The organism is Limnohabitans sp. TEGF003, assembly GCF_055395455.1.
Map to the genome: position 1 here is coordinate 1604748 of NZ_AP029225.1, position 55887 is coordinate 1660634.

At 61.9% G+C, this 55887-nt stretch carries 49 protein-coding genes, 1 other RNA gene and 1 pseudogene (2 of these 51 running past the window's edge); 20 read left to right on the forward strand and 31 right to left on the reverse strand.

What is annotated here, in order from left to right:
* On the forward strand, positions 1-410 hold the 3' portion of the coding sequence (locus ACZ5RT_RS07945; RefSeq protein ID WP_464454206.1) for a GIY-YIG nuclease family protein. 196 nt of this gene lie to the left of the window's left edge; only the last 410 of its 606 coding nucleotides appear in the window; the start codon falls outside the window, past its left edge; it ends in the stop codon at positions 408-410.
* A 133-nt stretch (positions 411-543) separates the two neighbouring features.
* On the opposite strand, the gene ACZ5RT_RS07950 is transcribed toward ACZ5RT_RS07945, so the two are convergent.
* The 3 genes and pseudogenes from ACZ5RT_RS07950 to ACZ5RT_RS07960 all read right to left on the reverse strand — a co-directional run bounded on the left by ACZ5RT_RS07950 (position 544) and on the right by ACZ5RT_RS07960 (position 5117).
* Positions 544-2760, reverse strand: coding sequence for a metallophosphoesterase (locus tag ACZ5RT_RS07950; RefSeq protein ID WP_464454122.1), 2217 nt, complete (start codon positions 2758-2760; stop codon positions 544-546).
* Positions 2761-2772: 12 nt separating this feature from the next.
* Positions 2773-3102, reverse strand: a pseudogene (locus ACZ5RT_RS07955) (hypothetical protein).
* Between the two features lie 179 nt (positions 3103-3281).
* Positions 3282-5117, reverse strand: coding sequence for a glutamine--tRNA ligase/YqeY domain fusion protein (locus tag ACZ5RT_RS07960; RefSeq protein WP_464454123.1), 1836 nt, complete (start codon positions 5115-5117; stop codon positions 3282-3284).
* A 162-nt stretch (positions 5118-5279) separates the two neighbouring features.
* Between ACZ5RT_RS07960 and ACZ5RT_RS07965 the strand changes: the two genes are divergently transcribed.
* A complete protein-coding gene (locus ACZ5RT_RS07965) occupies positions 5280-5645 on the forward strand; it encodes a hypothetical protein (RefSeq protein WP_464454124.1) in 366 nt (121 codons plus the stop codon).
* On the opposite strand, the gene ACZ5RT_RS07970 is transcribed toward ACZ5RT_RS07965, so the two are convergent.
* From ACZ5RT_RS07970 to ACZ5RT_RS07990, 5 genes are all read right to left on the reverse strand, one after another.
* On the reverse strand, positions 5642-5971 hold the full coding sequence (locus tag ACZ5RT_RS07970) for a retropepsin-like aspartic protease family protein (RefSeq protein WP_464454125.1): 330 nt from the start codon (positions 5969-5971) through the stop codon (positions 5642-5644). The two genes, ACZ5RT_RS07965 and ACZ5RT_RS07970, sit on opposite strands and share 4 nt — an antisense overlap.
* Positions 5972-6131: 160 nt before the next feature.
* The gene (locus ACZ5RT_RS07975) at positions 6132-6959 is read right to left on the reverse strand and encodes a LytR/AlgR family response regulator transcription factor (RefSeq protein WP_464454126.1); all 828 of its coding nucleotides are present in this window, start codon (positions 6957-6959) and stop codon (positions 6132-6134) included.
* 120 nt (positions 6960-7079) lie between these two features.
* Positions 7080-8213, reverse strand: a complete 1134-nt coding sequence (locus ACZ5RT_RS07980; RefSeq protein ID WP_464454127.1) for a sensor histidine kinase — start codon at positions 8211-8213, stop codon at positions 7080-7082.
* A gap of 7 nt (positions 8214-8220) precedes the next feature.
* Positions 8221-9333 carry an alpha/beta hydrolase family protein gene (locus ACZ5RT_RS07985; protein WP_464454128.1) on the reverse strand — a complete coding sequence of 371 codons (1113 nt, stop codon included), beginning with the start codon at positions 9331-9333 and terminating at the stop codon, positions 8221-8223.
* Between the two features lie 87 nt (positions 9334-9420).
* The gene (locus ACZ5RT_RS07990) at positions 9421-9798 is read right to left on the reverse strand and encodes a DUF2306 domain-containing protein (RefSeq protein WP_464454207.1); all 378 of its coding nucleotides are present in this window, start codon (positions 9796-9798) and stop codon (positions 9421-9423) included.
* Between the two features lie 248 nt (positions 9799-10046).
* Here ACZ5RT_RS07990 and ACZ5RT_RS07995 point away from each other — a divergent pair, with 248 nt between their 5' ends.
* Positions 10047-10871, forward strand: a complete 825-nt coding sequence (locus ACZ5RT_RS07995; protein WP_422171976.1) for an undecaprenyl-diphosphate phosphatase — start codon at positions 10047-10049, stop codon at positions 10869-10871.
* Between the two features lie 379 nt (positions 10872-11250).
* On the opposite strand, the gene ACZ5RT_RS08000 is transcribed toward ACZ5RT_RS07995, so the two are convergent.
* The 3 genes from ACZ5RT_RS08000 to ACZ5RT_RS08010 all read right to left on the reverse strand — a co-directional run bounded on the left by ACZ5RT_RS08000 (position 11251) and on the right by ACZ5RT_RS08010 (position 15883).
* Complete coding sequence (locus ACZ5RT_RS08000) at positions 11251-12054, reverse strand: alpha/beta hydrolase (RefSeq protein ID WP_464454129.1); 804 nt, start codon at positions 12052-12054, stop codon at positions 11251-11253.
* Positions 12055-12142: 88 nt separating this feature from the next.
* A complete protein-coding gene (gene mutS, locus ACZ5RT_RS08005) occupies positions 12143-14935 on the reverse strand; it encodes a DNA mismatch repair protein MutS (protein ID WP_464454130.1) in 2793 nt (930 codons plus the stop codon).
* 3 nt (positions 14936-14938) lie between these two features.
* Positions 14939-15883, reverse strand: coding sequence for an inositol monophosphatase family protein (locus tag ACZ5RT_RS08010; RefSeq protein ID WP_464454131.1), 945 nt, complete (start codon positions 15881-15883; stop codon positions 14939-14941).
* A 149-nt stretch (positions 15884-16032) separates the two neighbouring features.
* Here ACZ5RT_RS08010 and ACZ5RT_RS08015 point away from each other — a divergent pair, with 149 nt between their 5' ends.
* A complete protein-coding gene (locus ACZ5RT_RS08015; protein ID WP_464454132.1) occupies positions 16033-16764 on the forward strand; it encodes an RNA methyltransferase in 732 nt (243 codons plus the stop codon).
* An 11-nt stretch (positions 16765-16775) separates the two neighbouring features.
* Positions 16776-17543, forward strand: coding sequence for a serine O-acetyltransferase (gene cysE / locus ACZ5RT_RS08020; RefSeq protein WP_291928842.1), 768 nt, complete (start codon positions 16776-16778; stop codon positions 17541-17543).
* Positions 17544-17687: 144 nt separating this feature from the next.
* Here the strand turns inward: cysE and dnaG are convergent, their stop codons facing one another.
* A complete protein-coding gene (gene dnaG / locus ACZ5RT_RS08025; RefSeq protein ID WP_464454133.1) occupies positions 17688-19814 on the reverse strand; it encodes a DNA primase in 2127 nt (708 codons plus the stop codon).
* 128 nt (positions 19815-19942) lie between these two features.
* Between dnaG and ACZ5RT_RS08030 the strand changes: the two genes are divergently transcribed.
* Positions 19943-21601 carry an acyl-CoA synthetase gene (locus tag ACZ5RT_RS08030; protein ID WP_464454134.1) on the forward strand — a complete coding sequence of 553 codons (1659 nt, stop codon included), beginning with the start codon at positions 19943-19945 and terminating at the stop codon, positions 21599-21601.
* Between the two features lie 38 nt (positions 21602-21639).
* Here the strand turns inward: ACZ5RT_RS08030 and ACZ5RT_RS08035 are convergent, their stop codons facing one another.
* The 5 genes from ACZ5RT_RS08035 to ACZ5RT_RS08055 form a co-directional block, all read right to left on the reverse strand.
* Positions 21640-22188: an NUDIX hydrolase gene (locus ACZ5RT_RS08035; RefSeq protein ID WP_464454135.1), complete on the reverse strand. Its 549-nt coding sequence runs from the start codon at positions 22186-22188 to the stop codon at positions 21640-21642.
* A 2-nt stretch (positions 22189-22190) separates the two neighbouring features.
* On the reverse strand, positions 22191-23507 hold the full coding sequence (locus tag ACZ5RT_RS08040; protein WP_464454136.1) for a TRAP transporter large permease: 1317 nt from the start codon (positions 23505-23507) through the stop codon (positions 22191-22193).
* Positions 23504-24025, reverse strand: a complete 522-nt coding sequence (locus tag ACZ5RT_RS08045; RefSeq protein ID WP_464454137.1) for a TRAP transporter small permease — start codon at positions 24023-24025, stop codon at positions 23504-23506. Before ACZ5RT_RS08045 ends, ACZ5RT_RS08040 begins: the two co-directional genes overlap by 4 nt.
* A 75-nt stretch (positions 24026-24100) precedes the next feature.
* Positions 24101-25135, reverse strand: coding sequence for a TRAP transporter substrate-binding protein (locus ACZ5RT_RS08050; protein ID WP_464454138.1), 1035 nt, complete (start codon positions 25133-25135; stop codon positions 24101-24103).
* A gap of 242 nt (positions 25136-25377) precedes the next feature.
* Positions 25378-26073, reverse strand: a complete 696-nt coding sequence (locus ACZ5RT_RS08055; protein ID WP_464454139.1) for a fumarylacetoacetate hydrolase family protein — start codon at positions 26071-26073, stop codon at positions 25378-25380.
* Between the two features lie 197 nt (positions 26074-26270).
* Here ACZ5RT_RS08055 and ACZ5RT_RS08060 point away from each other — a divergent pair, with 197 nt between their 5' ends.
* Positions 26271-26708, forward strand: a complete 438-nt coding sequence (locus ACZ5RT_RS08060) for a MarR family winged helix-turn-helix transcriptional regulator (RefSeq protein ID WP_291928821.1) — start codon at positions 26271-26273, stop codon at positions 26706-26708.
* Positions 26709-26737: 29 nt separating this feature from the next.
* Here ACZ5RT_RS08060 and ACZ5RT_RS08065 read toward each other — a convergent pair whose 3' ends face one another.
* From ACZ5RT_RS08065 to trxA, 6 genes are all read right to left on the reverse strand, one after another.
* Positions 26738-27040 (reverse strand): antibiotic biosynthesis monooxygenase family protein, encoded by a 303-nt coding sequence (locus ACZ5RT_RS08065; protein WP_108427806.1) that lies wholly within the window; start codon positions 27038-27040, stop codon positions 26738-26740.
* A gap of 36 nt (positions 27041-27076) precedes the next feature.
* A complete protein-coding gene (locus ACZ5RT_RS08070; RefSeq protein WP_464454140.1) occupies positions 27077-28438 on the reverse strand; it encodes an MATE family efflux transporter in 1362 nt (453 codons plus the stop codon).
* 3 nt (positions 28439-28441) lie between these two features.
* Positions 28442-30175 (reverse strand): hypothetical protein, encoded by a 1734-nt coding sequence (locus tag ACZ5RT_RS08075; RefSeq protein ID WP_464454141.1) that lies wholly within the window; start codon positions 30173-30175, stop codon positions 28442-28444.
* Between the two features lie 114 nt (positions 30176-30289).
* Positions 30290-30550 (reverse strand): type B 50S ribosomal protein L31, encoded by a 261-nt coding sequence (locus tag ACZ5RT_RS08080; protein WP_108427809.1) that lies wholly within the window; start codon positions 30548-30550, stop codon positions 30290-30292.
* Positions 30551-30635: 85 nt separating this feature from the next.
* Positions 30636-31898: a transcription termination factor Rho gene (gene rho / locus ACZ5RT_RS08085; RefSeq protein ID WP_291928810.1), complete on the reverse strand. Its 1263-nt coding sequence runs from the start codon at positions 31896-31898 to the stop codon at positions 30636-30638.
* Between the two features lie 246 nt (positions 31899-32144).
* Entirely contained in the window at positions 32145-32477 is a 333-nt protein-coding gene (gene trxA, locus ACZ5RT_RS08090; RefSeq protein ID WP_291928807.1) for a thioredoxin TrxA, read from the reverse strand.
* A gap of 104 nt (positions 32478-32581) precedes the next feature.
* Between trxA and ACZ5RT_RS08095 the strand changes: the two genes are divergently transcribed.
* Both ACZ5RT_RS08095 and ACZ5RT_RS08100 read left to right on the forward strand, forming a co-directional pair.
* The gene (locus ACZ5RT_RS08095) at positions 32582-33898 is read left to right on the forward strand and encodes a BaiN/RdsA family NAD(P)/FAD-dependent oxidoreductase (RefSeq protein ID WP_422171814.1); all 1317 of its coding nucleotides are present in this window, start codon (positions 32582-32584) and stop codon (positions 33896-33898) included.
* Positions 33899-33981: 83 nt separating this feature from the next.
* Positions 33982-34275: a hypothetical protein gene (locus ACZ5RT_RS08100; RefSeq protein WP_291928800.1), complete on the forward strand. Its 294-nt coding sequence runs from the start codon at positions 33982-33984 to the stop codon at positions 34273-34275.
* Positions 34276-34364: 89 nt separating this feature from the next.
* Here the strand turns inward: ACZ5RT_RS08100 and ACZ5RT_RS08105 are convergent, their stop codons facing one another.
* Positions 34365-36065: an AMP-binding protein gene (locus tag ACZ5RT_RS08105; RefSeq protein WP_464454142.1), complete on the reverse strand. Its 1701-nt coding sequence runs from the start codon at positions 36063-36065 to the stop codon at positions 34365-34367.
* A 177-nt stretch (positions 36066-36242) separates the two neighbouring features.
* On the opposite strand from ACZ5RT_RS08105, the gene ACZ5RT_RS08110 reads away from it, so the two are divergent.
* Positions 36243-37538 carry a serine hydrolase domain-containing protein gene (locus tag ACZ5RT_RS08110; RefSeq protein WP_464454143.1) on the forward strand — a complete coding sequence of 432 codons (1296 nt, stop codon included), beginning with the start codon at positions 36243-36245 and terminating at the stop codon, positions 37536-37538.
* Positions 37539-37599: 61 nt separating this feature from the next.
* Here the strand turns inward: ACZ5RT_RS08110 and ffs are convergent.
* An RNA gene (gene ffs, locus ACZ5RT_RS08115) (signal recognition particle sRNA small type) lies at positions 37600-37696 on the reverse strand.
* Positions 37697-37851: 155 nt separating this feature from the next.
* Between ffs and dnaX the strand changes: the two genes are divergently transcribed.
* From dnaX to ACZ5RT_RS08135, 4 genes are all read left to right on the forward strand, one after another.
* Positions 37852-39840 (forward strand): DNA polymerase III subunit gamma/tau, encoded by a 1989-nt coding sequence (dnaX, locus tag ACZ5RT_RS08120; RefSeq protein ID WP_464454144.1) that lies wholly within the window; start codon positions 37852-37854, stop codon positions 39838-39840.
* A 41-nt stretch (positions 39841-39881) separates the two neighbouring features.
* Entirely contained in the window at positions 39882-40205 is a 324-nt protein-coding gene (locus tag ACZ5RT_RS08125) for a YbaB/EbfC family nucleoid-associated protein (protein WP_108427817.1), read from the forward strand.
* 10 nt (positions 40206-40215) lie between these two features.
* Positions 40216-40806, forward strand: coding sequence for a recombination mediator RecR (gene recR / locus ACZ5RT_RS08130; RefSeq protein ID WP_422171824.1), 591 nt, complete (start codon positions 40216-40218; stop codon positions 40804-40806).
* Between the two features lie 178 nt (positions 40807-40984).
* Positions 40985-42025: an ABC transporter substrate-binding protein gene (locus ACZ5RT_RS08135; protein WP_291928781.1), complete on the forward strand. Its 1041-nt coding sequence runs from the start codon at positions 40985-40987 to the stop codon at positions 42023-42025.
* Positions 42026-42050: 25 nt separating this feature from the next.
* On the opposite strand, the gene ACZ5RT_RS08140 is transcribed toward ACZ5RT_RS08135, so the two are convergent.
* Positions 42051-43550, reverse strand: a complete 1500-nt coding sequence (locus ACZ5RT_RS08140; RefSeq protein ID WP_464454145.1) for a transglycosylase SLT domain-containing protein — start codon at positions 43548-43550, stop codon at positions 42051-42053.
* Between the two features lie 65 nt (positions 43551-43615).
* Positions 43616-44386, reverse strand: a complete 771-nt coding sequence (gene gloB / locus ACZ5RT_RS08145) for a hydroxyacylglutathione hydrolase (RefSeq protein ID WP_291928778.1) — start codon at positions 44384-44386, stop codon at positions 43616-43618.
* On the opposite strand from gloB, the gene ACZ5RT_RS08150 reads away from it, so the two are divergent.
* The 4 genes from ACZ5RT_RS08150 to ACZ5RT_RS08165 all read left to right on the forward strand — a co-directional run bounded on the left by ACZ5RT_RS08150 (position 44385) and on the right by ACZ5RT_RS08165 (position 50230).
* Complete coding sequence (locus ACZ5RT_RS08150) at positions 44385-45215, forward strand: class I SAM-dependent methyltransferase (protein ID WP_464454146.1); 831 nt, start codon at positions 44385-44387, stop codon at positions 45213-45215. The genes gloB and ACZ5RT_RS08150 overlap by 2 nt on opposite strands.
* Entirely contained in the window at positions 45202-45648 is a 447-nt protein-coding gene (gene rnhA / locus ACZ5RT_RS08155) for a ribonuclease HI (protein ID WP_108427823.1), read from the forward strand. Before ACZ5RT_RS08150 ends, rnhA begins: the two co-directional genes overlap by 14 nt.
* A 180-nt stretch (positions 45649-45828) precedes the next feature.
* Positions 45829-47151, forward strand: a complete 1323-nt coding sequence (locus ACZ5RT_RS08160; protein WP_464454147.1) for an efflux RND transporter periplasmic adaptor subunit — start codon at positions 45829-45831, stop codon at positions 47149-47151.
* Positions 47138-50230, forward strand: coding sequence for an efflux RND transporter permease subunit (locus tag ACZ5RT_RS08165; protein WP_464454148.1), 3093 nt, complete (start codon positions 47138-47140; stop codon positions 50228-50230). Before ACZ5RT_RS08160 ends, ACZ5RT_RS08165 begins: the two co-directional genes overlap by 14 nt.
* A 233-nt stretch (positions 50231-50463) precedes the next feature.
* Here the strand turns inward: ACZ5RT_RS08165 and moeA are convergent, their stop codons facing one another.
* From moeA to moaA, 3 genes are read right to left on the reverse strand one after another with little or no spacing between them, the layout of a single operon-like run.
* Positions 50464-51774, reverse strand: a complete 1311-nt coding sequence (gene moeA, locus ACZ5RT_RS08170) for a molybdopterin molybdotransferase MoeA (protein ID WP_464454149.1) — start codon at positions 51772-51774, stop codon at positions 50464-50466.
* 35 nt (positions 51775-51809) lie between these two features.
* Positions 51810-52442, reverse strand: coding sequence for a molybdenum cofactor guanylyltransferase MobA (gene mobA / locus ACZ5RT_RS08175; protein WP_464454150.1), 633 nt, complete (start codon positions 52440-52442; stop codon positions 51810-51812).
* A 5-nt stretch (positions 52443-52447) separates the two neighbouring features.
* Complete coding sequence (moaA, locus tag ACZ5RT_RS08180; protein ID WP_464454151.1) at positions 52448-53590, reverse strand: GTP 3',8-cyclase MoaA; 1143 nt, start codon at positions 53588-53590, stop codon at positions 52448-52450.
* Between the two features lie 157 nt (positions 53591-53747).
* Here moaA and ppa point away from each other — a divergent pair, with 157 nt between their 5' ends.
* Positions 53748-54278: an inorganic diphosphatase gene (ppa, locus tag ACZ5RT_RS08185; RefSeq protein ID WP_464454152.1), complete on the forward strand. Its 531-nt coding sequence runs from the start codon at positions 53748-53750 to the stop codon at positions 54276-54278.
* An 86-nt stretch (positions 54279-54364) separates the two neighbouring features.
* Here the strand turns inward: ppa and ACZ5RT_RS08190 are convergent, their stop codons facing one another.
* Complete coding sequence (locus tag ACZ5RT_RS08190) at positions 54365-55552, reverse strand: GNAT family N-acetyltransferase (RefSeq protein WP_464454153.1); 1188 nt, start codon at positions 55550-55552, stop codon at positions 54365-54367.
* Between the two features lie 4 nt (positions 55553-55556).
* Here ACZ5RT_RS08190 and ACZ5RT_RS08195 point away from each other — a divergent pair, with 4 nt between their 5' ends.
* Positions 55557-55887, forward strand: the start of a protein-coding gene (locus tag ACZ5RT_RS08195; RefSeq protein WP_464454154.1) for an NAD+ synthase. The gene runs 1343 nt beyond the window's last position; 331 of the gene's 1674 nt are visible here — the first part of the coding sequence; the start codon lies at positions 55557-55559; the stop codon falls past the right edge of the window.

Here is a 55887-nt window from a genome sequence, read left to right on the forward strand (position 1 = left end):
CCAACCGGGAGTTCTTTCGAATCGAAGCGGACCGGGTGATCGCCGTCTTGAAGCTTTTACAGGTCGAGGACATCACCGACGCGGTGGAAAAAACCATAGAGGCGGACACCGATGCGGCGGACAAACAATCCGCAGAGGTGATGAAAGAAGCCCGCCGCCCACGCATGAATTTCCATGAGCTGGGCATAGCCAGCGGATCGGTGCTCGTCTTCAAAGATGGCAGCCGCCAAGCAACGGTGACGAGCGAAAAGAAGGTAATGTTTGAAGGTCAAGAATGCTCGTTGTCGGCGGCCACTCGCGTCGTTTTGGGTTTGCCCAAAGACTACGCCATTCAACCCTCACCGCACTGGACCTTCAACGGCAAGTCGCTGCACGAGATCTACGACGACACGCACAGCGGTCAAGAATGACCTGAGCAAAACGGCATTGTGGAGAGGGTCATCCGCACGCTCAAAGATCAATGCGTGCATCGTCACCGATTCGGTTTGTGGGCAAAAGGCAAGACCTGATCCCGTTGCCTCATGCCCCGATGCATTGGTGCGTTTACTTGCTAATCTTTCTGGGTGCAAACGCAAAAATCTTAATAGGTTGCTGGGAGGGGACGATCCATGTGCGCTGCTGAGCATCATATTGATATGTCCTTAGCTCGACTTCGATTTTTTGCTTTTTTTCAGTGATCGTAATTCTGTTGAATTGCAATGGCTGCTCGCCGCGTTCTGACTTGTCTACACCACTGCTTCCACATCCTATTACCAGCAGTTGGTTCCCATTGGCTGAAGTAATTTGCTCGGCATGACTGTGATGTCTGTGGCCGTGAAGCGCCAAAGAAAATCCGGCGCTGTGTAGATTTTGCTTTATGTTTGCTGTGTCAGCCATGACCTCCTCTGCCTTTATGCTCATATCGGTAGAGTGAACAGGCACAAGATGGTGATGGAAAACGGCAATCCTAATGTGATTGATTGAATCTGTTATCCCTTCGATTTCGCGTAGTGCATTTTGAACTTGCGTGTGTCCGATGTACCCTCTGTGATCGCTTGGATTCTCGACAACGGTTGAATTTAGTGAGAGACAAAGAATCCCGGGATTGGTGTCAAGCGTCGTGATGTCGTAAATCCGCTCGGGATCGATGCCAGATTCAATTCTTTTGCTGTTTAGAAGCTTGTTTTTAAAAGCCATGTACGCTTGATAAGCGAGATATCTTGCTTCGGGGTCCGACTTCGCTGATTCCCAATTCACATCATGATTACCTGGGCAGGTTACCAGTCTTGGTTCGGGAAGTTCGTTGTTCTGGAAATGATGAATAATGGAGTTTAATGATGTGTGTGCTTTATTGAATTCGGAGGTTGTTCCTTTGTGCGTAAAGTCTCCGCTAACGACAATCAAGGATGGCGAGATGCGTTCTCGCGTTATCGTGTCAATGATGGTTGATTCAAATGTTGGTTTGTCTGTATCTGGGATTCGATCTGATGCTGCCGGAATGGACGAGAAGTAATGTTTTTCCCCAAAATGGATGTCTGAGAAATGGAGAATTTCTTGTTTCTTTTCGGGGGTCTTTGGCTTGACTTTTTTTACGCTATTTATCTTTCCAAGCCTTGGTGGTGTTGCTTTAATATAAGCTTGAAATAGAGGGTCCTTAAAACTATAATACTTTTCGGCATCTTTTCGAATTTCAGCTCCCAAGCTAACTTTCTGGAGATCCCCTGTGTAGTAAGAGGGGTTGGTAACGCCAGCTTTGGAGATAGTTGGGTAGACGTCGGAGGTGTGAGTTTTAGGGGAACAACTCTCTGCAAACTCCCGTAGAACGATTTCGCGTTGCGGTGAGTCGCCAATCGCCTTCAGGTATCTTGTTTCTAACTCTGATGCCACTTGCTCCTTGGCTACTTGTGAAAGTGCATTCTCGAGCGTTGCTGAGTCAACCTTGTTCTTTTTGTCTTTGTAGGCTGTAAGAAGTGCCTGCCTCCCTATTAAATGTAATAGGTAGGGTTGGCCTTGGGAAATTTCGGCGAGTTTTCGTGCTGCGTTTTCCGTGAAGCAGATCTCATGATTTATGGACTTCTCCGCATTTTTAATCACTCGAAGCAATTCGTCCTGAGTCATTGGGGGAAGTGGAATTTTTCCGGTTGAGAGTTGCCTGCCTATAGAGCTGTGATCTCTAATTAGTTCGGTCTCTGTTGTTCCTATGCCCGTAATGATGAAAACTACGCCCTCTTTACCTGCTTTAAGTAAAGAGGCGAAGCCGTCGTGATGCTTGATAGCCTCAAACTCGTCAATGAAGATTGCGAGTCCATGCTTATGTTTGCTCGCAATATAGGAGGCGCGGGTCCAAAAATCAGCCACAAGTTGCCCATTTAAGCTAGGCCCTAGATTGTAGGTGTTAGGTGTTTGGCCGAACTGATTGTGAAGTTCAGGAAACTGCGCGAAGCACGAAGAGTCGATTAAGATTCGATGGAGTAGTTGGTTTACGTTGTTTATTGAGCCATCTCGTGCGAGATAGCATGTGGCGTAGTCTAGTGTCGCGGTTTGAAGATCTGACTCAAGATCATTTAGTAGATTTGAGTTTCCGCTGGCTATAAGTTGAATTTGTCTGGTGATTGAGGATTTTCCTATACCTCTATATCCGTAAATGAAGGCATGGTCCTTTGTCAGAAGTAGTTGAGTCCCTTTTTCTATTTCAGATTTTCGTCCGCTGAATTTTGTTGGGTCAGTAATTTCTTTTGCTGGTTGGAATGCGTTTAGTACTTCTGCATAGGTGATTGTCATTTTTCCTCCTGATTATTTTCCCCAAGAATCCTTCAACCCCGTCACCCGGTTAAACACCGGCTTCGCTCCCGCCACATGATCCAGGCGGTCCGCCACAAAGTACCCAAACCGCTCAAACTGAAAATTTTGGCCCGGCTATGACTGAGCCAGTGAATGCTCCGCATACGCCGTCACCACTTTCAGGCTGTTCGGGTTGAGGATTTGAAAGAAGTCTTTACCGCTCGCGTCAGGTTGCGTTTCTGCAAATAGACGGTCGAACAGGCTCAGATCTGAGTTCTGGCTAAGGGGCTTAAGCGCCCAAGGTATGAGAGATGCAGTCAATTGTTCGGGTCCATTGCGCAGCGCCGTTTAGCGATGTCGTGTGCACAGAATACTAACCCTTTGATAACTGTTTTAAGCCATTAAAGAATAAAAATTAACCCACAAATATCTTATTGGATTCTTTGGAGATGGTCAGGCGTAGCACTGGCCTGACCCTATCAGGTGCTGAGCCGTGATCTGGCCCAGCACCGGCTGCGGCCTCACTTCCCCCAGCTGTCCTTCAACCCCGTCACCCGGTTAAAAACCGGCTTGCTTCCCGCCACATGATCCAAGCGGTCGGCCACAAAGTACCCAAAGCGCTCAAACTGGAATTTCTGGTCCGGCTGCGCTTGGGCCAGTGACGGCTCGACATAGGCCGTCACCACTTTCAAGCTGTCCGGGTTGAGCGATTGCAAGAAGTCTTTGCCACCCGCATCAGGATGCGCTTCGGCAAACAGGCGGTCGTACAGGCGAACCTCGGCTTGCACGCCGTCGGCCACGCTCACCCATGTGATGGCGGCTTTGGCTTTGACGCTGTCGGCGCCGGGCGTGCCGCTCTTGGTGCCGGGGATGACTTTGGCGTGCACTTCGGTCACGTTGCCCGCCGCGTCGCGTGCGCAGCCGGTGCATTCGATCACGTAGCCGCCTTTCAGGCGCACCACGTTGCCGGGGAACAATCGTTTGTAGCCCTTGGGCGGTACTTCTTCAAAGTCTTCGCGCTCGATCCACACTTCTTTGCCGATTTTGAACACTCGGTCGGCAGGCGGGGTTTTGCCTTCGGGCACGGCGCTGTGGGGCAGGGCGGGCTGGGTGCAATCTTCTGTGTAGCCGTCGCTGCCAAAGGCCTCGGCCCAGTTGGTCAGCACGAGCTTGACGGGGTCGAGCACGGCCATGCCGCGGTGGGCTTTGTTTTCCAGGTCTTCGCGGAGGCACCCTTCCAGCGTGCTGTAGTCGATCCAGCTGTCACTCTTGGTCACGCCAATGCGGTCGGCAAACAGGCGCAGGCTCTCAGGCGTGTAGCCCCGGCGGCGCAGGCCCACGATGGTGGGCATGCGCGGGTCGTCCCAGCCGCTGACTTTGCCTTCATTGACCAGTTGCGCCAGCTTGCGTTTGCTGGTGATCACATAGGTCAGGTTCAGGCGGGCAAATTCGTATTGTTTGGGGCTGGGCGCGGCCAGCAGGCCGCATTCGCACAGGCGCTCCATCAGCCAGTCGTAAAACGGGCGCTGATCTTCAAACTCCAGCGTGCAGATGCTGTGGGTGATTTGCTCCAGCGCGTCTTCAATCGGGTGGGCAAAGGTGTACATCGGGTAGATGCACCAGGTGTCGCCCGTGTGGTGGTGGGTGGCGCGGCGGATGCGGTAGATGGCCGGGTCGCGCATATTGATGTTGGGCGAGGCCATGTCGATCTTGGCACGCAGCACGGCGGCGCCATCGGCCAGCTTGCCGTCGCGCATTTCGCGGAAGCGCGCCAGGTTTTCTGCGACGGTGCGCTTGCGGAAGGGGCTGTCCACGCCGGGCTTGCCGAAGTCGCCCCGGTTGGCACGCATGTCTTCGGCGCTTTGTTCGTCCACATAGGCGTGGCCGGATTCAATCAAGGCTTCGGCGGCGCGGTACATGAAGTCGAAGTAGTCGCTGGCTTGGTAGGGGGCGGCGCTGCCAGGGGCTTGGCCCAATTGCGCCCAGTCAAAACCGAGCCACTTTACGGCGTCGATGATGCTGTTGACGTATTCGGTGTCTTCTTTTTCGGGGTTGGTGTCGTCAAAGCGCAGGTGGCACACGCCGCCGTATTCCTTGGCCAGCCCGAAGTTGATGCAGATGCTTTTGGCGTGGCCCACATGCAGGTAGCCGTTGGGCTCGGGCGGAAAGCGGGTGCGGATCTTGGCCGGGTCGGGTTGGCCCTTGGCGTGGTGCGCGGCGTCGCCCGGGCTGCCCGCCCAGCGGCGGCTGGCGTAGGTGCCAAGTTCGAGGTCTTTTTCGATGATTTGGCGCAGGAAGTTGCTGACTTTGTGGTCGGCGTTGTCGGCGGGGCTGTTCGGGGCGGTGGGGGTGGTCATAGCGTCTGATTTTAGGGGGTGGCGCGTGCCAGTCTTTGCCGGGCCGGTTACGAATGGACACCACTGTAAAGCGCTGGCGGTGCACCGAACCGTGGGCTGCCGCGCTAAAGGCCCAGGGAGTCCGCTTTCAAGAAAAGCCAACGCCATCAGAGGACCTTTGTCATGCCTTATTCGTTCAAACCGTCTTTTTCAAGAGCCCTCGCCTTGTTTGGCCTGCTGGGCTTGGGATTGGCACAGGTGGGTTGCGCCCATCCAGTGGTGGTCGAGCCATCGGTGGCCGTGCATTCGCGCATCGGCCATTTCCCGGTGTATGCCCAGGTGGGCGTGCCCGGTCCGGTGATTTACAGCCCGCCGCCCCGGGTGATTTACGCGCCGCCTCCGCCACCCCGTGTGGTTTATGTGCCTCAGGTTCATGGCCCGGCCTATGGTTGGGGGCATGGCCATGGCCATCATTTCAAGGGCGATGAGCGCAAGCATGGTCGGCACGATGACCGCGAATACGGGCGCGGCGGCTGGGGCTATCGCTAGGATGGTGGCCGCTGACGCAGAACCATCTTGTCGCGGCGGATTTCCACATCGAAGTGCTTCAGGAAGTCCTGGCCCAGCAGGGCTTGCTCGGGCCGAAGCCCGCTCAGGCCCACGGTGACGCTGGCATCGTTGAGCACCAGGTGCCCCGCCCGCACGGGCACGCTGCGCACCAGCTGGCCGGGCCGCTGGCCGTTGGCGGTATTCAAGGTGATGCTCTGGCCCGCTGGCAGCCCGGCCTGGGTGGCCAGCGCTTCGCTCACGCTCACATGGCTGGCCCCGGTGTCCACCAAAAAGCGCACAGGCTGGCGGTTGACTTCGCCCTCCACATGAAAATGCCGGGCCCTTATCTGTCACCCCGGGCTTGACCCGGGGTCCATCTTCTGGGGGGGGGCTCGCGTTTCCCCGAACGAAAACATGGATCCCGGATCGATTCCGGGATGACGGTGGTGAGCCTGAGGAGAAACCGAGAAATCTTTGGCGGTGCACTCACATGGCTTTGAACAAATGGGCGTACAGGCGGCTCACGGCCAAGGTGTCGGCATGGCCTTTGAGGCGCAGGCTCAAGCGGCCCGTGTCGTCGCGGGTGACGCTGTCGATGGCGCTGGCGCGCACCACAGAGCCTCGGTGGATTTGCCAGAACACTTGCGCGTCGAGCCGTTGCATGACTTCTTTGAGTGGGGTGCGCAGCAGCACTTCGCTGCCATCCACTGTGAACACGCGCACGTATTTGTCGGCGGCTTCGAGGCGCAGCACCTCAGCCACGGGCACCATGCGCAGCGCTTTGCCCACGCTCGCTTGCAGCAGTTGCAGTGGTGGCAGGGCTGGCTCGGAGTGGGTGGTTTCGGTGCGCAAGCTGAGCAGTGCGCGCAGTTGTGCCAGCACCGGGTCTTGTTGCAGGTCGGGGGTGGGGGTGTGTTGGGCGCGTTGCTGCAGGGCGCTTTGCAGCCGCGTCACGGTTTGCCGCAGTCGCTCGGCCCGCACGGGTTTGAGCACGTAGTCCACGGCCTGTGCCTCAAAGGCTTGAATGGCGTATTGGTCGTAGGCGGTCACAAACACCAGCAGCGGAAAGGGCGTATGGCTGGGCCATTCTTCGGCCAGCTCGGCGGCGGCTTCGAGCCCGCTTTGGCCGGGCATGCGGATGTCAAAAAACAGCACGTCGGGGCAGTGTTGCATCGCCAGTTGCACGGCGCTCAGACCGTCGCCAGCGGTGGCTGCGATGTGGATGCCGGGCCACAAGGCGCGCAGTTCGTTCGCCAGGGTTTGCGCCAGCAGGGGCTCGTCTTCGGCAATCAGGGCGGTGGCGGGGGTGTTCATGGGGTGGGTGTTGGTGAGGTTTTGTAGGTCGGTGGCTTCAGCCCCGACGTTGTTTGTTTTAGCGCAGGCTCATGTCGGGGCTGAAGCCGCCGACCTGCGGGGAGAGCGTGGGCCAACATTTCAGGCTTTGGCGGGCGGGTTGTGCAAAGGCAAAGTCAGCACCACGCAGGTGCCGCCCGTGGGCAAGGGGCTGATGTGCATGCCCGCGAGTGGGCCATACAGGGTGAGCAGGCGCTGGCGCACATGAATCAGGCCCCAAGAGGTTCCGGCTTGTGCGCCGTCTGCCTGCAGTGGGCGGGCTGCATCGGCCAGCGCCAGTTCGCTGATGCCGCTGCCGTTGTCGCGCACCGTCAGCAGCAGCTGCGCACCCTCGGCGCGGGCCTGCACCTCGATGCGGCCGCCGCTGACCTGGGGCTCCAGGCCGTGGCGGATGGCGTTTTCTACCAGCGGCTGCAGGATGAAGCGCGGCACGGACGCGGTGGCCAAGGCGGGCGGCAAGTCCAGCTCAAACGCCATGCGTGGCCCCATGCGGATGGCCATCAGGCTCAGGTAATCGCTCAATCGCGAGAACTCGTCGCCCAGTGGGTGCAGCGCTTGGTGAACGGGCAGTCGCGTGGCCTGCAGCGTGGTGCGCAGGTAGTCGTTCAGGTGGTCCAGCATGGCTTGGGCGCGTGCGGTGTCTTGGCCGATCAATGCCCGCAAATGCGCCAGGGTGTTGAACAGCATGTGCGGCTCCAGCTGCGATTGCAGCAGCATGAGCTGCGCTTGTGTCACCTCATTGGCCAGCGATTCGGCTTTGCCTCGTTGACTGAAATACACGACGAAGGCGAAGCTGATGGCGAGGGCGCTGACCATCAGGCCCCAAAACCGGTTGCGGTTGAAGTGCCACAACTCCCAAGTGGACTTGCCTGAATAAGCGTCGCCCACCAGCGTGCCCAAGACATAGCCCAGCGGAATGCCCACCAACAGCATGAGCGCGGCGGGCAGCGCAGGCGGCCAGTAGTAGGGCGCGGGTGAGTGCAACAGGCGCTTGAAGGCAAAGCGCGGCACATCGGTCAGCAGCCAGATGAAGGTGGAGATGGCGTAGGCATAAATCAGCGACACATCGAAGGTGCTGGGGTCTCCTTTGGCCAAGTTGCTGTTCCAGTTGTCTAAGCTGATCAAAAAGGCCACGGCCCAGACGATCAGCAAGCGTTGGAGCATGGGGCGACGGTGATGGGGCGGGAGCCAGGCAAGCAGGGTGTTGGTGTTCATGGCTGATTTAGATCTTTTGTTTGAAGAATAACGCGATCTGGTCGAAGGCTTTTTGGCGGTCTGCGTGGGTGAATTCGGGCTTGGGCAAGCCACCGCGCATTTGGGTGGCGGCCACGGTTTGGGCCACGCTGGCAGGCCAGGGCGAGAGCCAGTCAAAGTGACCCGCTTGCGGGTGGTCCGACAGGGTGCTGCATGTTTTGCAGTGCTGCAAAACATGTTGGCTGTGAAAGCGGGGCAGCAGCACACCGTCATCGCCCGATGTGCTCAGGCTCACGGGAATGCGGATACGCGCCAGGCTTTCGGGGGTGAAGATGACCCCGACGGGCACGGCCAGGCTGACAGCTGCCACACGGGGGTCGGGGCGCGGGTCATGGCCTTGGCCAGTTGCCTTGGCATTGCCGCCGTGCACCTCTTTCAAGTTGTCGGGGGCGTTGCTTTCGGTCAAAACCTTCGCCATGAAAAATTGCGCTTTGCGCTGAAGTTGGTGCCAGGTCTTTCCTCCCAAGCCGTTCAGACAAAAGCCGATGTCTTCATCCAGGTTTTGCGCACAGTGCTGCACCAGATTGAGCATGCGCCACTGCGCCCCGGCCAGCACCAGGCCGGTCATGCCGCCCGCCGACATGCCGTGCACGCCCACGCGACGGGTGTCCACCAACTCGGCCAGTGCCGGGTCACGCGCCACGGCGTCGATGGTCTCGCTCACGTCTTGCTGGCGGGTTTTCCAGCTTTCGGGTCCGGCGCGGCTGAAGTCTTGCCAGTTGTCACCCCGGTGTTCGGGCTGAGCCACCACAAAACCGGCGCGGGCCAGCGTGGCGGCCAGCGTGTGGTCGGGTAATGCGCTGCCTGCGGTCCCGTGCGACAAGACAATCAGCGCCCGTTTGCCCGATGCCGCTGTTGAATCTGCTGGCAAAGGCGCTGCGTTGCTGGCGACCTGCACCGTGAATGCGCCGTAAGTGACGTCTTGAGCCGCTGCCGCAGTGGGGTAGACCAAGGTGACGGTCATGCCGTTCGACTGGATTTGGCGCATGCCGACAGACGGGACTTGCGCATGGCTGGCGCTGGTGGCCAGCAAGGTGAAGGCGCACGCCATGCGGGTGAAGGTTTGGAGGGGGGTGTTCATACAGTTTTTTTCATGGGTTTTGTTGTGGCTCGCGCTTGGTGAGCGTTGTGGATGCTTGTCGTGCACGGCTTGAAGACCTTGGCTCGATCAACCCAACCATTGGCTCCACACCAAGTCACCCAAATAGCGCCCGGGCAGCAGGGTGAAAGCGCCCGCCACAATGCAGGCGTTGAAGTACAGCCATTGCATGGTTTTGCGGTGGCCGGGGATGTTGCCTTGGGCCAAAAACCGGAAGGCCCGGAACAGGCTCCAGCAGGTGAGGGGAATGAGCAAATGGATCGGCGTGTAGCCCCAGAGGTTGGGCAGCCTGAAGTCGCGGATGAACAAGCCCGTGAGCGCCGCCCCCAGCATGCAGGTGACCCAGGCGTAGCCCAGGGCGCGGTGCAGTTGGGGGCGAAGGGTTGCGCCCATGCGGGCCCAGAGGACCCAAGGGCCGAGGGCGACGGCGCTGAGCGCCATGCTCATGTGGACGGCGATGGTGGGCGTCAGGGATGAGGGTAGCGGCACGTTTTTACTCTTGAGTGGCTTGAGGTGCCTGCACTGTGGCGTGTCAGGTGCCGTTTTTCAATGCGTTTGCGACGGCAGACAGTTCACGCGGCGCGAGATGCCATGGGCGGGTGTGAATGGCGCACGCCAATGGGCGTGTGCGCCGAATTTGTGGAGGCAGCCATGCCCAAGCAACGATAATCCCCTCAGTTTTTCGAGGAGCGTTTGTGGACCTGATGTTGTTGCTGAAAGCCGCCGTGATGGGCGTGGTCGAGGGTTTGACCGAGTTCTTGCCGATCTCGTCGACCGGGCATTTGATTCTGGCCGGGGCTTTGCTGGGCTTTGACGATGACAAAGCCAAGGTGTTCGACATCGCCATTCAGACGGGGGCGATTTTGGCGGTGATCATTGTGTACTGGCAAAAAATCAGCTCCACCGTTCGCGCCTTGCCCCGCAGCGCCGATGCCCAGCGTTTTGCGCTCAATGTGTTCATCGCCTTTGTGCCTGCCGTGATCCTGGGTCTGTTGTTTGGCAAGGCCATCAAGGCGAACCTGTTCACGCCCGCCGTGGTGGCGACCAGTTTCATCATTGGTGGTTTCATCATTTTGTGGGCCGAGCGACGCCCGGCCAGCAAAGTGCGCATTGGCGAAGTGGAAGACATGCGTTGGCAAGACGCCTTGAAGGTGGGTCTGGTGCAGTGTCTGGCCATGATCCCAGGCACAAGCCGCAGCGGCGCGACCATCATCGGCGGCATGCTGCTGGGCATGTCGCGCAAGGCGGCGACCGACTTTTCCTTTTACCTCGCGATCCCCACACTGATCGGTGCCGGGGCTTACAGCCTGTACAAAGACCGTGCCTTGTTGAGCCTGGCCGATGCACCGATGTTCGCGGTGGGCCTGGTGTTCTCGTTTTTGAGCGCCTGGGTTTGTGTGCGCTGGCTGCTCAAGTTCATCTCGACCAACAGCTTCGAGGTGTTTGCCTGGTACCGGATCGTGTTCGGTCTGGTGGTGCTGGGCACCAGCTACAGCGGGCTGGTGACCTGGGCGGCTTGAGCCTCTCATTGGCCGCGCCTGACGTCTAAGGCTTGTCATACCCGCGCATGCGGGGATTTATGCTGGCTTGATTCGGGCGTTGCTGTGACGCACCGATGGACACCCGGTCAAGCCGGGTGTGACGTGCTAGTTGTGTCGGGTGTGACGTCCTGATTGGCCGGGCGTGAAGTACTTGTGGGGCTGTGTGCGACGTCCATGGTTTGTCATACCCGCGCATGCGGGTATCCATGGTGGTTTGACTTTGTCGCTTGATTCAGGCATTGAAGGGGTGCGCCGATGGACACCCGGTCAAGCCGGGTGTGACGTGCTATTTCGGCCAGGTTTGATGTGCTTGTGGGATTGGGTGTCACAGATTTGGGGCCCGTGTGCCGCGCATCCCTCAAACCCCAATATTGCGCAGTGCCGCCTCGATTGCCGCAGCCGTGGCCAGCGGTTTTTCCATGGGGAAGAGGTGTGAGCCGTCGAGCATCATGACGCGGCCTTTGACCACCTTGTGCGTCAACTCGGCACCCGCTTGCCGCATTTCGGCCGAGTGTGTGCCGCCGATGAAGGCGGCGGGGCATTTGAGGGGTTTGCGCTTGAGCAGGCTATCGAGTTTGTGGGGCAGGCTGTTGTAGATGGCGGTTTCGATGTCGCGGTCAAAGCTGAGCACGCGCTGGCCTCCCTCGTCGCGGGTGCCGTAGGCAATGTAGTCCTGCAGAACCTGTGGGTCCCAACGCGCAAAGGATTTTTTGTGTTGAAAGCTGTCCAGCGCGGCTTGTGCACTGGGCCAGTGATTCCGGCGCTTTTGGCTGATGCGCCCTGGTGACAGGGAGCCGACCAAAGCCGTGCGTTTGGCCAGGCCCAGGGTGGTGGCCCGCCAGCCGCCCAGCACGGGCGAGTCGATCAGCACCACACCCCGCGCCAGTTCGGGGTGACGGGCTGCACACATCAAACTCAGGATGCCGCCCAGCGAGTGGCCAACGAGGAAAGCGGGTTCGCCATCGCCTTGTTTGTCGCGTGCAAAGTCGGCCAGTTGCTCCACCAGATGGGGCCAGTTGTTGGTGACCGGGTATTGGGGATCGTGGCCATACATCTCGACCGCATCGACCTGAAAGCCGCGCTGGCGCAGGTTGTCGAGCATGACCCGGTAGGTGCTGGCCGGAAAGCTGTTGCCGTGCGAGAAGATGATGCGTGGGGTCATGGGTGTGGTCCTGCACTGGGGTTGTAGGAGATCGTCACTGCGACCGCGTGGGCCAAGGTGAGTGCAGGCATTCGCTCAAACCCACGCTTTAACTTTTGGGCAGCAGGCGCTGCAAGGCGTACAAGGCGTCGAGCGCTTCGCGCGGGCTCAGGGCATCGGGGTTGATTTGGGCCAGCGCCGCTTCCACAGGGGATGGGCCTGCGGCTTCGGCCTCGGGCGGGGCCGCAAACAGGTCGACTTGCTGGCGGCTTTCGCTGGCCCCGGCTTCCAGGGCGCTGAGCGCGTGGCGGGCGTGGTTGAGCACCGCCGCAGGCATGCCCGCCAGGCGTGCCACCTGCACGCCATAGCTCTTGCTGGCGGGGCCGGGTTGCAGCTCGTGCAAGAACACGATGGACGCGCCAGATTCGGCCGCACTCACATGCATGTTCACGGCGGCAGTGTGCGTGGCCGGGAATTCGGTGAGCTCGAAGTAGTGCGTGGCAAACAGCGCAAAGGCTTGCGTCTTGTTGTGCAGGTGTGTGGCGATGCCGCTGGCCAGAGCCAGGCCGTCAAACGTCGAGGTGCCGCGCCCGATCTCGTCCATCAGCACCAGGCTGTGCGGTGTGGCGCTGTGCAGGATTTGCGCGGCTTCGGTCATCTCCAGCATGAAGGTCGATTGGGCGTTGGCCAGGTCATCGGCCGCGCCGATCCGGGTGTGGATGGCGTCGATGGGGCCGAGTCGGCAGCGGCTGGCGGGCACATGGCTGCCGATGCTGGCCAAAAGCACGATCAGTGCCACCTGGCGCATGTAGGTCGATTTGCCGCCCATGTTGGGGCCAGTGATGATCTGTAAGCGCTGGCGTGGGCCGAGTACCGTGTCGTTGGCGATGAAGCTGGCGCCGGACATTTCAGCCAGGCGCGCCTCGACCACCGGGTGGCGGCCTTGGCGGATTTCGATGCACGGCTCTTTGGTGAACTCGGGCGCGCACCAATTCAGGGTGAGCGAGCGCTCGGTCAGCGCGCACAGCACGTCCAGGCTGGCCATGGCTTGGGCCAGTGCGGTGAGCGCAGGCACAAAAGGCTGCAGCTGGTCGAGCAGGCCTTCGTAAAGCCATTTCTCACGGGCCAAAGCCCGCTCTTGCGCTGACAAGGCCTTGTCTTCAAAGGTTTTGAGCTCGGGGGTGATGAAGCGCTCGGCGTTTTTCAGGGTCTGGCGGCGGCGGTAGTCATCGGGGACTTTGTCGAGCTGGCCTTGCGTGACCTCGATGTAAAAGCCGTGCACCTTGTTGAACTGCACGCGCAGGTTGGCGATGCCTGTGCGTTCTTTTTCTCGGGTTTCCAGGTCGAGCAAGAAGGCGTCGCAGTTGGTCTGGATGCCGCGCAACTCGTCCAGTTCGGCGTCCAGGCCGTCGGCGATCACGCCGCCGTCGCGCACCAGCGCAGCGGGCTCTTCGAGCAAGGCCATTTGCAGCAGCTCGGCGCAGTTGGTGGGCGGCGTGAGCCAGCGGGCCATGCCAGCCAAAAGCGTGCCGGTTTCAGGTTGGAGTGCTTGCAATTGCACCGACAGCGAGGCCGCACGCGCCAGCGCATGGCGCAGGGCCACCAGCTCGCGCGGGCGCACCTGGCGCAGCGCGGTGCGGGCGGTGATGCGCTCCACATCGCTTGCGCCTTTGAGCTGTTCACGCAGGCGTTTGTAAACGGGGCCGGAATGCTGCAAATGGCCCTCCGCCCCATTTGCGTCATCCTGGGGCATAACTTCATTGACGTCATCCTCGGGCTTGACCCGAGGATCCATGGATTCCCGCATGCGCGGGAATGACAGGAGGGTGTCATCCTTGGGCTTGACCCGGGGATCCATGGATTCCCGCGTGCGCGGGAGTGACGAAAGAATGTCAATCGCCATCAAGCGTTGCCGTGCCACTTCGCGCTCTCGCGGCGGGCTGAGCAGCCAGTTGCGCAGCAAGCGGCTGCCCATGCCGGTCATGCAGGTGTCGAGCAGCGAGAACAGCGTGGGTGAATCCTCGCCACGCAGCGTCTGCGTCAACTCGAGATTGCGGCGGGTGCTGGCGGGCAGGTCAATGAGCGCGTCCGAGCGCTGCACCTGCACGCGTTGCACATGCGGCAGGCTGCGGCCTTGGGTGTGTTCGGCGTAAGTCAGCAAGGCGGCAGCGGCGGCGTGCGCGTCGGCCAAGGCGTCTGCGCTCCAGGCGGCGAGCGACGCGGCTTGCAGTTGTTCGAGCAGTTTGCGTTGGCCCAGGCCCGCGTCAAACTGAAAATCAGGCCGCAGGGCCAGGGCCCAGCTGCCGCGCCCGGTGGTCTTGAGTGCGCGCAGTTTTTGCTCAAACGTGGGCGTCATGCCCGCGCTGGCCAGCAGTTCGCTGGGGCCAATGCGGTCGATCCAGTCGGCCAGCTCGTCCTGTGCGCATTCGGCCAGGTGCACCACGCCTTGCGTGACGCTGAGCCAAGCCAGACCGCAGCGGTTTTTGGGGGCCTGGTGCACGGCCAGCAAAATGGCTTCGCTCTTGTCGGGCAGAAGTTCGGAGTCGGTGAGCGTGCCGGGGGTGACCACGCGCACCACTTTGCGCTCGACCGGGCCTTTGGCTGTGGCCACATCGCCCACCTGCTCGCACAGGGCCACCGATTCGCCCAGCTTGATCAGCCGGGCCAAATATGTTTCGACCGAATGGAAGGGTACGCCCGCCATGACCACGGGCTGTCCGGCCGACTGGCCGCGCCGCGTCAAGGTGATGTCGAGCAGACTGGCGGCTTTTTCGGCGTCGGCAAAGAACAACTCGTAAAAGTCGCCCATGCGGTAGAACACCAGGGTGTCAGGAAATTCCGCCTTGATGGCCAGGTACTGGGCCATCATGGGGGTGTGGGCACTCAGGTCGAGCGCTGACATGGCTTAAAACGGTGCGTCTTTGGGTTCGGTGCCGTCAGCGGGGTCGGCTGCGACCTCGGCTTCCGGTTCGCCGCTGTCCGAGGCGCGGTCGCGGCTCAGGGTTTCGACCGCGGTGCGCACGGCGGCTTTGTCGCCCGCACTGGCGAATTTGCTGTACTTGCCCAAAATGGTGACCAGCTGGCCGTAAATGCGCGGCGCGCCAGCCAGGCATTCTTTTTGTTCCAGGAAGTCGGACTCACCCGTGAAGTTGCCGATCAGGCCCCCGGCTTCGGTGACCAACAGCGAGCCCGCAGCCACGTCCCAGGGGGACAGACCCGTTTCAAAGAAACCATCGGTGAAGCCTGCGGCCACATAGGCCAGGTCGAGCGCTGCGGAACCCGGGCGGCGCAAGCCAGCGGTGCGCTGCATCACATCGCCCATCATGCGCAGGTACTGGTTGAAGTTGTCGCCCTTGCGGAAGGGGAAACCGGTGGAAATGATGCATTCCTGCAGTCGGGTGCGCTTGCTCACGCGCAGTCGGCGGTCGTTCATGAAGGCGCCACGGCCTTTGGTGGCGGTGAACAGGTCGTTGCGGGTGGGGTCGTAAATGACGGCTTGCTCGATCTTGCCGCGCACTTGCAGGGCAATGCTCACGCAGTAAACAGGGAAGCCGTGGATGAAGTTGGTCGTGCCGTCCAGCGGGTCGATGATCCAGATGTGGTCAGCGAGCGGGTTGCCATGCGTGCTGCCCGATTCCTCGGCCAGGATGCCGTGGTCGGGATAGGCGGTCAACAGGGTGTCAATGATGACTTTTTCGCTGGCGTGGTCGATTTCGGTGACGAAGTCATTGACCTGCTTTTGCGAGATGCGAACCGCTTCAACGTCGAGCGCAGCACGGTTGATGATGGCGCCAGCGGCGCGTGCAGCCTTGATGGCCACGTTGAGCATGGGGTGGAGATTGGACGACATGAATTGTGTGAAGAACTGGACTGGCCCACGCACGATCGCGATGGCGAAGTGGGGATTTTCTCATGAAAAGCAGGGCGGACCGTCATTTTGGCGTCATGCAGCGCAGAGGCGCCTGCGGGCTGACGCTTCGCAGCGTGGACAATCGGGGCATGCAAACGCGATTCATCCTGATAGAAACCAGCCACGCGGGCAACGTGGGCGCCGCCGCCCGGGCCCTGAAAGTCATGGGTTTTGACGACCTGGTCCTGGTCAAGCCGCGCTGGCCCAATGTGCTGCGCAAGGAAGAAACCATCCAGCGTGCCAGCGGGGCCAACGATGTGCTGGCCAAGGCCCGCGTGGTTGAGACGCTCGAAGAAGCCTTGGACGGCGTGACCCATTTGTGCGCCACAGCCATGACGCCGCGCGACTTTGGCCCGCCGACCCGCTCGCCTCGCGAGCACTTTGCCGAGCTGACGCAAGCGGGAGCCCCCGCGCAGAGCGTGGCGTTTTTGTTCGGCTCCGAGCGCTTCGGCATGAAAAACGAGGATGTGTACCGCTGCCATGTAGCGCTGTCGATCCCGACGAATCCGCAGTTCGGCTCGCTCAATCTGGGCTCGGCGATTCAGGTCATCGCCTACGACTGGCGGGTGGCGCTGGGTGGTTTTCCGGTGCAAGACGCCGTGCCGCCTGCAGACAAGGCCGACGCGCAGCAGGTGGCGGGCATGCTCACGCATTGGGAGCAGGCGCTGACCGACATCGGTTTTCGGGACCCGGCCGCGCCCAAAAAGCTCATGCCGCGCCTGAACCAGTTGTTCAATCGGGCCGACTTGAGCCCGGAAGAAATCCACATCTTGCGCGGGGTGGCCAAGGCCATGATCCAAAACGCCAGCGCCAAGCGATAGACTCAAAGCCTATGTTTTCTCGCCTCCGCTCCGACATCCAATGCATCCTTGACCGGGACCCTGCCGCTCGCACCGCCTGGGAGGTGTTGACCTGTTACCCGGGGCTGCACGCCTTGGTGTTGCACCGCCGGGCGCATTGGTGCTGGAACCACGGCTTCAAGTGGCTGGGGCGCTTCATTTCGCATGTGTCGCGCGGTTTGACCGGCATCGAAATCCACCCGGGGGCCAAGATTGGCGAGCGGGTGTTTTTTGACCACGCCATGGGCGTGGTGGTGGGCGAGACGGCCGAAATTGGTGACGGCTGCACGATTTACCAGGGTGTGACGCTGGGCGGGACATCGCTCTACAAAGGCGCCAAGCGCCACCCCACGCTGGGCAAAGACGTGGTCGTGAGCGCCGGGGCCAAGGTGCTGGGCGGCTTCGAGGTGGGCGATGGGGCCAAGATCGGCAGCAATGCGGTGGTCATCAAGCCGGTGCCTGCCGGGGCCACGGCGGTGGGAATTCCGGCGCGCATCATCCCCTCCAAAGCGGGCGAGAGTGCCGATGTGTCGGGCACCGACCGCAAGTTCACGGCTTACGGCATCACCCAAGACGATGACCCGGTCAGCCAGGCGCTGCGTGGCCTGATCGACAACGCAGCCGGGCAAGAGCACCAGATCGCCATGATCTGGAAAGCGCTGGCGCAGTTGTGCGCCCAGCAGCAGGTGCCCATGCCCGGCGATGCCGCCACCCGCGAGACCTTCGAGGCGGACAAGTTCAATCAGCTGGTGGGCAAGTGAGCGCTGCCTGACAAGGCCTTGTAGGAAGCTGCCCCTGCGCCCGAAATCAGGCTTGAGCTGATCAGGCATTCGCGAGCAGGGGCTCCCTCCCACTTCAGAGGGACTGCCGGTATTTTGTGGGAGGCCGCCCCTGCGGCCGAATCTTCAAGGCGAGGCTTGCAGTGCCGCCGCTGCCGCCATCAAGGCTTTGCGCCGCTCATGCAGGCTGCGCCAGCGTTGTTGGGCTTCGGGGTCTTGCCCGGTGCTGGCCTGGGTCAGGGCTTCGGTTTCGAGCTGCTTGAGGCGGTCGATCATCAGCATGTTGAGCAGTCGGCGCAGCTCCTGCCGGGCCTCTTGCGGGTCGGGTGGTGTGGTGTCTTCGCTGCCGGCCATGGCGCTCAGTTTGTCCTGTGCCATCCAGCGGGTGGCGTCCTCGGCAAAGGGCTGCCCTTGCATGTGCTCGCGCAGGGTGGACCAGCCCAAAGCCCCTTGTTCATGGAACTGCGATTCAAGCCAGGCAAACAGCGGGCCGTGGGGAGCGGGCAGGGCGCACAGCATGGCGTGGTCTTCGCCCGCCAGGGTTTCCCACAGCGCCATATTGCCCAGGAGCAGGCGCGCGGCGTGGTCGGCCCGGCTGGCGGGCACGGTGCGCGGGCCGGTGTAGACCGGGGGCTGCTCGCGTTTGTATTTGCTGTTGCCAAACTTGCTGCCCGGCGTCCAGTTGGAATTTTTGCGGGGCCAGTTGCCACCGCCTGAGAAGTTTCCACCTGCGTTGCCATACGCGTTGCCGTAGGTATTGGCGTAGCCCGGTGCGCTGCCCGCCTGAGCGGCATCCATGCCCCAAGCGGGCGGTTCGCCGTAGTGCGGCTCGAATGGCTGTAATTCATGACTCGCCGCGCTGGCGGCCTGGCTGAAAGCAGCGTTGGCGGCAGAGGTGGAGGAGGGCGCAGCGCCAGGCCCCCGCGCCGCAGGCGCGAAGCGCTTTTCACTGGCCGTTTGCTGGCCCCACAGTTTTTCCAGGCCTGCGGTTTCCAGCTGGATCAGCTGGGCCAACTCCGACAGCAGTTGTTGTTTGAGGGCGCCTTCGGGCAGCAGCTGCCACAGTGGTCGGGCTTGGCTGGACAGGCGGGCGCGGCCTTCGGCGGTTTGCAGGTCGCAGTCGGCGCTGGCCGCTTCGATCAAAAAGCGCGACAGGGGCATGGCTTGCTTGATCTGCTCGGCAAAAGCTTCCTGTCCGAATTCGCGCACATAGCTGTCGGGGTCGTGTTCGGCGGGCAAAAACAGGAACTTGATGCTGCGCACATCGGTGGCGTAGGGCAGGGCACCGTCGAGCGCCTTGCGGGCGGCGCGGCGGCCTGCGCCGTCGCCGTCAAAGCTGAACACCACCGAGTCGGTGAAGCGAAACAGCTTTTGCACATGCTCGGGCGTGCAGGCCGTGCCCAGCGTGGCCACGGCGTTGGCAAAGCCGAGCTGGGCCAGCGCCACCACGTCCATGTAGCCTTCGGTCACCAGCACATAGCCCGCGCTGTGCAGGGCTTCACGGGCCTCGTACAGGCCGTACAGCTCGCGGCCTTTGTGAAAGACCGGGGTTTCGGGCGAGTTCAGGTATTTGGGGGTGCCGCTGCCGATCACCCGCCCACCAAAGCCGATGCAGTCGCCTTTGATGTTGCGGATCGGGAACATGATGCGGTCCCGAAAGCGGTCGTAGCGTTTGTCGTCCTCTTCGTTGACGATCACCAGGCCCGACTCGGCCAAGAGCGGGTCGTCGTATTTGGGGAACACGCTGGCCAAACTGCGCCAGCCTTCGGGTGCGTAACCCAGGCCAAAGCGCTTGGCGATCTGGCCAGACAGGCCCCGCCCTTTGAGGTAGTCGATGGCGCGGGGCGTGATCTTGAGCTGTTCGCGGTAAGCCTCGCCCGCTTTTTCGAGCACATCGCTCAGGCTGTCTTGTTTGGCCTTGGCGGCGGCGGCGCGGGCGCGGTCCTCTGGAGACTGTTGTTCTTCGGGCACCACCATGCCGGTTTGCTGGGCCAGGTCTTTCACGGCTTCAATGAAGGTCATGCCCGCGTGTTCCATGAGGAAACCGATGGCATTGCCGTTTTTGCCGCAGCCAAAGCAGTGGAAAAACTGTTTGGTGGGGCTGACGCTGAAGCTGGGGGACTTTTCGCCATGGAAGGGGCACAGACCCATGAAGTTGGCGCCGCCTTTCTTGAGTTGCACGTACTTGCCCACCACCTCGACCACGTCGACGCGGGACAGCAACTCCTGGATGAAAGACTGGGGGATGGCCATAAGCGGGCTATTTTCGCCGATAAGGGCGGTTCATCCCGTGCAGGTTTCGGGGCAAACCAGCATGGATTTCAGCCACGGGTCAGGCAAACTGTTCAACATCCAACCGTCAGTCGCAACAGGAACCCTTCATGACCGATACCAAAGTCAGCATCTTTGACCAGGATTTGCCCCAGACCCCCGCTAACCACGCACCGATCTCGCCGCTGAGTTTCATTGAACGCACCGCCGAGGTGTACCCCAAGCGCCTGGCCATCGTGCACGGCGATTTGCGCCAGGACTGGGCCACCACCTACCGCCGCTGCCGCCAATTGGCCAGTGCGCTGGCGCAGGCGGGCATTGGCAAAAACGACACGGTCGCCGTGATGCTGCCCAACACGCCGCCGATGGTGGAGGCACACTTTGGCATCCCCATGGTCGGGGCGGTGCTCAATGCACTCAATACCCGGCTGGACCCGGAAACCGTGGCTTTCATGCTCGACCATGGCGAGGCCAAGGCCGTGGTCGTGGACCCGGAGTTTTCGGGCGTGATGAAAAAAGCCCTCGCGCTGCGCCAGTCCACGCGGCCTTTGCTGGTGATCGATGTGGAGGACGCGTTGTACACCGGGGCCAGCGAAAAGCTCGGCGCGGTCACTTACGAAGCCTTTGTGGCCCAAGGGGACGCCGAATTTGCCTGGAGCCTGCCCGGCAACGAATGGGATGCGATTGCGCTGAACTACACCAGCGGCACCACCGGCAACCCCAAGGGCGTGGTCTACCACCACCGGGGGGCGGCGACGAACGCGATCTCGAACATCCTGGAATGGGACATGCCCAAGCACGCCGCTTATTTGTGGACGCTGCCCATGTTCCATTGCAATGGCTGGTGTTTCCCGTGGACCGTGGCGGCGCGTGCGGGGGTGAACGTGTGTTTGCGCAAGGTGGACGCGCAGGCGATTTTCGACGCCATGCGCGACCATGGCGTCACGCACTACTGCGGCGCGCCCATCGTGCACGGCCTGCTGGTCAACGCCCCGGCGGCCATGAAGGCAGGCGTGCCAGCCGGGATCAAGGCCATGGTGGCGGGCGCAGCGCCCCCGGCCTCGATGATCGAAGGCATGGAGCAAATGGGTTTTGACCTGACCCATGTGTATGGCCTGACCGAGGTGTATGGTCCGGCCACGGTGTGCCCCAAACACCCCGAATGGGATGCCATGGACATTGGTGATCGGGCCCGCCTGAATGCCCGCCAGGGTGTGCGCTACCACCTGCAGCGCGATGTGCGCGTGCTCGACCCCGAAACCATGCAGCCCGTGCCCCAAGACGGCGAGACCATGGGCGAGATCATGTTCAAGGGCAATATCACCATGAAGGGTTACCTCAAAAACCCCAAGGCCACGCAAGAGGCTTTTGCGGGTGGCTGGTTCCACAGTGGCGATTTGGCGGTGCAGTACCCCGACGGCTACATCAAGATCAAGGACCGCAGCAAGGACATCATCATCTCGGGCGGCGAGAACATCTCCTCGATCGAGGTGGAAGACGTGCTCTACCGCCACCCCGCCGTGCTGGCCGCGGCGGTGGTGGCCAAACCCGACCCACGCTGGGGCGAGACGCCTTGCGCCTTTGTTGAACTGAAGGCGGGTGCACAGGTCACGGCCGAAGACATCGTGGCGCACTGCAAGCAGCATCTGGCGGGCTTCAAGGTGCCGCGTGCCGTGGTGTTTGGGGAGCTGCCCAAGACCAGCACGGGCAAGATCCAGAAGTTTGAATTGCGCAAGCAGGCCGGATCTGCTGCGGCGATTGACGTTTGACGTTTGTCGTCTGACGCGCCAGCCTGGCGGTCACGACCTCAGGCGATGTCGAATGCGTGCGTGCCAAATCGGCCCGCACGTCGGTCTGCAAAATAGTGTTCCAGCGTTTCCTTGACGGTACGGAAAGCCAGCTCGTCCCAGGGAATCTCGTCTTCCCTGAACAAGCGCGCTTCCATGGTTTCGTGGCCAGGGTCGAACACGTCACTGGTCAGGCGGGCGCGGTAATACAGGTGCACCTGGCCGACGCGGGGCACGCTCATCACAGTGAACAGGTCTTCCATGATGAACTGGGCACCGGCCTCCTCGGTGGTCTCGCGGGCCGCGCCTTGCGCGGTGGATTCGCCCAGCTCCATGAAGCCTGCGGGCAAGGTCCATTTGCCTTTGCGCGGCTCGATGTTGCGTTTGCACAGCAGCACCCGGTCGCCCCAATGCGGCACGGTGCCCACCACGTTCAGCGGGTTTTCATAGTGCACTGTGTGGCAGGCGGTGCAAATGGCGCGCAGCTTGGTGTCGCCATCGTCCGGCAAACGGTAAGCCACCGATGCGCCGCACTGGCGGCAGTGTCGAATGGCTTCTCGTGTGTACATGGTCAGAGTTTCAGGACAAATAGAACGACGGAGGGCACAAAGACGATCAGCAAGATGCGCAAAAGGTCAGAGGCCAGGAAAGGCATGATGTAGCGGAAGATGTCCTTCATGGGCACCTCTTTCGTCATGCTGCTGATGATAAACACGTTCATGCCCACGGGTGGCGTGATCAGGCCAATCTCCACCACCATCAGTGCCAATATGCCAAACCAGATGGCTTTGGACTCGGGGTCCATGCCCCACAAATCAATGCCCATGATGATGGGAAAGAAAATCGGGATGGTCAGCAGCAGCATGGACAAACTGTCCATCACGCAGCCCAGCACCAGGTAGATGCCAATGATGGTGAACAGCACGGCCAGCGGTGACAGGTCCATGCTGACCACCCATTTGGCCAGTTCGGTGTTGACTTGGGTCAGCGCCAAAAACACGTTCAGCACATCGGCGCCCAGCAAGATCAGGAAGATCATGCCCGTGCCTGCGGCGGCGCCATACAGGCATTGCATGAAGCCTTGGCCGCGCAGGCCGCCCGACTTCCAGGCTACAAAGGCTGTGGCCACTGTGCCGATGGAGGCGGCTTCGGTCGGGGTGAAGAAGCCGCCGTAAATGCCGCCAATGACCACCATGAAAATCAACAAGACCGGCCAGGTTTCAGCCAAGGCTGTGAGGCGCTGCGCCCAGCTGAAACGGTCACCCCGAGGGGCATCTTTGGGGCTGACGCGGGCGATGATGCCGATCACCACCATGTAGCCGATGGCGGCGATGATGCCGGGCACAAAGGCCGCCAAAAACAGCTTGGCGATGTTTTGCTCGGTGATGATGGCGTAGATGACCAAAGGCACCGAAGGTGGGATCAGGATGCCCAAAGTGCCGCCCGCTGCAATCACGGCCGCCGACAGTCGCTCAGAGTAGTTGTGCGCTTTGAGCTCGGGCAAAGCCACCTGGCCCATGGTGGCAGCGGTGGCCAGTGAGGAGCCGCAAATCGCTCCAAAGCCTGCGCACGAAGTCACAGCCGCCATGGCCATGCCGCCGCGCCAGTGACCAATCATGGCGTTGCCCGCCTTGAACAAGGCCCGAGACAGGCCGCCCTGGGTGGCAAATTGGCCCATCAACAAAAACAGGGGGACCACCGACAGGTCGTAAGTGGAGTAGCGGGCAAAGGCCGCGTTTTTGAAAAAACTCATCAACGGGTCCCAGCCCGCGACAAAGGTGTAGCCCACTGTGCCCGTGAGCAGCATGGCCACGCCAATGTGGACCCGCAGCGCCAACAGCAACAGCAAGACCGCAAACATCAAACTACCCCATTCGATGCCGCTCATGATTGGATTTCTTTCATTTTTTCAAAGGCACGGTACAAGGCCGTGAGGGACAACAGCGCAAAGGATGGCACCAAGGGGGTGTAAGCCCACCAGGTGGGAATTTCCAGCAGCATCGAGGCGTCAAAGTTGCCGCGCAAATCGAGCATGCCTACAGTTACACGCCAGCTGATCAGGCCAGCAAAAAACGCCAGCAGCAAGTTGGCCAAGGTGTCGAGCACGGCGTTGAGCCGTGCCGGGGCATTGGCGGTGAAGAAATCCACAATCACATGGCCTGAGATCCAGTGCGTGTAGGGCAGGGACATGGCTACAGCGCCCGCGCACAAAAATTGAACCAGCTCGAAGTCGCCCAGCAGAGGTGCATCGAAAAAAGCGCGGCCGACAATGCTGCGCAAAGACATAAAGGCCATGGCCAACAGGGTCAAGCCGGACAAAATGGCCAGCAGTTTGCACAAACGGTCCAGCACCCAGCCCAGGCCTTGGTACTGACGTGTGGATAAAACATGGACGGCTTCTGCCACGGGGCTTCTCCTTGAGACAAAAAAATGGGGTGGGCCGCAGCTCACCCCATGGCTTTCAAAGCAAGACCGATGTCTTTACTTGGTGTATTGCTTGATCAGGTCTTGGGCGTCCTTGAGCAAGGCGGCACCGTTGAGACCGCGCTTGTTCATGCTGTCCACCCACTCGTTATCCTGCTCGTCGGTGGCTTTCTTCCAGCGTGCCAGCTCAGACGGTGGGATCACCGAGATGGTCTGGGTTTTGGTGTCCGCAAAAATCTTCCGGCCAGGGACGTCGTTGCCTTCTTGGGTGCCGCCCAAGAAAGCTGAGAACTCGCGACCGGAGTTCTTGTCGATCACGGCTTTCAAGTCAGCAGGCAGCGACTCGTACTTGGCCTTGTTCATGGGCACCACAAACACGGTGGTGTACAGGGCCGGGAAGCTCTTGTCGGTTTCGGCGCTGTACTTGGTCAGCTCGTGCACCTTCAGGCCGGGGGCGACTTCGTAGGGAATCACGGCGCCATCGATAACGCCCTTGGACAAGGCCTCAGACACTTGGGGGACTGGCATGCCAACAGGTGTGGCACCCATTTTGGCGAGCATTTTGGTCACGTTGGCTGTGGGGGCGCGCATCTTCATGCCCTTGAAGTCTTCCATCTTGGTGATGGGTTTGTCGCGGGTAAAGATCACGCCTGGGCCGTGCACATGAACGGCCAACAGTTTCACATCCTTGTGTTCGTCCATGGCGTGCTTTTGCACGAAGTCCCATGCGGCGCGGCTGGTGGCGGCGGCATTGGTCATGGTGAAGGGCAGCTCGAACACTTGTGTCTTGGCAAAACGGCCAGCCGAGTAACCGGCCACGGTCCAGACCACGTCGGCCACGCCGTCTTTGGCTTGGTCATACAGCTGGGGTGGTGTGCCGCCCAGTTGCATGGCCGGGAAGATTTGGCACTGCAGGCGGTCTTTGGAGTCGCGTGCGATGTTCTTGCACCATTCACCCATCATGGTGGTGTGCTGAACGGACTGTGGGCCCAGGAAGTGGTGCACTTTGAGGGTGATGGTCTGGGCATGAACGCCAAAACCAACCGCCATCAAGCCTGCGGCCAGAGCCGTTTGTTGCAGGAATTTCTTCATCGACTTGTCTCCATCATGGTTTGAAAATCGGGATGATAAACCAACCAGTTGGTCGGTTAATCGCAGTGAATGGGGGTATGGGCAGACGCATCCGACCAGACCTCTGTAAAACATGAATTATGTTGCAAGTATTGGCTTGATGGATCAGGGTAAACCCTTTTGATTGGGTGCTGTGTGCACTTTCGTTCATTGTTGGGTCAAGCCAGCAGCTGGCCAGGCGGCCAGTTCTGCTGGCTGAGGCCTCAACGAATGTGGACTTGCAAGCTGCCCAGGCCCGCCACCTGGCCGACCAAGGTATCGCCTGCCACCACGGCGGCCACGCCTTCGGGGGTGCCGGTGTAAATCAAGTCGCCAGGCTGCAACTCCCAGGCGGCCGACAGGTGCTCAATGGTTTCGGCCACGCTCCAGATGAGTTTGGCCACATTGCTGCGTTGGCGGTCTGCGCCGTTGACCTGCAGGCTGATCTCAGCGTGGTTCACGTCACCGGCTTGCGCTTTGGGGGTGATGGGGCCGATGGGGGCCGAGTGGTCGAAGGCTTTGCCAATGCACCAAGGGCGGCCTTGTTTTTTCATTTCGTTTTGCAGGTCGCGGCGCGTCATGTCCAGACCCACGGCGTAGCCATAAATGTGCTCGGCCGCATCGGCCGCCAGGATGCTGCGACCGCCTTTGCCAATCGCCACCACCAGCTCGATCTCATGGTGCAGGTTTTGCGTCAGGCTGGGGTAGGGCATGGAGCCCGTCTGGCCGGCTTCGACCACCACCAGGCTGTCCGCAGGCTTGAGAAAAAAGAAGGGCGGCTCACGTCCAGTGAAGCCCATTTCCTTGGCGTGCTCTTCGTAGTTGCGGCCCACGCAGTAGATGCGGTGGACCGGAAAGCGGCTGGTCTGGCCGAGGACGGGGACAGAAACGGTGGGTGTTGGGGGGAACAGAAAACTCATGCGTGACTTTCTAAAGTGAGAGAGGGCTGTGCAAGTTGCGCAGGGCGATGCCCGCACAAATGCCAGTACAAATGCCAGTACAAATGCCAACAGAGGCTCTTGGCGCAGGCTAAAAACTTGCTAAGCGCGCTTACTATAGGAGGCTGAGCCAGGACAGTGACTGGTGATAACCCTGTATTGGATGGAGAGACCTGCAAATGACCCACAGCTTTGATTTGGCCGCCGCGCCGGGGCACTTGATCCGGCGGGCGCACCAGATTTCCGTGGCGATCTTCAATGAGCACCTGAGCGCGGCCGATGTCACCCCGGTTCAGTTCGCGATTCTCAATGCCTTGCACGACACGCCGGGGGTGGATCAAATCACGTTGGCCAAGCATGTGGCTTTTGATCCGGCCACGTCAGGCTCGGTGATTGGCCGTCTGGAGAGCAAGGGCTGGGTCGAGCGGCGCGCCGATGAGGTCGACCGTCGGCGCAAGTTGCTGGTGTTGACCCCTCAGGGACTGCGGGCGCTGGCAGGCATGCAGTCGGCTGTGGCCGCGGTTCAATCGACGATCTTGTCGCCGCTCGCACCGACAGAGCAGGCGCAGTTCATGCAGCTGCTCAGCCGCTTGGTGGCTGGGCACGAGGCGGCCTGAGCGCAAACGATCGCGCAGGCCGATCGGCTTCAGGCCGATTTGACCGTCAGCTCGAAGTGCTCCACATGCGGAGGGGCTGCAAAAAACGGCCCGACGATGGCTCGCCATTCGGTGAACAGGGGCGATTGACGGAAGCCCACGGTGTGGTCTTCGAGGGTGTCCCAGAAGATTTGCAGCACATAGCGCTCCGGGCTTTCGATGCCGCGGTTGACTTTGCCGCCTTGAAAGCCCTTGGCCTTGCAAGCCACGGTGTTCAGACCGAGCTCAATGGCTTTTTCAAATGCGGCTTGTTGGCCAGGGTGGATGCGGATGTCGGCAAGTTCGAGGATCATGATGCGGGGGTGTTCAAAGTGAGCGAAGCCTCTACCTTAATGCATCTGGCCCCTCTGGGGTGTCAACCGTGAGGCACGCCAGACCATGGCCGTGAAGAGGACCGACACCAAGGCCAGGGCGGCGGTGCTGGTCATCCAGAAAGTGTCTACGCTGGCCCGCATGGGCCAAGCTGCCCAGTCGATGCCTTGGTAGGCCAGCACGTAGCCGCCATACAAGCCCACGCCCCACAGCAGGGCGGTGTAAATCAGCAAGGGCATCAGGGTGATGCGGTAGCAGCGCAGCAGGTAAGCGCAAACGGCTTGCACCGCATCGGCCAGGTGGTACAGCGCAACCCAGCCCAGCCAAGCCGTGGCCGCTTGCACCACGCTGGGGTCGGAGCTGAACGCCTGGGCCACCGCTTCGCGGCCCCAAAACAAGATGCCCGCACCCACCAAGGCGGCCGCGATGGCCAGGCCAATGCCCAGACCTGCTGCGTGTCGGGCTTTGCGCGCTTGCCCGGCACCGAGCCAATAGCCTGTGCGTGCGCTGCTGGCAATGCCCAGGGCCAGCGGCACCATGTACAAAACAGCGGCCAGGCTGGCCGCGATCTGGTGACTGGCCAAGGCCACGGCACCCAGACGTGCAATGAACAGGGCCATCAAAGTGAATGAGGTCACCTCGACCATGATGGCCAAACCCGCAGGCACACCCAAGGCCAGAAAGCGCCGGATCACAGGCCAATCGGGTTTTTCGGGTCGTCGCCACAAGCGGTAGGGCTGGTAGATGTCTTGTGTGCGCAAGAGCCACAGACCGGCCAGCATCATCAGCGTGTTGACCGCCAGGGTGGCCCAGGCGCAACCCACCACGCCCATGCCGGATCCACCTGCGACGCCAAAGGTCAAGGCATACGACAGCGGCACTTTGACCAGCAGGGCACCCGCCTGTAACCAGGTCACCAAGCGGGGGTGCCCCAGACTCTGGTTGAGCGTGCTGTACATGCGAAACAGCAGGGAAGGAAGCAAGGCCAGAGCCAGGATGCGCAAATAAGCGCGCACATCGGGCCAGAGCGCTTCGGGGACTTCGGTGGCCGACAGCCACAGGTCTGGAAACCACAGGCCGCAGATGCCCAGCATGCCGGCTGCACCAGCGATGTAAAGCGCCTGCCTGACCGAGCGGCCCATATCGGCTTGACGACCTCCGCCGTGCAGTTCGGCCCACACCGGCAGCAAGGCTTGCAGCAAACCGTTGAGCGCCACATAAATGCTGATGTAAATGGACGAGGCCAAAGACAGGACCGCCAGCGCCTGTGGGCTGTAGCGGCCCGCAATCAGGGTGTCGGCAATGCCGAAGGACATGACAGCCAGCTGCCCCACCAGCACGGTGCCTGCGTGGCGGGCTATGGTGCGCAGCTCGGACACGGCTTAGCGCCCCGGTACGTCAGCAGGCGCAGCCATGGCTTTGGCGGGACGGTAAATCACCAATGTCTCGTCTTTGTCCGTGGGCCGTTTGATGGCCGTTTCTTCCACCCAGCCCAAAGACTGGATTTTGGCCGACAGCAAGGACCGGTTGACGCCGTCCATGATCAGCCATGGGCAGTCGCTTTGGGGTGCTTGCATGGGCATGAGTCGGGCTTGCGCGTGGTGCATCAGGGCTGCGCCTTGCGCCTTGCTGAGGCCGGCGTATTGCAGGCAGCCGCCAGTGCCCGTGATGTGGCTGATCTTGGTGACCAGCGGGGCATAGCTGCGGGCGTAGTCGAGCAGGGGCAACCACAGGCTGGTCAGCAAGAGCCAGCACAGCGCGGCACCACTGGCGGGCAACACCAGGCTTTTCCAGATGGCGGCGCGGTGGTAGCCGGTGCGCCAGCGCACCAGCGCGCCCCAAGCCACGGTGGCGGCCAGTGCCAAGGCGAATGCCCCAACAGAAAACTCGGGCACGAATTCTGGTGCCAGGCGGGCCACATTGGCCGCGGGTTTGGCGGGTGTGCCGGTTTGCATGGCCACCCAGACCACCCAGATGATGAGCGCACAGACACTGAAAAACAGCAGCGTGAACCAGTCGATCAGGGCGCCCAGGCTGCGGCGCAACGTGGGCAACGCCAGAGCGGCCAAGGTGGCAATGGCGGGCAGCGAGGTCAAAAGTGCCCGGTCAGACAAGCCCGTGAACCAGGTGGCCCCCACCGTCACGATCACGAACCACAGCGGCAAACCCAGGTGCGGGTAGCGCCAGCCCCGCGAGAGTTGCCCTCGCCAGCGCCACAGCGCCCACAGGGCCAGAGGCCACGCGGGCCAAGTGAACCACACCATCAATTTGGCCAGCACATGGACATCGACCATGGTGTGGGGCACCACGCGCCAGCGCCACAGATCGAGTGCACCTGCAGTCGTGATGCACAGCAAGGCAATGAGCGCCATCAGGCCAACGTCCAGCATGGTCAAGCGGCGCTGAGCCGGGTCCGGCTGGGCGGTCGCGCAAATGAGCGAACCACCCATACCCAGCCAGAGGGCCAGGCTCGGGGCGCCCGACAGCGTCAGACCCAGCATGCCGGCAGCCACCGCCGCAGCGCTTTGGATGCGGTGGCGGGTCCAGGTGGACAGGCCAAAAAACACCAGTGCCGCAAAGCACAGCTGGCTCAGCGCAGGCGTGGTTTCGTGCGACAGCCGTGCCAAGCCCAGGCAAGCCAACAGCGCCAGCAAGCCGCCGTCGGCCATGGCCCGTGCGTAGTCCGCTGGCTTGGCTTCACCGCCAAATGCAAAAGCCACGGGTTGCGCGGCGGGGTGGCGGGTCAGTGCATAAACCGCGTACCAGGTGGAGGCCAACGTGATGCTCAACATCCCGATGAAGGGCAGACGGGCAAAAGCGGCTTCAAAACCTGTGGGTGCCCATTGGATGAAAACAGCACCCAGCCAATAAGGCAGCAAAGCCAGCTGGGCATCGGTGGTGCCCAGCAAAGTGGGCTGGAGCCAGGAGGCCGCGCCGCCCAGGCCGGCATCTGCCAATTGCAGCATGTAGCCAAAGGCTTCGATGTCTTGGGCTTTCCAGGGCGTGCGGCCCCAAAAGCCGGGCAGGACATAGGCCGCGCACAACAAAAGCAAGGCCAGCCGGGGCAGTCTGCGCACGGCGCTTTGTGCAACGATGGCGGGAGTGGGGTGGTTCACAGGATCAGAAGATATCAGTTTGGAGCGGCGTGTCGCGTGCGGCCGGGCGCAGTCCCATGCAAAAAGGGCAGGCCGGTTGCCCGGGCTGCCCTTTGGAAGACACCAAACGGTGAATTATTTGGCGACGGTGGTCTTGCCAAAGCGGTTGCGGAATTTCTCCACGCGGCCACCCATGTTGTCCACCGACTTCTGTGTGCCGGTGTAGAAGGGGTGCGACTCGCTGGTCGTGTCCAGCTTGTACAGAGGCAACTCGCGGCCGTCTTCCATGGTGATCATTTCCTTGGTGTTCGCGCACGAGCGTGTCACGAACTTGAAACCATTGGACATGTCCTGGAAGCAAATTTCACGGTAGTTGGGGTGAATGCCGTCTTTCATGGGGAAATCCTTTTATTTTCGCTACGGTAGCCACTCTGCAGCCTATCTGAGAGCACTTTCCGCAAAACCTGACGATTATAGGGCATCAGCCGCCGCGTCGCATCATCTCGAAGAACTCGGAGTTGTTCTTGGTCGCTTTCATGCTCTTCAAGACCATCTCCATTGCCTCGATTTCGTCCATGTTGTACATGAATTGACGCAAGATGCGGGTTTTTTGCAGCACTTCGGGCTGGAGCAGCAACTCTTCGCGGCGGGTGCCGCTGCGGTTCAAGTTGATGGCCGGGAACACGCGCTTTTCGTACAGGCGGCGCTCCAGGTGGATTTCGCAGTTGCCGGTGCCCTTGAATTCTTCAAAGATCACTTCGTCCATGCGGCTGCCAGTGTCCACCAGGGCCGTGGCGATGATGGTCAGGCTGCCGCCTTCTTCCACATTGCGGGCCGCGCCAAAGAAGCGCTTGGGGCGCTGCAGGGCGTTGGCGTCCACACCGCCAGACAGCACTTTGCCCGAGGAAGGCACCACGTTGTTGTAGGCGCGGGCCAGGCGGGTGATCGAGTCCAGCAAAATCACCACGTCTTTTTTCAGCTCGACCAGGCGCTTGGCGCGCTCGATCACCATCTCGGCCACATGCACGTGGCGCGAAGCGGGTTCGTCAAAGGTGGACGAAATCACTTCGCCGCGCACGCTGCGCTGCATTTCGGTCACTTCTTCCGGGCGCTCGTCGACCAGCAACACCATCAGGTGCACATCGGGGTAGTTGGCGGTGATGGCGTGGGCGATCTGCTGCATCATCACCGTCTTGCCCGACTTGGGCTGCGCGACGATCAGGGCGCGTTGGCCGCGGCCGAGCGGGGCGATGATGTCGATCACGCGGGCGGTGATGTTCTCGTCGCCCTTGATGTCACGTTCCAGACGCATCTGCTCTTTGGGGAACAAAGGCGTCAGGTTTTCGAACATGACCTTGTGTTTGTTGTTCTCGGGCAGGTCGTCGTTGACCTTGTCCAGCTTGGTCAGGGCAAAGTAGCGCTCGCCGTCTTTGGGGATGCGCACCTCGCCTTCGATCATGTCACCCGTGTGCAGATTGAAGCGGCGCACCTGGCTGGGGCTGATGTAGATGTCGTCGGTGCTGGCGGTGTAGCTCGAATCCGGGCTGCGCAAAAAGCCGAAACCGTCGGGCAGGATCTCCAGCACGCCATCGGCGAAGACCTGTTCGCCCGCTTTGGCGCGCTTTTTGATGATGGCAAACATCAGCTCCTGTTTGCGCATGCGGCCCGTGTTCTCGATTTCGAGCGCGTCGGCTTGCTTCAGGAGTTCGGACACATGAAGTGCCTTGAGTTCATTCAAATGCATGGGAGTTGGCCTGTGTCGAAGCGGACCGTAGAGGGCCGTTTTCAGATAAGCGGGTGGAAATGTTCAGAACCGGAGGCCGCCCGGGTTTGGGGGCTGGTACTGCCGGCATTCAAGGCGCTGGTCCCTGTTCGGGTTGCCTTGTGGAAATTATGACAGGTTTTAAAGTGCGTCAGAAAACAAAAAACCGGGTCATCGCTGCCCGGTTTGGAAAAGCGGGGCCCGAAGAACTCGGGCCGCGAGCCGGCATCAAGCCAGTTGTTGGTCGATGAAGGCGGTCAGTTGTGACTTGCTCATGGCGCCCACTTTGGTGGCGGCCAGTTGACCACCTTTGAAGATCATCAGGGTGGGGATGCCACGGATACCGAACTTGGCGGGGATGTCGCGGTTCTCATCCACGTTCATCTTGGTGATCTGGAGCTTGCCTTCGTAAGCGCCAGCCACTTCGTCGAGGATGGGGGCAATCATTTTGCAGGGGCCGCACCATTCGGCCCAGAAGTCGACCACGACAGGCTGGCTCGACTGGAGCACGTCGGCTTCGAAAGTGGCGTCGGTAATGTGTTTGATCAGATCGCTGGCCATGGCCTATTCCTTGTGAACATTGAAGATGCGGCTAAAGTTGCGGCTATTTTGACAGAATCCAAAGGCATTCACCTGTCGCACAGGCTTTGCCAACACGCCCCTCCATGACATTTCCTGCTGCGCTTGCTCACCCATCCCCTGCTCCTGTGCTGGAGGTCGATGTGGCCATTGTGGGTGGAGGGCCTGCTGGCTTGATGGCGGCGGAGGTCTTGTCTCAAGCCGGCGTATCGGTTCACCTGTTCGACGCCATGCCGTCAGTGGGGCGCAAATTTTTGTTGGCGGGCAAAGGCGGTTTGAACCTGACGCATTCAGAGCCCATCGAGCCCTTTCGCAGCCGTTACGGGTCCCGTCAAGCCGAAGTGGCCCAGTGGCTGGACCACATGGATGCCGAGGCCGTCAGGCGCTGGGCACAGGGCCTGGGCGTGAAGACCTTTGTGGGCAGCTCGGGCCGGGTATTTCCGCTTGAGATGAAGGCAGCCCCTTTGCTGCGCGCCTGGTTGCAGCGTCTGCGGCATCCTGCCTCGGGCGTGCCGGTGCAGTTTCACATGCGCCACCGCTGGCAAGGCTGGGATGGGGAGATGCTGGCTTTTGAGCCGACGGGCACTTCGGGCGTGACACGGGTGCGTGCCCGCGCCACCTTGCTGGCTTTGGGTGGGGCCAGTTGGCCCCGATTGGGATCGGATGGCGCTTGGGTGCCCTTGTTGGCCGATCAGGGGGTGGAGGTGGCACCGCTTGCGCCTGCCAATTGCGGCTTTGACGTTTGGGGGCGTGAGGGTACGGGCTGGACCGAGCATTTCCGCAGCCGCTACGCTGGGCACCCCCTCAAGTCGGTGGTGTTGCGGGTGGAAGCCACTTCAGGGCTGGGCCACGCACCGGACGCCCCCCCCAGATTTGAGCGGCAGGGTGAATTGGTGGTCACCGACACAGGCGTGGAAGGCAGTTTGATTTATGCCGCATCGGCCCTGCTGCGCGACGACTTGGCCCAGGGCGCTGCCCGCTTGATGCTCGATTTGCTGCCCGATAAAAGTCAGGAGCAGGTGCGTGCCGAGGTGTGCCGACCGCGCGGCAGCCGCAGCTTGTCCAGCCACCTCAAAAGCCGTTTGGGACTCGATGGGGTCAAGACGGGCTTGATCTATGAGCTGTGCACGCCCGAGTGCCTGGCCCAGCCGGAGGCCTTGGCGCGGAGTCTGAAGAATTTGTCCATCCCGCTCAAAAGACCCAGGCCTGTGGCCGAAGCGATCAGCACCGCAGGGGGGGTGACTTGGGCGTCCATGACACCGGGCGGCATGTTGAAGCGGCGCCCGGGTGTGTACTGCGCTGGAGAAATGCTGGACTGGGAAGCGCCCACAGGGGGCTATCTGCTCACCGCCTGTTTGGCCAGTGGATGGTCTGCTGGACAGGCTATTTTGACAAATTTGTAACAAATTTACACAAGTGGTGTATGCCTGCGGGCCACATGCTGCGTTGTTAGCGTGTGAATAACTTCATCCATCACGAGGTCGACATGACGCCAGAAGCTTCCCAGGAATACCAGCGTGCCGTAGAAGAGGCCGCCAACGCTTTCATGAAAGTGATGGCTTTGCGTGGGTTCAACGTTCGCGACTATCCGCAAAATTTTGTGGCGCAAATGGCCCAGCAAACCCGTTTGGCTTTTGAAATCAATCCCCGCGGTGCCCACCGCAACGCCGACAGCCTGGTGTCCGAATTGCTGCGGGCTGTCCCGGCTGCTCCCCAACTCGTGGCATCCGCCAAAGTCAAAGCCATGCCATTTCCCGCGCTGCGTCGGCGCATGGCCTGAGTGTTTTTCATGGCGCCTTGGGCCTGCCGCGCTATTTTTCGCGCGGGTGGTTCTGGAACCCAAGCCCGAAGCGTCGCATTCACCCCTCCTCAGGGGTTTTCTTCCCAAAATTCGCCTGCGTAACGGCTGCCTTGGGCGGCACGCGCCTTTTCTTGGGCGCGCAGATCCACCCGGCGAATCTTGCCCGAAATGGTCTTGGGCAAGTCGCTGAACTCGATGCGGCGCACCAGTTTGTAGCCTGAGACCCGCTCTCGCATGAACTTGAAAATGACCCTCGCCGTGTCCGCATTCGGCGCATGGCCCGGGGCCAGAATCACATAGGCCTTGGGCACCAGGCCGCGCACCGGATCGGGGGCGGGCACCACCGCCGCTTCGGCCACAGCCGGGTGTTCGATCAACGCGCTCTCCAGCTCGAAGGGGCTGATGCGGTAGCCCGAAGACTTGAACACATCGTCGGCCCGGCCCACATAGGTGATGTAACCCTGTTTGTCGCGCTGGCCCACATCGCCTGTGTGGTAGTAACCATCGCGCATGGCCTCGGCGGTTTTGTCCGCGTCGTCGGCATAGGCGTTCATCAGCGCCGTGGGGCGGTGCGCCAGGTCAATGCAAATTTCACCTTCGTCGGCGGGTTCGCCATCGGCATTGAGCAGCACCATCCGGTAGCCCGGCAAAGGCCGCCCCATCGAGCCCGCTTTGAGCGGCGCACCTGGCGGGTTGCCAATCTGGGCGGTGGTCTCGGTCTGGCCATAACCGTCGCGGATGGTGATGCCCCAGGCTGCGCGCACTTGCTCGATGACCTCGGGGTTGAGCGGCTCGCCCGCCGAAATCAGCTCGCGCAACTGCACGGGCCAGTCCTTGAGGTCCTCTTGAATCAGCATGCGCCACACCGTTGGCGGCGCGCACAAGGTGTTGACCCGGTGCTGCACCAAGGTGCCCAAAATGTCCGGTCCATTGAAGCGCGCGTAGTTGTAAATGAACACACAGGCCTGCGCATTGAGCGGGGCGAAAAAACAGCTCCAGGCGTGTTTGGCCCAGCCCGGCGAGCTGATGGTCCAGTGCACATCGCCTTTTTGCAGGCCCAACCAATACAGGGTGGACAAATGCCCCACCGGGTAGCTTTGCTGGGTGTGTTGCACCAGCTTGGGCTTGGCCGTGGTGCCCGAGGTGAAGTACTCCAGCAAAGGATCGGTCACCCGGGTGGGCTCGGGCGGGGTGAAGGCGGTGCTGGCCTGGTGCGACAGCGCGTAATCCCGCCAGCCCGCAGGCAAGCCCGAGGCAGCGCCCGACACGCTCACCAGCGTCAGCCCGCTCGTCACGGCGCTGGGCAAATCCATCACTTTGGCCATGCCCCCCGCGTTGGTGATGACGCACTTGACCCGTCCGCGCTCCAGGCGGTCTTGCAAATCGTCGCCCGACAGCAGCGTGGTGGCAGGGATCAGCACCACGCCCAGTTTGATCGCAGCCAGCATGGTCTCCCACAGCGGCACCTCGTTGCCCATCATCAGCAAAATCCGGTCGCCCTTGCGCGCCCCCAGGGTCACCAGCCAATTGGCCACCTGGTTGGAGCGCTGCGACAGCTGGGCATAGCTCAGGCGAAACTGCTCGCCCGAGGCTTCAACGATGTGCAAAGCCGGGGCCGGGTTGTCGCGCGCGATGTGGTCAAAGTAGTCCAGCCCCCAATTGAAATGTGTCAACTCAGGCCAGTGAAACGCTGCCACGGCGGCTTCGTAGTCGGTGCGGTGGGTCAGCAAGGCATCGCGGCTGGCCAAAAATTGTTCTAGTTCGCTCATGGGCTCCTCGGCGGGTGTAGGTGTCGAGACCGTCTCGTCAAGGCAGTTTAGCGACTGCACAGGGGTCTGCGCATGGGGACTTGCCCAGGTAGAAACAGGTCAACCAGGCATCCCGAAAGCTTGGTGAGTTTTTGAAATAATGTTGAATTGGAGCATCCAGCCCCCAGCGGAGGATTTATGAATTTTGCAATGGCCAAGTGGGCCATCAAGCGGTTCAGCGTTGGCTTTTTCTGCTTTATCTCTTTGGCTGGGGCAGGCGAAGTGCACACGCGTCCCGATGGCCCGGATGCTGAGCGTTTGGGCATGAAACAAGGTTATCCGGTTTGCGCCCAGGCGCTGACCCGGCCTGAGTGTCGTGTGGGGACATGGTCTGCCAATGAAAAAGTTGCCGCCAGTTCTTTGGTGAGTCCCTCTGACGACCCCATGCCCTTGCCGCGCTGGCAAGACGCACCAGCCATCAGCTACCGGTGGGGGTTTTCCAGCAAGACGCTGGATGACTTCATGGCCGATACCAAAACCACGGGTCTGATGGTCATCCAGGATGGCCGTGTGGTGGCCGAACGGTATCAATATGGCCGACAGCCCGACATGCGCTTTCGTTCTTTTTCGATGGCCAAGACCTTCACGGCCATGCTGGTGGGCATTGCGCACGGGAAAGGGCTGATTCGCTCTCTGGACGACAAAGCGGCCGACTACTGGCCCGAAATCGCCCCCTCCGCTTATGGACAAACCACCCTCCGCAATTTGTTGCGCATGTCCTCGGGCGTGCCCTTCCGAGAGCTGTACACATGGACGCCAGACGACGACATCTGGCTTTGGGGACGGGTTTTGTTTTTGCCTGAAAACCGCAATCGGCCAGAAAAAATCGCGGAATACCTCAATACCAAAACCACCCGCGAGGTGGAGCAAGGCCAGCGTTTCAAGTACGCCACGATCGAGACGGAAATACTGGGCCGGGTTTTGAGTCGCGCCGCTGGCATGAGCATCACCCAGATCACCCAGGAATGGCTCTGGAAACCCATGGGCGCGGAGTCTGAGGCGCGTTGGCTGCTGGCAGGCGCTGACCAAGGCGAGGGCACTGGCGGTAGCTTCAATGCCACGCTGCGTGACTACGCCCGATTCGGCGTGCTGTTGGCCAACGATGGCCTCAGGGGGCATGCGCAGATCATCCCCCGCGAATTCCTGCTGGATGCCACAGACGCGGCACGCCAACCTGCAGCATTTCGGCCTCGTCATGCGACACCCGGCATGGGTTACGGCTACCAAACATGGATTGCGCCCTTCAAAGAGCGAACATTTGCGTTGCAAGGCATCCATGGGCAACACATCATGGTGCAGCCCAAATCGGGCATTGTGATGGTTCAGACCTCGGTCAATGACCAGCCCAGCGGGCGACAAGATGGCCGACCTTATCAAATGCGTGACGCATTGTGGATGGGGGTGCTCAAGAGTCTGGGCGGGGTCACCGACTGAGGCAACGCCCGCGAGGCAAAGGGTTCGCCAAATCGCTGAATTGGCCCTATTGCGCGATAAAGGTGACGAGCCTTGACCCCGGCACTGGATTCACAGTTAGGGCTGCTTGGTTCCCCACCTGACCCGGTTGGCCGCTTCACCATGCGGGAAGGCCCGTCAGGGTCGATTGTAGGCGAGCTGGTCGGTGCTTTTGGGGCTCTCCCTGTTTTTTCCCGTTTCTCATGAGGTCGATCTGCTGGTTCATCGCCTGCTGGTGGCCTCGACGCGCTGTTGTGGTCTGGGGCGTCTCGCCAGCCCGATAGAATCAGCCCCCATGTCTTACCTCGTTCTCGCGCGCAAATACCGCCCCCGCAATTTCACCGAAATGGTGGGGCAGGAGCACGTGGTGCAGGCTTTGACCAATGCCTTGGTGCAGCAGCGCCTGCACCATGCCTATTTGTTCACCGGTACCCGGGGCGTTGGCAAGACCACGGTCTCGCGCATTTTGGCCAAGTCGCTCAACTGCCAGGGCGCAGACGGGCAGGGCGGTATCACCGCCGAGCCCTGCGGCGTGTGCCAGGCTTGCCGTGACATCGACGCCGGGCGTTTTGTGGACTACACCGAACTCGACGCGGCCTCGAACCGGGGCGTGGACGAGGTGCAGAGCCTGCTGGAGCAGGCGGTTTATAAACCTGTGCAGGGGCGCTTCAAGGTCTTCATGATCGACGAGGTGCACATGCTGACCAACACCGCGTTCAACGCGATGTTGAAGACGCTGGAAGAGCCCCCTGAATATTTGAAGTTCGTGCTGGCCACGACCGACCCGCAAAAGGTGCCTGTGACGGTGCTTTCGCGCTGCCTGCAGTTCAACCTGCGGCCCATGGCCCCCGAGACGGTGTTCGAGCACCTGACGCAGGTGCTGGCCGCCGAGCAGCTGAGCGCCGAGCCGCTGGCCTTGCGCCTGTTGGCCCGCGCCGCACGCGGCTCGATGCGCGACGCGCTGAGCCTGACAGACCAGGCCATTGCTTTTGGCAACGGCCAGCTGCAAGAAGCGGGCGTGCGCCAGATGCTGGGCAGTGTGGACCGCAGCCATGTGCTGCAACTCATCCGTGCTTTGACCGATGGCGACGGCGCCACCGTGGTCAACCAGGTCAATGCCCTGCGCCTGCAAGGTGTGTCGGCCGCCGCCACGCTGGAAGACATGGCCATGCTGCTGCAGCGCATGGCGGTGATGCAGATGGTGCCCAGCATGGCGCACGACGGCGAAGACCCCGACGCCCAAGGCTTGGCCGATTTGGCCTCCGCCATGCCTGCCGAAGAAACCCAGTTGCTCTACAGCCTCTGCCTGCACGGTCGCACCGAGCTGGGTCTGGCCCCGGACGAGTACGCGGCGCTGACCATGGTGCTGCTGCGCTTGCTGGCCTTCAAACCCCAGGCGGGAACGGCGGAAAAAAAAAGCCCGCTGACCAGCCCTCGGGCCCCGCTTGAGGCCACTGCCGCGCCCTCGGCCGCCCCCGTAACAGCTTCTTCAGCGGCCCCAGCCACTGCGGCCTCACCCTCGGCAACCGTGACCCCTCCGGGCCACAGCACGCAGCCCCTTCGTTCCGGGCAGGCCGCACCCGTTGGGACAAAACCTGCGCCCATGGCGCTGGATGTCCCACCACCCGCCGCCCCAGCGCCCAAGGCCGAGCCTGTATCAGAGCCCTCGGCCGCGCAGCCTGCAGCCTCAGCCAGCGATGAGCCGCCGCCATGGGAGGATTGGCCTGACACGACCGACGACGCCGAGCAAGAGGCCTTGGCCTCCGTCCCGGTGGATGCATCGCTCCCGCAGGCCCCATCCGCGCCTGCCTTGCGTGCTTTGCCCGTGCGAGAGGCGCCCGAGCCCTCGGCACGCCTGGACATGCCCCGCGCCGCTGCACCAGCGGCCGTCCAGGCCACGCCCGAGGGCGATGTTTGGCTGGAAGTGGTGCAGGGCCTGCTCGACCAGGAGAGCATCACCGCGCTGGTGCGCGAGCTGGCTTTGCAGTCTCAGCTGCTCGGCCGCGACGGTGCGCAGTGGCAGCTGCGCGTGGAGCGCGAGACGCTGAACCACGCCGCCAGCCGCGAGCGCTTGCAGGCGGCTTTGCTCGCAGCAGGCCACGGTGATGTGAAGCTGCACATTGAGGTGGGGCCTGTCACCGACAGCCCCGCGCGCCGTTTGGCGGTGAAAGCCGCCGAAAAAATGCTGGCCGCGCAAGAACTCATTCAGAACGACCCCTTGGTCCAGGCCATGGTGCGAGACTTTGGCGCGAAAATCGTGCCCGGCAGCATCCAGCTGATTTGATTTCCAACATCTCTTTCACATCTCTTTTCTAAGGAAACACCATGTTCAACAAAGGACAACTCGCCGGCCTCATGAAGCAGGCCCAGGCCATGCAGGACAACCTGAAAAAAGCCCAGGAAGAATTGGCCTTTGTCGAAGTGGAGGGCCAATCCGGCTCCGGCATGGTCAAGGTGTTGATGACCTGCAAGCACAACGTGCGCCGTGTGACCATCGATCCCAGCTTGCTGGCCGACGACAAGGACATGCTGGAGGACCTGGTGGCCGCTGCCTTCAATGACGCGGTGCGTATGGCCGAAGAGGTCTCGCAGCAAAAAATGGGCAAACTCACCGCCGGTTTGCCACCGGGCATGAAACTGCCTTTCTGAGCGTTTGACCATGGCCGACACCCACGCCCTTGCCACTTTGGTGCAAGCCCTCAAGGGCTTGCCGGGGGTGGGCATCAAGTCGGCCCAGCGCATGGCTTTTCAGCTGCTGCAAAACGACCGGGCCACCGCCCGGCAACTGGCGGCCGCTTTGCACCATGCGGTGGAAAAGATCCGCCATTGCGAGAGCTGCCACACCTTCACCGAGGCCGAGCTGTGTGACACCTGCCTCGATCCCACCCGTGACCGCACCGTCTTGTGCGTGATCGAAACCCCGGCCGACCAGTCGGCCATCGAGCGCACGGGCACTTACCGGGGTTTGTATTTCGTGCTCATGGGCAAGCTCAGCCCGCTCGACGGCATCGGCCCGCACGACATTGGCCTGGCCAAGCTCAAACAACGCGTGGCCGATGGCGTATTGACCGAGGTGATTTTGGCCACCAACTTCACCGCCGAGGGCGAGGCCACCGCGCACGTCATCTCGGAGATGATCCGCCAGCAGGGCTTAAAGGTCACGCGCCTGGCCCGGGGCGTGCCCGCAGGCAGCGAGCTGGAATACGTGGACCTGGGCACCATTGCCCACGCCCTGGTCGACCGGCGTTGAGGGCTGGGGCTTTGCGCCGGGGCGGTTGCTGAGCCGGGCCATGCAGGCCGCAGCAGGGGGCGTGAACTACCTGCAATCCATTACGTGAAAACCCGCTCGGGATCAATCCCGATGCGCTGCGCAGCGCTTGTCTCTATGCTGGGTGCATCGAATTTCCGATGGTCACAGGAGTCTGCTGGTGTCTGGCGTCAATGCGCGGCGACGACAACTCGTGCTCTCAGCGATGGGCGCCTGGGCAGGCACTTCTGCGTCCCATGCGGCCAACGAAGCTGTGCGGGGTGCGCACCGGGTGACCATCGCCTTGGCGGCGCGGCAAAGCCTCTACCATTTGCCACTCACTCTGGCCGATCAGTTGGGCTACTTCAAAAAGGCCGGGGTTCAGGTCGAGTGGTCGGCCCACGAGTCCGGTGCCAAGGCCTTGGCCAGTGCCTTGCAAGGGCAGGCCGAGGTGGTGGCGGGTGCCTTTGACCATTTGTTTGTCTTGCAAAGCAAGGGCCTGAATTACCAAGCTTTTGTGCAAATGGGCCGAACACCTCAGGTCAGTCTGGGCGTGGCATCGCGGCTGGAGCTGCCGTCCTTGCTGGCGCTCAAAGGGGCCCGCTTTGGCGTCACCGCGCTGGACTCCAGCACCTACTGGATGACTTGTCAGTGGCTGTTGCAAAACGGGTTGCTACCCGAAGACGTGGTGTTTGTCGAAGTGGGCTCTTCTGCTGCGGTGGCCGATGCCTTGCGACAGGGCACCATCGATGCTTTGTGCAACCCGGACCCGGTGATGTATGGCCTGGAGCAAAAGAACGACATCCGGGTGCTGGCGGAGGCGCGCACCCTCATGTCCACCCGCAAACTGATGGGCGGCCCGGTGCCCGGTGGGTGCTTGTTTGCCAAGACGGACTTTTTGCAGCGTCAGCCCGAGGTGGCCCAGGCTTTGAGCGATGGGGTGGTGCATGCCCTCAAATGGCTGCAAACGGCCGGCTTGACCGACATCCTGAAAACGGTGCCCCCCGTTCATTGGCTGGGCGATCGGGCCGTTTACTTGGGCGCATTCGAGAAGCTGCGCGAGTCTTATGCCCTGGACGGTTTGATTGCCGCAGACGCCGTCTCCAACGCCTGGCGTGCGCACACCCGCTTGCCCGGACGCCAGGGCAGCGCCCGGATGGCTGTGGCGCAAACCTACACCAATGGGTTTGCGCAGAAGTCCAAAAATCGCTTCGCCGCCTGAGCGGCTGGGCGGGCAGGGGCAGCCTTCAGCGTTTGGCTTGAAGGGTTTTCTTCTGGCGCGTTGCAGTGGGCTTGGATTTGCCCGACTTGCCGGAGGGGGCCCGCGCGACGCGTCTGGAGGCTTGCGACGGCACGAGGATCGTCAGGGTGTCGCCCGCACTCACCCGTGCATTGACTTTGAGCTTGTTCCAGGCGGCGATGTTCGCTTCGGACACACCATGTCTTGCGGCCAGACTGGCCAGAGAGTCGCCTTTGCGGGCCTTGACCGCGATTCTTTTGAGTACCACCTCGGGCGCCAGACCGAGCTGACCATTGTCGGCCAGGTGTTCGGTCACGTCGTTGTCCAGACGCCCTTTGCGGTGCACCAGCAAGGTTGAGCCTGCTGTGACCATCATCCGTGGGGGGATGCCGTTGATCGAGCGCAGCTGGTCCACTGGCATGTCCAGCTGCTGGGCCACATCTTCGGGCCTCATGGTCCGGGGGGCTTGCCAGGCTGTCCAGGTGGCCAGGGGCTGGTTGGCGTGCGCTTGCAGGTTCCGCTCAAAAACCGTGGCGTTGTCCCAGGGCAGCAGGATTTGGGGCGTGCCCGCCGCCAAAATGACCGGCCGGTTCATCGAGGGGTTGAGCGCCTTGAAGTCCGCCAGGCTCACACCCGCGAGCTTCACGGCCACGGCCACGTCGATGTCGCGCTCGATCGGCACGCTCTTGAAGTAAGGGTGGTTCTGAATCAGCGGCAGCTGGGTGTTGAAGGCTTCGGGTTGGGCGATGATGTTTTTGACCGCCTGCAACTTGGGCACGTAGTAGCGGGTTTCGTTGGGCATGGTCAAGTCGCTGTAGGTCAGCGGCTTGCCCTGGGCTTTGTTGCGGGCGAGTGCGCGGCTGACGCTGCCTTCGCCCCAGTTGTAGGCGGCCAGCGCCAGGTGCCAGTCGCCAAACATGGCGTAGAGCTTTTGCAGGTAATCGAGCGCTGCGCGGGTCGATTCCAGCACGTCGCGACGGTCGTCCCTGAACAGGTTTTGCTTCAGGTCAAAGTACTTGCCGGTGGCTGGCATGAACTGCCACATGCCCGCCGCTTTGGCGCTGGACACCGCTTGCGGGTTGAAGGCCGACTCGATGAAGGGCAGCAAGGCCAATTCGGTGGGCATTTTGCGGCGTTCCAGCTCCTCCACCACATGGAACAGGTAAGGGCGTGAGCGCTCGGTCATGCGCAGCATGTAGTCGGGGCGGCTGGCATACCACTGCTCCCGGTTGCGTACCAGGTCGTTTTCGAGGTCCGGCATGGCAAAGCCGCGCCGAATGCGCTCCCAGACATCGGTGGGCGGCGTCAACCCCAGTTGACCTTGGGGTTTGAGTGTGACCGTGCTTTCAGCGGAGCTGGGCGTGACTTTGTCGGCGGCAGATCCGCTGGGGCTTGTGGGGGCGGCTGGCGTGGGTGCCGCCGCTTGGGGGGCTGGCAAGCCCGATGTGTTCGATGGTGCGGTGGCACAAGCGCCCAGCAGCAGGCTCAAGCCCATGCAGACGGCCATGTGCCAGTGCCTGAGGGTTGGGCGCTCTGGCACTGCCCGGAGGCTTTGGCGGGCAAGTGAGTTCGTCAAAATTCGTTCTTCCATGAGCGCAGTGCGGCGAAGGTCGCGACATCGTCTTGCGCGGCGGCATCGCGCTGGCGTACGGCCTGGGCGACAGCGCTGCTGCGGCTGCGTAAAAAGGGGTTGATCGCGCGCTCGGTCGACAGCGGCACGGGCAGGGTGGCCAGGTTTTGTTGACGCAGGGCGGTGCACGCCTGGGCGTATTCGCGCAGAGCGGGGTTGTCCGGGTCCACCGCCAGGGCAAATTTCAGGTTGGACAGGGTGTACTCGTGGGCGCAGCACACGCGCGTGTGGCCGGGCAGGGCGGCCAAACGGTCGAGCGAGTCGAGCATTTGGGCCGGCGTGCCTTCAAACAGACGTCCGCAGCCGCCCGAAAAAAGGGTGTCGCCGCAAAAAAGCAACGGGTCTTGTCCGGCAGGCTGCGCCCAAAAAGCGATGTGACCCAGGGTGTGACCCGGAACATCGTGGACTTCAAAACGCAAGCCGTGCCAGTCGAATCGGTCGCCTTGCTGCAGGCCACGGGCCTGCACGGGCATTTTTTCCAGGGCCGGGCCGACCACCTGCGCGCCCGTCTGGGCCACCAGATCGGCGACGCCGCCCGTGTGGTCCGCATGGTGGTGCGTGACTAAAATCAGGTCCAGCTGCAAGCCCGGATGCTGCCCCAACCAGGCCAGCACAGGCGCACTGTCCCCGGGGTCCACCACCAGGGCATGGTGGTCGTCGTGCAACAACCAGATGTAGTTGTCTGAGAATGCGGGCAGTGCAATGAGTTTCATGGAGAGTCAGATTATAGAAAGCCAGCATTCAGGGGACGCCTGGTTGGCCCGTTTGGGTCAGCCGGTGGCGTCGCGCCTGCTGGCCTGGGAGCAGCATCAGGCCGATGCCTTGCTGGCCGATGTGTTTGGTTACCACGCGGTGCAACTGGGCTGGCCCCAGCTGCAGGCCTTGCGCAGCAATCGCATGCCCCACCGCTGGATGGCCCGTGCCGAATTTGAGCCCCTCTTGCCCGCGTCTGACCCGGCCACACCCGGCGGGCCGCATGTGTGTCTGGACAGCCGGGCCTGGCCTTGGCCCGCCGACAGCCTGGACTTGGTGGTTTTGCCGCACGCGCTGGAGCGATCGGCGGACCCGCACGCCTGTTTGCGCGAAGTCGAGCGTGTCCTGATTCCCGAGGGGCAGGTGCTGATCACCGGGCTCAACCCCTGGAGCCTGTGGGGTTGGCAGTCAATGCGACCGCACCGGGCCAGTGAGCTGGGCGCTGCACAGCCTGGCACCTTGATTGGCTACCGGCGTTTGCGCGATTGGCTGCGTTTGCTGGGTTTTGAGGTGCAGGTCAGCCGTTTTGGCGGATGGGCGCCTGCCCTGGGCAGCGAACGCTGGATGCAGCGGCTGCAGTGGATGGACAAGCTGGGCGAACGCTGGTGGCCGATTCTGGGTGGCGTGTACCTGATCATGGCCACCAAACGGGTGCCCGGTGGCCGCCTGATCGAGGGACGCCGCTGGCGCACGGTACGATCGCCCGCTGCAGCGACGGCGCCAGTGGCCCGTTCAGACACCACCATGGGCCCAACCCGGGCCTCGAAAGATTTTGTTGACCCACGTTGAAATTCACACCGATGGCGCCTGCAAAGGCAATCCCGGGCCCGGCGGCTGGGGCGTTCGCCTGCAGTCGGGCCAGCACGTTCAAGAGCTGTTCGGCGGCGAGCTGAACACCACCAACAACCGCATGGAGATGACCGCCGTCATCGAGGGCCTGCTGGCCTTGAAGCGCCCTTGCCAGGTCACGCTCTACCTGGACAGCGAATACGTGCGCAAAGGCATCACCGAGTGGATCCATGGCTGGAAAGCCCGTGGCTGGCGCACAGCGGCCAAACAGCCGGTCAAAAACGCCGACTTGTGGCAAAAACTGGACGCGGTGGTGTCCACTTCGGGACACCAGATCGAGTGGCGCTGGGTCAAGGGCCACAACGGCGATCCGGGCAACGAGCGGGCCGATGCGCTGGCCAACCAGGGCGTGGAAAAAGCTTTGGGCCGCTGAAGGCGCTGGTTTTCGGGGCCTTTGCCGCGCGCTGAACCCTGGCCAGCTGCGCTCATAGGGTCTTGAATTGCCCCCTGCCTGACGGTCCCAGATGGCCGTGTTGTTCCCATTGGGCGAATGGGGCGGCGCTGTTACATTCTGACCATCTTGGTGAATTCAACCTGCGAGAGAGATCTGAACATGGCTTACAAGAAGAAATACGCCGTGCTGGCGTTGGTGGGTGTGGGCGTGGCGTCTGGTGCCGCTTGGTGGCTTCAAAACAAAAGCGGTGCATCGGACGAGGCGACCAAGCCGGCCACCACGGCAGCTGCATCCGCAGGCCCAGCCAGAGCTCCGGCAGTGGAAGTCGCCAAAGTGGACACCATGACCTTGGTCGACGAAACGCAGGCGGTGGGCAGTTTGCGCTCGCGTCAGGGCGTCATGCTGCGGCCCGAGGTGGGCGGGCGTGTCAAACAGATCTTTTTCAACGATGGCCAGCGTGTGCGCAAAGGCCAGGTGCTGGTGCAGTTTGAAGACCAGCTGCAGCAAGCCCAGTTGTCACAGGCCAAGGCCGAGCTGTCGATTGCCGAGGCCAACCACAAGCGCAACCAGGAGCTGGTGACGCAAAACTTCATCAGCAAGCGCTCGCTGGATGAAAGCGGTGCCGCACTGGAGGTTTCTCGGGCCAAGCTGGCCTTGGCCGACGCCACCTTGCAACGGCTCAAAGTGCTGGCCCCGTTTGACGGCATCACCGGTCTCAAGCAGATCAACGTGGGCGATTACCTCAAGGACGGTGCCGACATGGTCAATCTCGAAGACATCGACGCCGTGTTGGTCGACTTCCGTCTGCCCGAGCGCTTTCAGGCCAAGATCCGGGCCGGCCAAAAGGCCCAACTGACGGTAGACGCCTTGCCGGGTCGCCCGTTCACGGCCATCGTGCAGGCGGTGGACCCCTTGATCGAGGCCAACGGCCGCTCGGTGGGGGTCCGGGGCTGCATCGACAACCGTCAGCAGCAATTGCGTCCGGGCATGTTTGCCCGGGTGAACGCGGTGTTCGGCGCGCGTGAAAACGCACTGGTGATCCCGGAAGAGGCCATCATCCCCCAAGGCGGTCGCACCTTTGTGGTCAAGGTTGTGGCGGGTGACAAACCCGACGTCCAGGTGTCCGAGCGTGTGGCGGTGAAGGTCGGCCTGCGCCAGCCGGGCAAAGTCGAAATTCTGGAAGGCTTGGCCGCAGGCGACACCGTGGTGACAGCAGGCCACCAGCGTTTGCAAAAAGACGGCACCGCAGTGCGGGTGGTGGATTTGTCCCAGCCCGGTGGTGGTCGACCTGCCGCTCGGGCGGGTCCGGCTGGCGCACCTGCGGGTGGCGCATCGGCGGCGCCTGCCGCATCGGCCTCTTCATCGACCGCTGTACCGGCTGGCCCAGCCCCTGCCAGCGCTGCCGCTCCGAGTGCGGCTGCCAAGCCCGTGGCCCTGTCGGGCCCCAACCCTTGCCTGAGGGGTGCCGATGCAGCTCGCTGAAGTCTCCATCCGGCGGCCGGTCTTGGCCGTTGTCATGTCCTTGCTGATCGTGCTGATCGGTGCGGTCAGTTTCAAAAGCCTCTCGCTGCGCGAGTACCCCAAGATCGACGAACCCACCGTCACGGTGACCACCCGCTATGTGGGTGCATCGGCCGAGGTGGTCGAGTCGCAGGTCACCAAACCTCTTGAGGATTCGATTGCGGGCATTGATGCGGTGGACGTCATCACCTCCATCAGCCGGGCCGAGCAGTCGCAGATCACCGTGCGTTTCCGTCTGGAAAAAGACGCCGACACGGCCGCCGCCGAAGTGCGTGACCGCACGTCTCGCGTGCGCAACCGCTTGCCGCAAGCCATCGAAGAGCCGGTGATCGCCAAAGTCGAGGCCGATGCCTTCCCGGTGATCTGGCTGGCCTTTTCGAGCGACACGCTCAACCCCTTGCAAATCAACGACCTGGTCAACCGGGTGGTCAAGCCACGCCTGCAGACTGTGACGGGTGTGGCCGATGTGCGTATTTACGGCGAGCGCAAATACGCCATGCTGGTGTCGCTGGACCATGCCCGCCTGTCGTCCTACAAGCTCACGCCGCAAGATGTGGAAGACGCCATTCGGCGCAGCAACCTGGAATTGCCAGCAGGGCGGATCGAGTCGACCAACCGCGAGTTCAGCGTGTCCTCTCAGACCGATCTGGCCCGTCCGGGCCAGTTTGGCGAGATTGTGATCCGCACCGTGAACGGCTTTCCCGTCAAGCTGCGCGATGTGGCCCAGATCAAGGAAGACGCCGCCAACGATCGCAGCAAGGTGCGTCTGAACGGTCAGCCCGCAATTTCTGCCGGGGTGATCCGTCAGGCCACGGCCAACCCGCTCGAGTTGTCCGCAGGCGTGCGCGAGATGATTCCCCGTCTGAAGGCCGACTTGCCGGGCGACATGGAAATCAATGTGGCCAACGACAACTCGGTGTTCATTGACCGCTCCATCAAGAACGTGTTTTCCACCATCGTTGAAGCCGTGGTGCTGGTGGCCTTGGTGATTTTCGTGTTCCTGCGCACCATCCGCGCCTCCATCATCCCGATCATCACCATCCCGGTCAGTCTGATTGGCGCGTTTGCCATGATGGCGCTGGCGGGCTTCACCATCAACACCCTGACCTTGCTGGCCCTGGTGCTGGCCATTGGTCTGGTGGTGGACGATGCGATCGTGGTGCTGGAAAACATTTACCGGCACATCGAGGAGGGGCTGGACCCGTTTTCAGCGGCCATCAAGGGGGTGCGCGAGATCAGCTTTGCCGTGGTGGCCATGACCATGACACTGGCGGCGGTGTTTGCGCCTTTGGCCTTCACGCCCGGGCGCACGGGCAAGCTGTTTGGTGAATTTGCCTTGGCGCTGGCCGGGGCAGTGGTGGTGTCCGGCTTTGTGGCCCTGACCTTGTCGCCCATGCTCAGCTCCAAGCTGCTGCGCCACAACCCCAATCCTGGCTGGTTTGACCGCAGCATGGAGCGTTGGCTCACGGCGCTGTCGACCGGCTACGAAAACCTCTTGCGCCGGATTCTGACGCGTGCCCGCTGGGCGGTGGTGTTGGTGATGATCGGCTCGGGTGTGGGCATTGCCTGGATTTACCCCACCATGAAGCAGGAACTCGCGCCCCTGGAAGACCGGGGCACGATTTTGGCCACGGTGAACGCCCCAGACGGCTCCACCCTGGAATACACCGACCGCTATGCCCGCTCGCTGGAGAAGTTCGGTCAGGCTTACCCCGAGTTCGACCGCATCTTTGCCAACATGGGCAACCCCACCGTGGGCCAAGGCACCGTGGTGTACCGCGCGGTGGACTGGGATGAGCGCAAGCGAACGACACTGGAAATCGCCCGTGAGCTGGGCGGCAAGTTCAACAGCTTGCCGGGCGTGAATGCCTTCCCCATCACGCCGCCTTCTTTGGGGCAAGGCTTTCGTGAGCGGCCCCTGAACTTCGTGATCCAGACCTCGGACAGTTACCAGAATCTGAACCTGATCACGCGGCAGATGATGGACGAGATCGCCAAGAATCCGGGCATTTTGTCGCCCGATGTGGACTTGCGCCTGAACAAGCCCGAGCTGCGTGTGGAGGTGGACCGCGTCAAGGCCGCCGAGTTGGGCGTCAGCATCGAGGTGGTGGCCAAAACCATCGAGACCATGCTGGGCGGCCGCGTGGTGACCCGCTACAAGCGCGATGCCGAGCAGTACGACGTGATCGTTCAAACCTTGCCCTCAGCCCGCAACACGCCGGACGACATCGACGTGATCCAGGTGCGCGGCCGCAACGACACCATGATCCCGCTGTCGAGTCTGGTGAAAGTGCGCGAGAGCGTGTCGCCGCGCGAGCTGAACCACTTCGGTCAGCGCCGCTCGGTGTCCATCACCGCCAACCTGGCGCCCGACTATTCGCTGGGTGAAGCCTTGAAGTTCATGGACGAAACGGCTGCCAAAGTGCTCAAGCCGGGTTACACCACCGAACTCAACGGCACCTCGCGCGAATTCAAGAACTCGCAAGGCGCTTTGGTGATCGTGTTTGTGCTGGCGCTGTTCTTCATCTTCTTGGTGCTGGCGGCGCAGTTTGAGAGCTTCATCGACCCCTTCGTGATCATGTTGTCGGTGCCGCTGTCCATGATTGGGGCGCTGTTGGCGCTCAAGTTCACGGGCGGATCGCTCAACGTGTACTCGCAGATCGGGCTGATCACGCTGGTGGGGCTCATCACCAAGCACGGTATTTTGATCGTGGAGTTCACCAATCAGCTGCGCGAGCAAGGCCTCGCCACGCAAGAGGCGCTGATCAAGGCCTCTGGTCAGCGGCTGCGCCCGATCCTGATGACCACCGGGGCCATGGTGCTCGGCGCGGTGCCACTGGCCTTGGCCACGGGTGCGGGCGCTGAAAGCCGCACGCAAATCGGCTGGGTGATTGTGGGTGGCATGAGCCTGGGCACCTTGCTGGCCGTGTTCGTGGTGCCCACCATGTATTCGCTCTTGGCCCGCAAGGCGGTGCCAGGACCGAACAAGACGGTGGCGCATGAGGAACCTGCAGCGGCAGGGCATTCGGCCGGGCATTGAATACCGGTGGGGCCAGCATTCGCGAGCGGGGGCAGTCACCCGAGTCTGGATGCCTTTCACCCTGTGGTAGGCCGCCCCTGCGGCCGAATGTTGACCTGTTTGCGGGCTGACATTCGCGAGCAGGGGCTCGCTCCCACGAAGTCATCAACCCTCAATCGGGCTTGTTGTGGGAGGCCGCCCCTGCGGCCGAATGCCTGAAGTGGCTCAGCACGCATTCGCGAGCAGGGCCTTGGTCAAAGGTGCCCGTCAAACATCATCACATCCACCTCGTCGCCCACCGCCACATGGCCTTGGTTGTGTCCCAACACGATCAGGCCGTTGGCCTGCACCATGGAGCTGAGCACGCCAGAGCCCTGGTTGCCGGTGGTGCAGACCACCAATTCGCCTGCCGCATTGGTGCTGACGATGCCGCGCTGGTATTCGGTGCGGCCGGGTTTCTTGCGCAGGGCTTCCGTGCTTTTAGCTTTGAGCAGTGGCAAGGGTGGCGCTTGCCAGCCCATGAGCTGCTGGAGAGCCGGGCGCACAAAGGCTGCGAAGGTGACCATGACGGCCACCGGGTTACCCGGCAGGCCAAACAGCACAGCCGAGCGCTCACCACGCTGGATGCGGCCCACGGCCATGGGGCGGCCGGGGCGCATGGCGATGCGCCAGAAGGCCACATCGCCCAGTTTTTTCATCATGGCCTTGGTGTAATCGGCTTCGCCCACGCTCACGCCACCGCTGGTGATGATGGCGTCGGCTTGATTTGCGGCATCCACAAAGGCTTGCTCCAGCGCGGCAGGTTCGTCGCGCACCACGCCCATGTCGATCAATTCACAGCCCAGCGCCTGCACCATGCCCGCCACGGTGAAGCGGTTGCTGTCGTACACCGCGCCTTCGCGGGGCGCTTCGCCCAGGCTCAGGATCTCGTCACCGGTTGAGAAATAAGCCACTTTGGGTCGGCGCCAGACCTTGGCCGTGGGCAAGCCCAGGCTGGCCAGCAGGCCGCAGGCGGCGGGGCCGATGCGGGTGCCGGCACGCAGGGCGGGCTGCCCGGCCATCAGGTCTTCACCCAACAAGCGGCGGTTGTCGCCCGCTTGCAGCAGGCCAGGGGGGATCTGCACCGTTTCGCCATCCACCTGGACCAGCTCTTGCGGCACCACGGTGTCCAGCCCGGCGGGCATGATGGCCCCGGTCATGATGCGCACGCATTCGCCGGCATTCACCGTGCCTTGCCAGGCCGCACCCGCCAAGGCGGTGCCCACCACGGTCAAGGCGGTGGGGCGGTCGGTTTGGAGTTCGGTGCCGCGAAAGGCGTAGCCGTCCATGGCCGAGTTGTCGTGCGGCGGCACGCTGATGGGCGAGACCACATCGCAGGCCAGGATGCGCCCGTGCGCCTGCATCAGGGGCACGGTTTCCTGTTCGCGCACGGGTTGCACCAGCTGGGCCAGAAAGTCGTTCACATGGCGGGCCGACAGGGCCTGCGGGTCGTAGCCTTGCAGGCGGTCAGCGATCTCGTTCAGCGACGGTGCGGGTAACAGGGTGGGTGACGGTGGCGTGGTCATGGTCTGCGCGGCCACGGCAAGCGTGGCGGGTGGGGTCAGAGGGCTTCGAGTTGCTGCAGTTCGGCCAGGGTGTTGGCATTGGCAAAGGCCTGGGGGCTGTCGCCGGGTTGGTCAAACGGCACGATGGCACAGCGGTGCTGGCCGGTCCAGGCGTCGATCTTGCGGCCACCGCCTTGGGTGAACTTCACCAGGCTTTCGAGCAGGTCGATTTTGAGCAGGCAAAACACGGGCTGCGGGCGCACCGCACCATCGGCCTCGGGCGCGGCGGCCATGGCGATATCGGCGTTTTGTTCAGCCATGGCGGTGTACAGGCGCTCCACCAGATCGAGCGGGAACATCGGCGTGTCGCAAGGCACCGTCAGCAGCAGCGGGGTTTCGCAGCGCTCCAGCCCGGTGAGGAAACCCGCCAGCGGCCCGGCAAACCCGTCGATGCTGTCGGGCCAGACCGGCACACCCAGCGATTCGTAGGCCGAGAGGTTGCGGTTGGCGTTGATCAGCACTTCTTGCAGCGGCAGGCTTTGCAGCTGCAGGCGCATCAGGGTCTGCAGGGCCAGCGGCAGGCCGCGGAAGTTTTGCAGGCCCTTGTCGATGCCGCCCATGCGCGAGCCGCGCCCGCCTGCGAGGATCAGGCCGGTGATGCCCGGTGCGTTGGGGGTATGGGGGTTCATGGCCTTCAGCCTCCGATGTAGCTCATTTCCACCCGGCGGCCGGGGCCGCTGGCGGTGTCGGGCCCGCGCAGGCTGCGCAGGCGCGAATATTGGTCGGTGCGTCTGCGCCAGATGGCGTTCACTGTGGCGGCCAGTTGCGCGTCGCTTTGCGTGGGGTCGCGCAGCAGCTGGCGCAGGTCGTAGCCCTGGCTGGCAAACAGACACAAATACAGGCGGCCTTCGGTGGAGAGGCGGGCGCGGTTGCAGTCGCCGCAAAAAGCCTGCGTCACGCTGCTGATGACGCCCACCTCGCCCAAAGCGGGGTCGTGTTGGCCCTGAGCGTTGGCGTAACCCCAGCGCTCGGCGGTCTCGCCCGGGGCAGACGGGTCGAGTTGCACCAAGGGCAACTCGGTTTGCAGCAGGCGGATCACGTCGGCGCTGGGCAGCACCTCGTCCATGCACCAGCCATTCGTCGCGCCCACGTCCATGTATTCGATGAAGCGCAGCACGATGCCCGTGCCCCGGAAGTGCCGGGCCATGGGCAAAATTTCGTGCTCGTTGGTGCCGCGTTTGACCACCATGTTGACCTTGATCGGTCCCAGACCTGCGGCCTGCGCCGCGGCAATGCCTTCCAGCACATCGGCCACCGGAAAGTCCACATCGTTCATGCGGCGGAAAACGGTGTCATCCAGCCCGTCCAGGCTCACCGTGACGCGTTGCAGTCCGGCGTTTTTCAGGCTTTGGGCCTTGCGGGCCAAAAGCGAGCCGTTGGTGGTCAGGGTCAGATCCAGCGGCTGGCCATTGGGTGTGCGCAAGGCCGCGAGCTGTTCGATCAGGATTTCGATGTTCTTGCGCAGCAGGGGCTCGCCCCCGGTCAGGCGGATTTTGCGCACGCCCTGGCCCACAAACACGCCTGCGATGCGGGTGATCTCCTCAAAACTCAGCAGCTGGCTGTGCGGCAGGTAGGCGTAATCCTTGTCGAACACTTCCTTGGGCATGCAATAGCTGCAGCGGAAGTTGCAGCGGTCGGTCACGCTGATGCGCAAATCGGTCAGGGGGCGACGCAGGCCGTCCAGGGGCAGTGCGCTCAGGTCTTGCCCCGAGGGCAGGGCAGGCAAAGGCAGGCTGGGATGGCGCTGGTCAACCAGCGGAATGACGCGTTCAGACATAGGGGCTCGATTGTGCCCGAGTGGGCGAGTCCCTGGCGGCGGTCAAACGGGCAGTCGCATGCCCTTTGGGGAGATCCGGGTCGCAAGCCCGGTGAAAGTAAAATCGGGGTTAATCCCTAGGATTTTCGTTTCTTCTCAACTTTCAAAAGCAGACACCATGTCCCTGAACAAAGTCACCCCCGGCAGCAAAGTGCCCGACGCATTCAACGTGATCATCGAAATCCCGATGAACTCCGACCCTGTGAAGTACGAAGTGGACAAAGAGTCCGGCGCTTTGTTTGTGGACCGTTTCATGGGCACCGCCATGCACTACCCCACCAACTACGGCTATGTGCCCCAAACCATTGCCGGTGATGGCGACCCGGTTGACGTGTTGGTGATGACCCCTTTCCCATTGCCCCCAGGAGTGGTGGTCTCGTGCCGCGCGATTGGCATTTTGCTGATGGAAGACGAAGGCGGTATGGACGGCAAGATTTTGGCCGTGCCCACCGAAAAAATCCTGCCCGTTTACGCCAACATCAAGGCTTTGTCCGACGTGCACGAGTTGCAACTCCAGCAAATCGCCCACTTCTTTGAGCACTACAAAGACCTGGAAAAAGGCAAGTGGGTCAAGGTCAAGGGTTGGGAAGGCGTGGAGTCCGCTGCCAAGGAACTGATGGACGGCATCGCCAACTACAAGAAGGCCTGAGCGCCTGGCTCTAGGGCTTCTGACAGAAGCCGTTGAACCCCAAAACGCCTGCCCGGTTTTCGCCGTGCAGGCGTTTTTCTTGGGTTTTACTGGGGCTTTTTCAGCGGTGAATGCTGTTGCAGCGCCTCCATGTAGTTCTCCACCCCCGCTTTTTCCCGCTCCAGAAAGCGCGCCACCGCTTCTGAAAACGCCGGGTGTGCCAGCCAGTGGGCGCTGTGCGTGGGGGTGGGCAGCAGGGCGCGGGCCATTTTGTGTTCACCTTGGGCCCCGCCTTCAAAACGCTGCACGCCGTTGGCAATGCACCATTCAATCGGTTGGTAATAACAAGCCTCAAAGTGCAGGCAGTCCACCCGCGCGAGCGCGCCCCAGTAGCGGCCATAGGCCACCTGCGGCTGGCCTTGGGTGTTCAGGTGCAGGCCGATCAGGCTGATGCCGATGGGCTGCCCGTCGCGCTCGGCCACAAACAGCAGCCAGTTGGCGGCCATGTCGCGGCGCATGGCGTCGAAAAATGCCGGGGTCAAATAGGGTGGGTTGCCGTGTTCCCAATAGGTTTGCTGGTAACAGCGCAGCAGCAAGGCCCAGTCGTCGCTGGTCATGTCGGGGCCGCGCACGGCGCGAAAGCTGACGCCCGACTCGTGCACCTTGCGGCGTTCCTGCCGGATTTTTTTGCGTTTTTCCTGGTTCAGGCTGCCCAAAAAGTCGTCAAAGTCGCGCCAGCCCTGGTTTTGCCAGTGGAACTGCACCTGGCTGCGCTGCAGCAAACCGGCTTGTTCGCAAGCCTGCAGGTCTTGCGGGCTGCCGAACAAGATGTGCAGAGAGGGGATGTCGTTGGTTTGGCAAAGCGCCAGCAAGGCAGCCAGCAGCGCCTGGCGGGCGGCATCGCTTTCGGCCAGCAAGCGGCTGCCGGGCACGGGCGTGAAGGGCGAGGCCACCAGGGCCTTGGGGTAATAGGCCAGACCGTGGCGCGCATAAGCGTCTGCCCAGGCGTGGTCGAACACATACTCGCCGCGTGAATGGGTCTTGAGGTAGAGCGGGCAGGCCGCGGCCAAGGCCAGGCCCGTGGGCGTCTCGCGCCACAAGCTGATGACTTGCAGTGTCCAGCCGGTCTCGGGCACGGCCGAGTGGCTGGTCTGCATGGCCGACAAATAGGCATGCCGCATGAAGGGGGATGGCGCATCTTGCCGGGCGAGCAAGCCGTCCCAAGCGCCAGGCTCGATGCCGCTCAGGTCATCCTGCACCCGGGTGACATAATTCAAGCTCACATTTTCCAGCACCTGTATGACTCTCCAAATTCGTGTGGCCCAGCTCAACTTCGTCGTCGGTGACATGCTGGGCAATGCCCGCAAGATCATCGATTTCGCCACCCGGGCGCATGCCGAGGGTGCGCGCTTGGTGTTGACGCCCGAGTTGTCGATTTGCGGCTATGCGGCGGAAGACTTGTTGCTGCGTCCGGCCTTCATCGACGCCTGCGATGATGCCCTGAAAACGGTGGCCCGCGAACTGGCTGGGTTAAAGGGCCTGCATGTGGTGGTGGGCCACCCCGAAGGCGGTGGCGTGCGCACCCGCAGCGTGGCCGTGACGCGCCGCCACAACCGCGCAAGCGTCTTGT

Coding starts and splice junctions, on each gene's coding strand:
- ACZ5RT_RS07950 (WP_464454122.1), bottom strand. CDS start 2,760: ATGACAATCACCTATGCAGAAGTACTAAACGCATTCCAACCAGCAAAA.
- ACZ5RT_RS07960 (WP_464454123.1), bottom strand. CDS start 5,117: ATGACCACCCCCACCGCCCCGAACAGCCCCGCCGACAACGCCGACCAC.
- ACZ5RT_RS07965 (WP_464454124.1), top strand. CDS start 5,280: ATGCCTTATTCGTTCAAACCGTCTTTTTCAAGAGCCCTCGCCTTGTTT.
- ACZ5RT_RS07975 (WP_464454126.1), bottom strand. CDS start 6,959: ATGAACACCCCCGCCACCGCCCTGATTGCCGAAGACGAGCCCCTGCTG.
- ACZ5RT_RS07980 (WP_464454127.1), bottom strand. CDS start 8,213: ATGAACACCAACACCCTGCTTGCCTGGCTCCCGCCCCATCACCGTCGC.
- ACZ5RT_RS07985 (WP_464454128.1), bottom strand. CDS start 9,333: ATGAACACCCCCCTCCAAACCTTCACCCGCATGGCGTGCGCCTTCACC.
- ACZ5RT_RS07990 (WP_464454207.1), bottom strand. CDS start 9,798: ATGAGCATGGCGCTCAGCGCCGTCGCCCTCGGCCCTTGGGTCCTCTGG.
- ACZ5RT_RS08000 (WP_464454129.1), bottom strand. CDS start 12,054: ATGACCCCACGCATCATCTTCTCGCACGGCAACAGCTTTCCGGCCAGC.
- mutS (WP_464454130.1), bottom strand. CDS start 14,935: ATGTCAGCGCTCGACCTGAGTGCCCACACCCCCATGATGGCCCAGTAC.
- ACZ5RT_RS08010 (WP_464454131.1), bottom strand. CDS start 15,883: ATGTCGTCCAATCTCCACCCCATGCTCAACGTGGCCATCAAGGCTGCA.
- ACZ5RT_RS08015 (WP_464454132.1), top strand. CDS start 16,033: ATGCAAACGCGATTCATCCTGATAGAAACCAGCCACGCGGGCAACGTG.
- cysE (WP_291928842.1), top strand. CDS start 16,776: ATGTTTTCTCGCCTCCGCTCCGACATCCAATGCATCCTTGACCGGGAC.
- dnaG (WP_464454133.1), bottom strand. CDS start 19,814: ATGGCCATCCCCCAGTCTTTCATCCAGGAGTTGCTGTCCCGCGTCGAC.
- ACZ5RT_RS08030 (WP_464454134.1), top strand. CDS start 19,943: ATGACCGATACCAAAGTCAGCATCTTTGACCAGGATTTGCCCCAGACC.
- ACZ5RT_RS08035 (WP_464454135.1), bottom strand. CDS start 22,188: ATGTACACACGAGAAGCCATTCGACACTGCCGCCAGTGCGGCGCATCG.
- ACZ5RT_RS08040 (WP_464454136.1), bottom strand. CDS start 23,507: ATGAGCGGCATCGAATGGGGTAGTTTGATGTTTGCGGTCTTGCTGTTG.
- ACZ5RT_RS08050 (WP_464454138.1), bottom strand. CDS start 25,135: ATGAAGAAATTCCTGCAACAAACGGCTCTGGCCGCAGGCTTGATGGCG.
- ACZ5RT_RS08055 (WP_464454139.1), bottom strand. CDS start 26,073: ATGAGTTTTCTGTTCCCCCCAACACCCACCGTTTCTGTCCCCGTCCTC.
- ACZ5RT_RS08060 (WP_291928821.1), top strand. CDS start 26,271: ATGACCCACAGCTTTGATTTGGCCGCCGCGCCGGGGCACTTGATCCGG.
- ACZ5RT_RS08065 (WP_108427806.1), bottom strand. CDS start 27,040: ATGATCCTCGAACTTGCCGACATCCGCATCCACCCTGGCCAACAAGCC.
- ACZ5RT_RS08080 (WP_108427809.1), bottom strand. CDS start 30,550: ATGAAAGACGGCATTCACCCCAACTACCGTGAAATTTGCTTCCAGGAC.
- rho (WP_291928810.1), bottom strand. CDS start 31,898: ATGCATTTGAATGAACTCAAGGCACTTCATGTGTCCGAACTCCTGAAG.
- trxA (WP_291928807.1), bottom strand. CDS start 32,477: ATGGCCAGCGATCTGATCAAACACATTACCGACGCCACTTTCGAAGCC.
- ACZ5RT_RS08095 (WP_422171814.1), top strand. CDS start 32,582: ATGACATTTCCTGCTGCGCTTGCTCACCCATCCCCTGCTCCTGTGCTG.
- ACZ5RT_RS08100 (WP_291928800.1), top strand. CDS start 33,982: ATGACGCCAGAAGCTTCCCAGGAATACCAGCGTGCCGTAGAAGAGGCC.
- ACZ5RT_RS08105 (WP_464454142.1), bottom strand. CDS start 36,065: ATGAGCGAACTAGAACAATTTTTGGCCAGCCGCGATGCCTTGCTGACC.
- ACZ5RT_RS08110 (WP_464454143.1), top strand. CDS start 36,243: ATGAATTTTGCAATGGCCAAGTGGGCCATCAAGCGGTTCAGCGTTGGC.
- dnaX (WP_464454144.1), top strand. CDS start 37,852: ATGTCTTACCTCGTTCTCGCGCGCAAATACCGCCCCCGCAATTTCACC.
- ACZ5RT_RS08125 (WP_108427817.1), top strand. CDS start 39,882: ATGTTCAACAAAGGACAACTCGCCGGCCTCATGAAGCAGGCCCAGGCC.
- recR (WP_422171824.1), top strand. CDS start 40,216: ATGGCCGACACCCACGCCCTTGCCACTTTGGTGCAAGCCCTCAAGGGC.
- ACZ5RT_RS08140 (WP_464454145.1), bottom strand. CDS start 43,550: ATGGCCGTCTGCATGGGCTTGAGCCTGCTGCTGGGCGCTTGTGCCACC.
- ACZ5RT_RS08150 (WP_464454146.1), top strand. CDS start 44,385: ATGGAGAGTCAGATTATAGAAAGCCAGCATTCAGGGGACGCCTGGTTG.
- gloB (WP_291928778.1), bottom strand. CDS start 44,386: ATGAAACTCATTGCACTGCCCGCATTCTCAGACAACTACATCTGGTTG.
- ACZ5RT_RS08160 (WP_464454147.1), top strand. CDS start 45,829: ATGGCTTACAAGAAGAAATACGCCGTGCTGGCGTTGGTGGGTGTGGGC.
- ACZ5RT_RS08165 (WP_464454148.1), top strand. CDS start 47,138: ATGCAGCTCGCTGAAGTCTCCATCCGGCGGCCGGTCTTGGCCGTTGTC.
- moeA (WP_464454149.1), bottom strand. CDS start 51,774: ATGACCACGCCACCGTCACCCACCCTGTTACCCGCACCGTCGCTGAAC.
- mobA (WP_464454150.1), bottom strand. CDS start 52,442: ATGAACCCCCATACCCCCAACGCACCGGGCATCACCGGCCTGATCCTC.
- moaA (WP_464454151.1), bottom strand. CDS start 53,590: ATGTCTGAACGCGTCATTCCGCTGGTTGACCAGCGCCATCCCAGCCTG.
- ppa (WP_464454152.1), top strand. CDS start 53,748: ATGTCCCTGAACAAAGTCACCCCCGGCAGCAAAGTGCCCGACGCATTC.